Here is a 57,671-nt window from a genome sequence, read left to right as displayed (position 1 = left end):
AAGTAAGATCCACAACTCAGTGCCGTCCAGTGGGTGTTGGGATGGGTCAATGCTTAGCCATTTGCCCTTTATCCCTAGCTCAGGTTATGGTTGGCTCCCGCTGGGTTGCCTCTGTGTCTACCGCCCTCCAATCAGGTCAGCAGCATGAGTCCCTGGGATTCCTTAGATTCGTGGTCAAACTACTCCAGTCGACCTCCCGCTACTCTGGAGGATCTGCTCTATCAGCACTGGCAGTACTGGCGTAAGCAGGAGGCTCCCGAGGTTCTCATTGAGCGGTTTCGCCGTCTGTTTTTAGATGTGGCCAACTACCCCGATAGCTCGGTGGCCAGCGCTCTGCTCAGCCTTTCGGAACAGGACACCGCCGATCGCGAGTTCAAGTATGTGCTCAACCGCTGCTGCTACACCCTGATCAACCTCTGGTACACGCAGCCCCGCGACCACTGGGCGATTCCAGAGCTGGTGCGGCTGTTTGAGGACCTGCCCCCGCTCAGCAACGCCAACCCCAGGGTGCAAAAGGTTTATAGCCTGGTAAAGGAATTTGCCCACACCGAGCAGTACGCCTCGCTGGTGCGGCTACAGCAGATCATGTCTCCCGTGCGGGAAGTCGACCTACCCGTGGCGGCGGTGGTGGACGAGCAGCCTCTGGCCCACCGCATCCGCCACTATCCCTTTCTGTACGACAACAGCCTGCTCACCAAGGACAGCGGCCAGGAGCAAAAGCAAAATATCAACGACCTGCGCCGCCGGGCCGAGACCGATCTGGGCATCCGTCTGGCTCGCTACCACGCTCAGCAGCAGATTCCGGGCCGGGCGGGGGCGGCGGTCAATCCCACCCTGCTCGATGCTACCGGGCTAGACCAGGCGCTCCAGTTCTACACCGGCAAGCTGGACGGGCGCACCCACCGCGACCAGGCCCGCTGGTTTGCCACCTACAGTAAGACCGTGCGATCGTTCCACGACTTCAAAGACGAGTTTGTGGACTACCTGATCGGCCCGATCGCCGCCGCGGAGCCAAAATACAGCGGCAATCACTTCACTCGCAACCTGCGCCAGTACCTGCGGGAAACCCTGGCGGAGTTCGACAACCAGCCCCTGAACAGCTTCATTTTGGTGGAAACCTGCCGCCGGCTGCTCAATTTCTTGGTGGTCGACAGCCCCCATCGCCCTGTATTTCGCAACTTTCGCCACCTGGTCAACGATGTGGGCCACACCCTGACCATGGGGCTGCTGCTGCGGCTGGTGCTGTTTTGCTCGGCGGCCAAGCCCTGGCTGGAGCGCTGCTTTTCGGTGTTGTTCAACCTCCACGAGCGCCGCACCTGCAAGGAGGTGCCCTGGCTGGTGACCAGCCTGGAGCACGCCAATGTGGCTCTGATTACCAACTTTGGCGATGTGGGCTACCAGTTCTAGGTCGAAATCCGCTAGGGGCCAGTCTGGATTGGCACAGGGCTGGATTTGGGTATGGGTGAGGCGGGTGGCGATCGCTGCGATCGCCCTCGGTCTGGTGCTGCGCTTTGCCCACCTGGACCGCAAGGTCTACTGGCACGACGAGGCCTACACCAGCCTGCGGGTGGCGGGCTACCAGGGAACGGAGGTTTTGGAGGCGGTTTTGGATCGCCCCTCCCTGACAGCGGCGGACCTGCAGCGCTACCTGCAAATGCCCCCGGAACCTTCCCTGGGCCGCACCTGGATGGCGCTGGCCCACAACCCTGAGCACCCGCCGCTGTACTACCTGCTGGCCCACGGCTGGGGGCGACTGTGGGGCGCTTCGGTGTGGGGATACCGGGCGATCGCGGCAATCTTTGGGGCGATCGCCCTGCCGCTGGTGTTCTGGCTGACGCGGCAACTGTTTCCCGCTCAGCCCGGCACCGCCTGGGTGGCGGCAGCGCTGGCGGCCCTGGCTCCGGTGCAGATTATCTACAGCCAGGAGGCGCGGGAGTACGGCCTCTGGATGGTCGGCCTGCTGCTGGCCCACGGCACCCTGGTGCGGGCGCTGCGATCGGGAACCTGGTCGGCCTGGGGGCTCTACGGCCTGGCGGTGGGGCTGGCCTGGCATGGGTCGCTGCTGACGGGGCTGCTGTGTCTGAGCCACGGGGCGGTGCTGCTCGGCCAGCGCCAGCGACAAGCCTGGATCGGCTTTGGGCTGGCCCAGGGGCTGGGGCTGGCGCTGTTTACTCCCTGGATGTGGACGATTGTTCACTTCTGGCATCGGCTCCGGGCCGTCACCGCCTGGACGAATGAACCTAAACCCCTGGAGGTGTTGGCCCAGCTCTGGGGGCTGCACTACAGCGCCACGGTGGTCGACTTTAACCCACCGCTCTACCGCTGGTATACGGGGCTGGGGCCACTGCTGGTGCTGGCGCTGCTGGCGGTGGCCCTGGGCTACCTGTGGCGACGGCAGCCCCGAGCCGTCGCCCTGTTTTTGACCTGTGGCCTGCTGGTGCCGCCGCTGGTGCTGATCGGCAGCGACCTGCTCAGAAACGGGCAGATCTCCACCAACAGCCGCTATTTTTTGCCGTCGCTGCTGCTGGTACCCGTGGCGATCGCGCCCCTGATCACCGCCGGATTGAGCGCTCCGGGTCGCCGTCGCCCGGCCCTGGCGGGGGCCCTGCTGGCCCTGCTGCTGACCCTGGGGCTGGCCTCGGCGGCGGTCAACACCCGCGCCGTCACCTGGTGGAATAAATCCCTGAGCTACCCCAATATTTACCTGGCCACCTACCTCAACCAGCTGCCCGACCCGGTGCTAATCTTCAACCGCAACGGCATTGCCCTAGGGGAAGCGCTCTCCCTCAGCCACTACCTGCGGCCCGACACCCGAATGTGGCTGTTGCCCGCCGAAACTTTGCCCGCTGACGATCTAAAGACCCTGGGGGAGACCCACCCCGGGGCGACGCTGATTCTGTTTGAGCCCAGCCCGGTGCTGCTGGAGACGGTGCCGCCGGGCTGGCAAACGGCCCTGGCCACCGATACCGACCGCTTTGCCCCCACCGATCTGGTGCGGCTGCTACCGCCGCCGTAGGAGGGGGGAAACGGCATAGGGTATCTGGTAAACGGTTTGCCGTAGGCCGGGCACCGTTAGAGGACGGCGGGCGATCGCATTTCTATGGTTCCGGCACTGGCATCGATCCGGACCGGGAGGCCGATGGGCAGCGTCCACAGCGGTTCCACATGGCCGATCCAGGCCCCCGCGTAGGCAGGAATGCCCAGGGGCTGGATATGGTCGCGCAGAATGTCGGCCAGGGTGAGCGATCCGTAGCCCGCCCCCGGGCCGCAGGCGGTGCACTGACCAAACACGAACCCGGCCAGCCCGTCGAGCACCCCCGCCAGCTTTAGCTGGGTGAGCATGCGATCGACCCGGTAGGGCGGTTCGCCCACGTCTTCTAAAAACAAAATCGCGCCGGTGGTGTCGGGCAGGTAGGGCGACCCGACAATGCCTGAGATCACCGAGAGGTTGCCGCCGATTAGCGACCCGGTGGCCTGGCCTGCGGTCAGGGTAAGAATCCGCCCCTGGTCGCGCATCAGCCGATCCTGGTCGGCTCCCAGCAGTGGGTTACGGTAGGTCAGCGCTTCCCCCGCCATCAACACTCGCCGCAGCAGTTCCACCTGGTCGCCGCGCCAGGGCGTAATGCCGTGGGGGCCGTGGAAGGTGACCAGCCCGGTCTGGGCGTGGATGCCCAGCAGCAGGGCCGAGATATCGCTAAAGCCAATCAGCACCTTGGGGTTGGCGCGAATGGTGGCATAGTCCAGGTAGGGCAAAATGCGGGCGCTGCCCCAGTCGCCGCGCACGGGCAGCAGCGCCCGGATCGCCGGGTTGGCAAACATGGCGTTGAGGTCGGCGGCGCGTTCGGCGTCGGTGCCGGCCAGGTAGCCGTAGCGGGCCAGGGCGTGGGGGGCCACCCTGGGTACAAAGCCCAGGGCACTGACGGCGTCGACCACCAGATCGAGGCGATCGGGCTCGAAGGTGGCCCCCGCCGGACTGACAATCCCCACCTCGTCCCCCGCTTTCAGGCGCGGCGGCAAGCGGGGGGGCTGAACCTGCGCCCCCAGGCCAGGCCGGTGCAGGCTCACCCCCGCCGAGGCCATGGCCAGCCCACCCATTAGCTGTCGTCGCCGCATACGCGCTACCCTTAAGAGTCTGTTATTCCACTGCCGAGCATACACCGGAGCCTCCGTGACCGCACCCACCCCGTCGCCGCTGCCCTCCCCCCTGAGTGCCCCCGCCTGGGAGCAGCGCTACCAGCAGGGCACCCCCCGCTGGGATTTGGGCCAGCCCGCCCCCGCCTTCCAGACCCTGCTGACCGCCACTGACCCCCCCCCGCCTGGCCCGGCCATTGTGCTGGGGGCGGGGCGCGGCCACGACGCCCTCTGGTTTGCCCGCCATGGCTTTGCGGTTACCGCCGTGGACTTTGCCCCCTCGGCGATTGAGGCGCTGAAGGAGCAGGCCCAGGGACAAAACCTGCCCCTGCGATCGCTGCAGCGGGATATGTTTGACCTGCTGCCCGAGTACGCCGGGCAGTTTGCCTACGCCATCGAGCACACCTGCTTCTGCGCCATCGACCCCGATCTGCGGCCTGCCTACGTGGATCTGGTGGCCGATCTGCTGCGGCCCGACGGTGAGCTGCTGGCCGTGTTCTTCACCCATAAGCGCTCTGGCGGGCCGCCCTTTGGGACTACCGCCGCCGAAGTCCGTCAGCGGTTTAAGCTTCGTTTTGACATCCTGACCCTGGAGCCCGTGGCCAACTCGGTAGCCGCGCGCCAGGGGGAGGAGCACTGGGGACGGCTGCGGCGACGCTAGGCGGGGAATGAGGGGCCACGATGACCATTGACTACGACGCGGTAATTTTGGGCGGCACGGTGCAGGGGCGTGAGGCAGCGGCTCTGGCGGTGCGGGAGGGGGCGCGGGTAGCCCTGGTAGAACCGCCGGGCACCGTGGATTTGGGCCTGCGCCGCCAGATCCTCCTCGCCGCCCTGGCCGGGGCGGCAGACTCCACCCCCTGGGCTGACCTGAAGCGCCAGGTCAGCGCCCTGGAGGCCGTGGCCTACCCGCAGCTCAGTCTCGATCGCCTGGCCACCAGCGGGGTGGATGTGGTGCTGGAGCCGGGGCAGTTTAGCCCCCGACCACAGCTGGCGGTAACCACCGCAACGCGGCGAATCCGGGGGCGGGGCTACCTGCTGGCCCCCGGCACCGATGTCACCGTCCCCGACATTCCCGGCCTGGCCGAGACTCCGTTTCTGACGGTGGACAAGCTGCTGACGCTAGACGCCCTGCCGGAGAGCGCCATTGTGCTGGGCCGTAGCGGGACAGCGATCGCCCTGGCCCAGGCGTTGGCCCGGCTCGGTACCCGCACCACCCTGGTCAGTCGGGGCCACACCCTGCTGCCTACCGAAGACCCGGACCTGGCGGCCTTTGTCGCCGCCCTGCTGGAGGCGGCGGGGGTCAGCCTGCGGCTGGCGGCTCCGATCGACGGGGTGCGCCAACCGGATAACAGCGTTGAACTGCGGCTGGGCCAGGGGGCGATCGCGGCTCAGACGCTGATCCTGGCCACCGCCCCCCACCCCACCCTGGCCCACCTCAATCTAGAGAGCATTGGCATTCGGCCCCGGCGAGTCTACGGCACGGCGGTGGCTCTGCCCGTGGACGATCGCCTGGTCACCGCCCACCGCCGCGTGTTTGCCTGCGGCCCTGGCCTGGGCGGCTACTGGGCCGAAACCACCGACCACCAGGATGTGGCGATCGCCCTGCGCAACCTGCTCTATCTGCCCTGGCGGCAGCTATCGGTGCTCAACCGTCCGGCCCTGCTGCCCACCCGGCCCGAGTACGCCCGGGTGGGTCTCGCCGCCACCCAGGCCCAGCGCTGGTACGGGGGCGACGCCACGGTGCTCCAGGTACCCCTGGGGCAGGTGCTCAAAGCCCATTGTGGGCCAGATATTCTGGGCTTTTGCCGCTGCACTGTGCGGGCCGACGGGCATATCCTGGGGGCTCAGATCTGCGGGGCCGGAGCCAGCGACCTGATCCACGCGCTGACCCAGGCCCAGCACCAGGGCATTCCCCTCCACCGCCTGGAGCGCCTGCCCACCCTACCCCACAGCCTGAGCGCTATCTTGCCCCTACTGGGAGCCGCCTGGCAGCAGCAGCGCTGGCGGCCCGGCACCTGGCAGCGCGACTGGGCCGAGAACTGGTTTAACTGGCGGCGATCGCGGCCCCGGCGGTGAAGCCGGGAAGGCGACACCAGGGGAAGCCCCCTAACCGTCTCTGGCTTGCTAAACTGGTCTAAATAAAGTACAAGTGTACTTGTCAGGAGTCGCCCATGGTCGCCTTGATCTGGTCTACGAATTCCTGATGGTCGATCACCGGCTTCGAGATATAGCCATCCGCACCGCTCTGGCTCAGGAACGACTCGCGATCGCCCTCCATGGCGTGGGCGGTCACCAAAATCACCGGCAGGCTTGCCGTGGCGGGGTCGGCCTTCAGCAGCTGGGTAATCTTGATGCCGTCCATGGGCTTGCCCTGGTACATGCTGTGGGCCAGCGACACATCCATCAAAACCACGTCAACTTCGCCGCTGCGGGCAATGCTCATGACCTCTTCTACATCTTCAGTGTGCTTCACGGCCAGGCCACCGCGCTTGGTCAAAATTTTAGAAAACACCCGCGCGTTTACCAGATCGTCTTCCACCAGTAAGACGGTTTTCATCGCCTGTCTCCGTACCTGTCCTTGAAAAGTATGGTAGTAAAACGTAAAAAGGGGTTGATGCCGTGGGGGTCGCACCCAGGGCTAAATCAACGCTAAATCAGCAGCTGAACCAACGGGCTAAATCAACCCGGAGCAATCGGGGCATCGCTGGGGCAGGGTATCTCGGGCCGGCCCCTCAACCAGTCAACCCGTTCGGCTAGGGGCTTGCCAGGTCCATGGGCTTGCCTATACGTTACAGCATTGTTACGGCTAATCTATCGGGGTCGATCAAATTTGACCTGTCATTTAAGCCATAATTTGCTACTCAAAATGTTGTTTTAAGCCGTCGCTATGGCTAAACTCAACTACCGCCTGGTCTAAACCGCCGAACTTCGTCTCTTTCAGGAACCCCGCCCATGGCCGACCAACTCGACATCCTTGCCTCCGGGCAGATTGTGCCCACCTCGCTCCACACCGAGGTGCAGCGGTCGTACCTGGAATACGCTATGAGCGTGATCGTGGGCCGGGCCCTGCCCGATGTGCGCGACGGGCTGAAACCCGTGCACCGCCGCATTCTCTACGCCATGCACGAGCTGGGGCTAACCCCCGATCGCCCCTACCGTAAGTGTGCCCGTGTGGTGGGCGACGTGCTGGGCAAGTACCACCCCCACGGCGACCAGGCGGTGTACGACGCCCTGGTGCGGATGGTGCAGACCTTCTCCAGCCGCTACCCGCTGCTGGACGGCCACGGCAACTTTGGTTCGGTGGACAACGACCCCCCGGCGGCCATGCGCTACACCGAAACCCGCCTGTCGCCAGTCAGCAACGAGGCCCTGCTGGGCGATATCAGCGAAGCTCTGGTCGATTTCATCGACAACTTCGACAGCTCCCAGCAGGAGCCGGTGGTGCTGCCTACCCAGCTGCCCAACCTGTTGCTAAACGGGTCTTCGGGCATTGCCGTGGGCATGGCCACCAACATTCCGCCCCACAACCTGGGCGAGGTGATCGACGGGCTGGTGGCAATGATCGATCGCCCAGCCATTACCGACGACGAGCTGTTTCGCCTGATCCCCGGCCCCGACTTTCCCACCGGCGGCGAGATCATCGGCACCGAGGGTATTTTGGAGGCCTACCGCACCGGGCGGGGCAGCATTCCGGTACGCGGGGTCTGCCAGTTTGAGGAGGTGCACCCCGGCAAGGGGCGGCAGCGACGCAATGCGATCGTGGTCACGGAACTGCCCTACCAGGTGAACAAGGCGGGCTGGATTGAGAAAATTGCTCAGCTGGTGAATGCCGGGCGGCTGGAGGGCATCGCCGATATTCGCGACGAGAGCGATCGCGACGGCATGCGAGTGGTGATCGAGCTCAAGCGCGACACCCCGGCCCAGCGGGTGCTCCAGGACCTCTACCGCACCACTCCGCTGCAGAGCAACTTCGGCGTGATCATGCTGGCCCTCGACAACGGCCAGCCCCGCCAGCTGCCCCTGCGGGACGTGATGCAGGCGTTTCTGGACTTTCGCGAAACCACCCTCACCCGCCACTACCAGCACCAGCTGGAAAAAACCGAGGCCAAGCTGCACATCACCGAGGGCCTGCTGACGGCGCTCAACAACCTCGACGCGATCATCGACATTCTCCGCAACGCCCCCGACGGCACCACCGCCAAGCAGACCTTCCAGCAGCGCTTTGACCTCAGCGAACGCCAGTCGGACGCGATTCTGGCTATGCCCCTGCGCAAGCTCACCGGCATGGAGCGCCAGGGCCTGGCCACCGAGGCCGAGGAACTGACCCAGCGGCGGGATGAACTGAACCGGCTGCTGAACGATCGCCATGAACTGCTCAAGGCGATGAAAAAAGAGCTTAGATCCCTGAAGAGAAAGTTCAATGACCCCCGCCGCACCCGCATCCAAACCGAGGCCGAGCGGGCCGAAGAAACCCAGCAGATCGAAGAGATTATCGCTGAGGTGGCCGAAGAGGAAACTGTGGTGGAGTTTACCCAGAAGGGCTACGTGCGCCGCTACTCGCAAAAGTCCTACCAGCGGCGGCAGGCCCGCCTGGAGGTGGACACCAACCCCAAACTCCACGAGGTAGAGGAAGACCCTGTAGTGCAGACTGAGGCCGCCCTCACCACCCAGGAGGTGCTCACCCTGACCCGCGATGGCCGCGCCTTTACCGTGGCGGTGGAGGCCATTCCCAACAACCCGCGCCAGGGCAAGGGATCGCCCCTGGTGAACCTGCTGCCGGGGTCTGTGCCCCCCGACGCCGAAGCGATCGTGGCTCAGTTCATCATCCGGGACGATTTGCTGGAGCAAGACCTGATTTTGGTCACCCGCAAGGGCAAAATCAAGCGCGCCCCGCTGCAGGAGTTTACCAACCTTACCGGCCGCGGCCTGACGGCGATGAAGGTCAAAGACGGCGACGAGCTGGCCTACGTCACCCTGGCCGAGCTAGGGGATGACCTGGTGCTGGGCACCACGGGCGGGCGGCTGCTGCGCTTCCCCATCGACGACGATAACCTGCCTATCATGGGCCGCGCCGCCCAGGGCCCCCAGGGCATTCGGATGGGCAAAACCGAAACCCTGGCGGGCTGTGTGCGGGTGCAGTCGAGCAAAGACTGCCTGCTGCTGGTGACGGCGGCGGGCTACGCCAAGCGCCTGCCCATCGAGGGTATGCGGGTGGCCAAGCGCGGTGACATTGGCACCCAGTCGTTCCAGTTCAGCCTCAAGAGCGACAAACTGGTGGCGCTGCTGCCCGCAGTGCCTCGCAGCAGCATCACGGTATTCACCAATGGAGACCGAACGGCGGTGATTCCCACTGAGTCGGTGCCGCGCCAGGGCAGGACCGGGGAGAGCGATCGCCTCATCAAGCCCAACAAAGGCGAAACCATCACCCAGGTTATTCGAGCCAGTTGGCTAGAGAACGGCGACTCAAGTAAGGCCGGTTCAGAAGAAGAATAGAATGGGTTGGAGCAGAAGGTTTGAGCTGCGGATAAATGTTACCTGGCACCTAAGCCTGAGTCAAGAAGTAGGACACGAGGCCAAGCTATGGAAGCTGTTGAGTTCGAAGCCAATATCAAAAATGGCAGCATAGAAATTCCAGCTGCCTACAGAGCTGACTTGGTAGAAGGCGATAAAGTTAAGGTCATTGTGCTCACGCCACGTCAGGCCGAGCACGTTCAAGCGATCAAAGCTTTGTTCAAAAAGACTCAGTCGTTACCGCAAGCTCAACGGATTAGCGAAGCTGAAATTGCAGCTTATCGAGCTGGACAGTGAAGGTTATTATTGACACCAGCGTTTTAATTTCGGCTGTTTTACGCGACCGCAACCCCGAATTCGTGATCCTATTTGTGCTTGAGCAAACCGATTTTACCTGGATTATTTCGGATGAAATTTTGGCCGAATATCAAAGTGTTCTTGCTCGACCGCGGCTAGAGATTCCCACCTCCATTCAGCAGCGCTGGCTCCGGCTGATCAACTCCCTTGCATACATGGTTGAAGTTGATCGGACATTCAGTTTTCCAAGAGATCAAAAAGATGCCAAGTTTTTAGCCTGTGCGTTGTCTACTGACGTTGATTTTTTGATTACTGGCGATCGCGATTTCTCGGAAGCTCGGCGCTTAGTTTCAACCACAATCCTTTCCGCATCCCAATCCAAGCGTATTGTCTGTGACCGTTACGCCTAAATGCAGTATTTATAGTCTCTAGCTTGCTACTTTGAGGGCCTACAAGTACATTTTTGCAAACATACAGCCCACCCTGCCGATCTTTAATGAACTACTGACTTGCTCGATCTATGATGCTTCAAGAGAATCTTTGATCTAGCACAGCTCACTCAATACCCTACTACCTTCTACCTTTCTCGTGGCCCACGTCGCAATTGAAAACGTCTACAAAACCTTTCCCAAGTCGCGTCAGTCCGACGACGAAGCAGCGCTGACCACCAACGGCGATCCCGGTGCGGTGCTCAAGCGCATCAACCTCACCGTGGAAGACGGCGAGTTTATGGTGCTGGTTGGCCCCTCGGGCTGCGGCAAGAGCACCCTGCTGCGCCTGATTTCTGGCCTGGAGGAGATTACCGGCGGCAGCATCTGGGTGGGCGATCGCAAAGTCAACGACCTGCCCCCCAAGCAGCGGGACACCGCCATGGTGTTTCAGAGCTACGCCCTGTACCCCCACCTGACGGTGTACGACAATCTGGCCTTCGGCCTGCGCCGCATGGGGGCCGACCTGAGCCAATCCCTGCCAGCCCTGGGGGAAAAGCCTACTCCCCTGAGCGACTCCCCCGCCAACCAGGAGCTGGAGCGCCTGCTGAGCCAGAGCCGCTGGTGGGAAAAGCCCCTGGTTTCTGTCACCCGCCGCCTGCCCCCCAGCCTGCGCTACATCTCCGAGGCCGAGCGGCTGATCGACGAGCGGGTGCGGGCGGTGGCCAAAATGCTGCAAATCGATGGGTTGCTGGGTCGCTACCCGCGCCAGCTCTCCGGCGGGCAGAAGCAGCGGGTGGCCCTGGGCCGGGCCATGGCCCGCAATCCCCAGGTGTTCTTGATGGATGAACCGCTCTCCAACCTGGATGCCAAACTGCGGCTGGAAACCCGCGCCCAGATTGTCAATTTGCAGCGGCAGCTGGGCATTACCACCATCTACGTCACCCACGACCAGGTGGAGGCGATGACCATGGGCCACCGGATCGCGGTGATGCACCAGGGCCAGATTCAGCAGGTGGCCACGCCCCTGGAGCTGTACAACCGCCCGGCCAATCGGTTTGTGGCGGGCTTCATCGGTTCGCCCTCGATGAACGTGTTTCCGGTGCAGGTGCAGGCGCCGTTTTTGCTGGTGCATCCGGAGTTTCGCCTGTCGCTGCCAAGCGATTGGGACGACCGGCTGCTGCCCTACGACGGCCGTGAGGCGCTGCTGGGGGTGCGCCCCGAGCACCTGAGCCTGGCCCTGCCCGCCCCCAAAAACATTCGCGGCCAGATCACCCACCTGGAGGCCCTGGGCAGCGAAACCTACCTGACGGTGCAGAGTGAGGCGCTGACGCTGGTAGCCAAGGTGGCCCCCGACGAGGTGGCGCGGATTGGCGACGAGGTGTGGCTCGCGATCGCCCCTGAAAAAGCCCACCTGTTTGACCCGGCCAGCGAGCGATCGCTGTGGAGCAGCTGATCCGCTGCCGCTTAGATCTGCAGGCGAACCTGCTCAAAGGTCTGGCAGGTAATCGTTTGCCCATCCACTGCCGCCGTCTGACCATCCACCCAGGCCTGCCCTAGCGCTGGCCCGTGCAGGTGCAGGGTGACCTGCCCGTAGGGAAAGGCGTAGTCGCCCTGGGATTGCCAGGTGAGGGTCAGGGTCTGCCCCTGCTGGTTCAGGTGCCAGTGATCGATGCGCCAGTCGCCGTAGCCCTCGCCGGCATCGCTGTAGAGCCGCTGACCGGCTGCCGACCTCTGGGAGTCGGGGGACGGGGGGTAGAGGTGTAGGGTGAGGGTGTCCCCCTCGGCCAGGGGCAAAATGCTGCCGCCCCTGACCAGTAGCGGTATCTGCTCCAGCGGGGCGGCTAGCTCGACGGTCTGCCCACCGCTGGAGCGGGTGTCGTCCCAAAAGTTGTACCAGTCACCAGGGGGTAGGTCGCAGGGCCGCGATCGCAGCCCCTGGCCCAGCACCGGGCACACCAGCAGCGCATCCCCCAGGCAAAAAGCATCCTCCCGGTTCCACAGGGTTGCATCGCTGGGGTTGAGCCAGAACAAGGGGCGCACCGGGGGATAGCCGCGATCGCTGGCCTCCCAGGCCAGGGTGTAGAGGTAGGGCATCAGCTGTTCACGCAGGCGCAGAATGCGGCGCAGAATGCCCAGGTAGGGCTCTCCGTAGGTCCAGGGGGCGCGGTGCCCCACGCTGATGGCGCTGTGGGTGCGGTAAAACACGGTAAAGGTCGCCATCTGAAACCAGCGCAGGTATAGCTCTCCCCCTGGGTTGCCCAAAAACCCGCCGATGTCTGAACCGCAAAAGGCAACGCCCGAGAGCCCCAGACCCAGGAGGGTGGCCACGGTCTGGCGCAGCGCCTCCCAGGTGGAGACAATGTCGCCGGTCCAGGTCCAGGCATAGCGCTGCATCCCGGCCCAGCCCGATCGCGTCACCACAAAGGGGCGCATCTGAGGCCGATGGCGCCGCAGGCTCTCGAAGGCGGATCGGGTTTCCAGCAGGCCGTAGACGTTGTGGGCTTCGCGGTGGTCGCCGCCGCGGCCCTCCAGGCAGTGCTGGGTGGCCAGGGGCAGCGTGGGGTCGCCCCAGGCCACAAAGGCGGCGGGCTCGTTCATGTCGTTCCAGAACCCGGCTACCCCGGCCTGCAGCAGGTAGGCGAACTGACGGCTCCACCAGTCGCGCACCACTGGATTGGTAAAGTCAGGAAACACCGATCGCCCCGGCCATACGGGGGCCACCACCAGATCCCCATCGGCGTAGGTGCAGAAGGCGTCGAGAATTTGCCCCTCCAGAAACAGGTTGCTGTGGCGGTTGTGCTGAATGCCGGGGTTATTGATGGCAACTACCCGCACCCCGGCGGCGGCCAGCTCGGCGGTGAACTGTGGAAAAGCGGGAAACCGCTGGGGGTCGAGGGTAAAAGCACGGTGGTTGACCTGGCAGTCGATGTCGAGGTGAACGGCGGCCAGGGGCAGGTCGTGGGCCTGAAAGGTCTGCACCTCCTGGCGAAGGTTAGCTTCGGTGCGGTAGCCCCAGTGGGACTGCTGATAGCCCAGCGTCCAGCGCGGGGGTAGGGGGGGCCGCCCGGTCAGCTGGGTGTAGCGCTCCAGCAGCAGGGGCGGTGCCCCCACGGCCAGGTAGTAACGCAGGGCTCCGGCCTCGAAGGTGGCGGTAGCGCTGGGCTCGGGACTGTGATCAGCACCACCATGGGCCAGGGTCAGCTCGCCGCGAAAGGTATTTTCGTAGAACACCAGGTAGCTGCCCGCCCGGTGCAGGCCCAGGTACACCGGAATGCTGATGTACATGGGGTCGGTGCCCGGCTGGTAGATATTGCCCGGGTCGTAGTTCCAGAACCCGTAGGTCTTGGGCTGACCTGGGGCCACCGGGGCGCGCAGGTTGAAGGCGGCGGCCCGTTCCCCCAGGCCGTACAGGCATTCCTCATCCCGCAGGCGGGCGCTGTGCTGCCAGCCTTCCCCCCGGCGCTGGGGGGGCCGTTCCTGGCGAATGAGCTGGCCGCTGCGGTCGGCGATCGCAATGCCACCGTCCCACCCCACATTAATGGTTAGGTCCGGGCTGGAAATCCGCCAGCCCTTGGCCCGCTCCTCCAGCTCAGTGGCGACGGCTGGCCAATCGCGATCAGCCAGGGCGTAGGGCAGCGGCAGGCGTCCCGGTTGCCAGGTGACCCGAACAAAGTCTGGTGTCAGAAACACCAGCTCCAGGCTGGCCTGCTCGAAGTCAATCTGAACGCCGCGATCGCTGTGGCTGGCCCCCAACCCTTTGCCAACCGGGGTAGGGGCGATCGCTGTGGCAGACCGATAGGGGCGATCGCGCTGGTCGCGCCGCCAGGAGTACCAGAGGGCGTAGGGAGAGTAGCGCAAAAACCATAGGGCCTGCAGGATAAATTTCAGCCCCAGCCACAGTGGTTTCAGACCAGCCATTTGTCCTCGCCCCCAGCGCTCTTCCCGTCAGCCTAAGGGGTGAGGCGGCTGGTGGCGTCTGCTCGTGGCACGAGTCATCTGTCTACCCACCGGAGGAGTTGCCCTCAGCATGACTCAACCTGTCAACCCCGCTCCGATCTGCCCCTGGCTAGATGGGGAAACAGCCCCCCTGGGGTTTAATGGGGCGGAGCCTGGCCCTTTCTGAGATCCTCCGTGCCGCTTTCTCCCTACCTGGCCCTCAACAGACATCTGGCGGTTCGGGGCAAGAAGCCCCTCTACGTGACCGGCATGGACTCTGCCACCCAGGGGCTCCAGGCGGCGGCCAACTACCTCACGGGCGAAGATGTACCGGCCGGGGGGCCGGTGCCCCAGCTAGCCGTTGCCCTGGCCAACCTGGTCGGCAGCCTGCCCAATCGGCTCAACGATGCCGTGATCACCGGGCTGGGCTGGTTCGATGCCTCCACCCCAGGGGCGCTAGAGCGCGTGCGGGCCGAAACCATGGCCCAGTGGGCGGTAAACCAGTACCCCCAGCGCCAATATCCAGCCGTGATGATTGGCTCTTCCAACGGGGCCGCCTCCCACCTGTGCGCGGCCCTGGGCATTCCCTGGCTGCCCCAGACTCTGCTGGTCTGTACCCGCCACTCGGGCGACAAGGACGATCCCAAGCAGGCCCTGACCTGGGCCCAAGACCGGGTGCAGCGGCTGCTGGCGGCCAACCCCGACCTGGCCGCCTACCAGATGCACGACCCCAACCAGGACCGTTTGAAAGTGGGGCAGGTGGCCTATTTTCGGCTCAAGCGCCGGCGGTTGGGGGCTACCTATCGGCAGTTTCTCCAGCAAAACCTGATGCCGGGGGGTACCCTGCTGCTGCTGGAATGCAACTACAGCTGGCCAGCGACTCAGGTCAGCGATCGCCATTTTTTCCAGGTCGGTGGCAAGGGCGGCATCGATCGCCGAGAATATGTCGAGGGCAGCCCCCGGGTGGCCGACTTTCTCAGGCGGCAGGGGTCAGCGCATCGCCACTGGCACAGCCCCCCCGCCAACGGCAACTGGCCCGAGGCCGAGTGGGGCTTCGAGCCCGCCCTGCGCGACGATGTGCTGGCCTTTGCCCAGGCGCATGGCCTGCGGGTGCAGCGGATTGTATTTGACGACCCGCAGGCCCTCAGCCCCCTGGTGGCGGACCTCCACCGCTGGTGGTACGACCAGCTGGGTGTACCCAGCGATCGCCTGCTGGCCGAGTCCTTTGTCTACCTGCACCCCTGGCTGTGCATGCGCCTGGGCCTGGTGCCCTACTGGACGGTGTTCAACGACCAAACCTCCCTCGACCTGCTGCGGCGCGATCTCAACGCCACCCGCCCCTACAACGACATCTTTCTCACCCTGTTTGCCAACGGGCTCAACTCCCTGGGCATTGCTTCCCTTGAGCAGTGGCGCACCGAGATTCTGTCTCAGGCCCGGCGGCAGGGGCAGTTCCTCGGGGTAAACGAGCGCCGCTTTCCCCGCGACAACGCCTCACTCATTCAGCACTACCTCGACCTGAAGCGGCTACCGGGGCAGTTTCCCATCCCTGAGCCGCTCACCCTGGCCCAGCTGGAACAGTTTTTGGCCCAGGCGGGCGATCGCTACGCCGTGGAGTGGCTGCGCTAGCGGGCTACACCGGGTGAAAGAAAAACGACGCCCCTAGAATCGCAAAGGTAGACAGCAGCAGCACCCCCTCTAGCCAGTTCGATCGCCCGTCCAGGCTGATCAGGTTGGCAAACAGCACCGCAATCACCACCGCAATCACCTCAAACAGGCCAAAGTTGAGGTCCATGGGCTGGCCAATTAAGTAGCCCACAATCACCAAAATTGGGGCCACCAGCAGTGCCACCAGCAGGCTCGACCCCATCGAAATCGACACGGCCAGATCCATGTTGTCCTTCATCGCCACCCGCACGGCGGTGACGTACTCCGCCGCGCCCCCCACCAGCGGCAGCAAAATCACGCCGGTAAACAGGGCGGTAAAGCCCAGGCTGTTGGCCGCTTCCTCCACCGCACCGACAAAAATTTCCGACTCGATCGCCACCCCCACCGTGGCGGCCAGCAGCACCCCCACCCAGAGCCACACGTTGGGCTTTTCGTGCTCGCCGTGGCTGTCGTCCTCCAGGTCCGTGACCCCCACATCGTAGAGGTAGCTGTGGGTTTTGAGAGAAAACAGCAGGGTGAGGCCGTAGACCAAAATCATCACCGCCGCCACCGTGAGCGACAGGCGCTCAATGGTTTGGGGTTCGACAATGTTGGAGGTGTTGATAACCATGGCGGGCAGCACAATGGCCACCACCGCCAGGCTCATGGTCGAGCCGTTGATGCGGGCCACGGTTTGGTTGAACCCCTGCTCTTTATAGCGCAGCCCCCCGGCCAACATGGATAGCCCCATCACCAGCAGCAGGTTGGCCAAAATCGACCCGGTAATGCTGGCCTTAACAATGTCGATCAGCCCCGCCTTCAGGGCCACCAGGGCAATGATCAGCTCCGTGGCGTTGCCAAACACCGCATTGATCAGGCCGCCGATGGTGGGGCCCGTGACCACCGCCAGTTCCTCCGTCGCGGTGCTCAGCCAGATCGCCAGGGGCACGATCGCCACCGCCGACAGACCAAAGACAGCCAGAGCACCCCACTCCAGCCGTTCCGCCAAAACCGAAATGGGGATGAAGATCAGCAGCCCCAGGGAAACAATATTTTTCGTGGACATAAAGGACCAGCCAAAGGGACAGGTGGGCAATGGAGAAGCGATATTACCCCCGGGCAGCTCGGAACGTGCTGCTGCGGTGTAACCCTCTTTATTTCAGACTATTCTCTGCTGACTTAGCATTCTACGCAATCCTTGGCAAAACCTGGCTACCCGGCCCCATCGCCGGGCCATAATTCGGGGATTATCGGCAAAATTGACCCAGTTTTTGCGTTTAAGGGCACCGCAGCCGCTACAATGGCCAACTGCAGCAAATGTGTTCTTGAACACATTTTTATGGTGTGCTGAACCACACTTGCTGAGTTATACCCTTAAATCAAAATGGAGATAACGACGATGAAATCGATGCTGAAAACCTCTGCGGTTGCCCTGGTGCTAGCCGGTTTTGCCCTGGTGGGCTGCAATGCCCCGACCGACTCCACCGTCAGCGATGATGCCGCTGCCACTGACGAAATGGCCGCTGATGCGGGGACGGACGAGACCCTAGTGGACGAGACCGTGGTGTTTGAGTGCCCCGGCGGCGAAACCATTACCGCCCAGTTTGTCGGCACCGAGGAAGCGGTCGTCACCCTGCCCGACCAGGAACCCGTTACCCTGCCCGCCACCGAAGCGGCCTCCGGTGCCCGCTACAGCGACGGCACCACCACCCTGTGGAACAAGGGTGACGATGTGCTGGTGGAAGTGGACGACACCGTAGTGCTGGCGGACTGCACAGCCCAGAACTAGGTAGCTAATTGATGACACGCCCTAGGCCAGCAGCTGCATCATTTGTTCCTGGCTGAGCACATTGCCCACCACCCGCCGCACCGGCCCTGGTGACACCTGAAGCAGGGTCGGGGTGGCGGAAATGTGGGCGGCCTCTGCCTCGTCGGGGTGAGTCGTAACGTCGATGACCTGGAGCGTATAGGCACTGGGCAGCGTAGTCTCTAGGGCCTGGTGCAGCAGCCGCAGCATTTTCTCGGTGGCAGCGGTGTCCATGCCGTTGACAAACAGCTTGAAGCGGTGGGGCTGGGGCTTGAGCGGCGGCGGATTGTTTGCATCCATCGCCCCTGTCGGCCCTGCCGGGTCTACCATCGCGATCGCCTGATCCACCCGCACGATCAGATCGTGGCATTCCCACAGCTGCGGAAAAGCAGATCGGTAGGATTCGATCAGCGCCACGGAGCATTCCTCGGCGCTGCCGTAGTTGGGCTGCCACTCCAGGTGACCCAGGCCAAAGAGGGCATTGAGCAGCGCCTGAAACCGCAGGGCGCGGGGGTAGGCCTCCGCCACAGTAACCAGGGTTTGGTCGGCCGGGTTGACCCAGCGATCGACGGTGGCGGTAAAGCAGGGCAGCAAAAAGTAGGGCGGCTCGGCCAGCCCCAGGTGGGTTTGCAGCGCGGCGCACAGGTCCAGGTGCCAGTGGGCCCGCTTGTGCTCGTCTATGCAGTAGACACAGTCGCCCCCAGGGGTAAACAGGGCAATGCCCTTAAAGCTGGGGGCAACTGGGTCAGCCATAGCGGAGCCTAGACGCGCCCCCGCAGCATCTGAGCCATTTCGTTTTGCTTGGGCGACATCTCCAGCGCCGTCTCTTCGGTGATGCGGCCCGACTCGTAGAGGGCGTAGAGCGACTGGTTCATGGTGCACATGCCGTCGAAGGTACACTTGGGAATCAGCGCTTCGACTTCGTCGAGTTGGCCCCGCAGAATGTAGTCTTTGATGGCGTCGGTGTTGATCAAGATGTCGTGGAAGGCGGCCCGCTTGCCGTCGGTGGTGCGACAGAGCCCCTGGGCAATCACCGCTACCAGGGATTCGGCCAGGGCCACCCGCACCGGGGCCTGCTGCTCGGGTTCGTAGAGGTTGAGGATCCGCTCTACGGTTTTAACGGCGCTGTTGGTGTGCAGGGTGCCCATCACCAGGTGACCGGTCTGAGCGGCTTTCAGGGCGGTGTTGACGGTTTCCTTGTCCCGCATTTCGCCGACCAGAATGATGTCCGGGTCTTCCCGCAGGGAGGCCTTCAGGGCGTTGTCAAACTTCTGGGTGTGCAGGCCCACTTCCCGCTGCTTGATCAGCGATCGCTTGCTCTGGTGCACAAATTCCACCGGGTCTTCGATGGTGATGATGTTTTTGGGCATCTCGGTGTTGACGTAGTCAATCATCGCCGCCATGGTGGTGGACTTACCGGAACCGGTTGGGCCGGTGACCAGAATCAGACCCTTGTGGTAGTGGCACACGTCGCGGAAAATCGGCGAGAAGCCCAGCTGGTCGAGGGTGAGAATTTTGACCGGAATCAGACGCAGCACCATGGCGGGGCCGCGCAGGGAGTCGAAGATGTTGATCCGGATCCGGGTGAAGTCGTACTGGGCAGCGCCGTCGAAGTCGAGGGTCTGGCGGTACTCCTGAATTTCGTCGGGCCGCAGGATTTCCTCCAGCCAGCTGAAGAAGGTGGCCTCGTCGGTGACAGGGTACTCGGTGGGGGAAATGTCGCCGCGATCGCGGAAGCGAGGAATTTCCCCCACCCCCAGGTGAATATCAGAAAATCCTTTATCAAAGGCCTCACGCACAATCTTTTCGAGGGTGAGCCCGGTGCTGACCTTGGCGGTTTCGGTGGCCTTGGGCATGGGGGGCGGTGAGGCGGGACGGTGGCGGGCCTGCCCTGGAGCCGCGGCCGCCTGGGGCGGAGCGGCCGGAGCTGGAGGAGCCGCTGGAGCTGCGGGAGCGGTCCCGGGGGGCCTGGTGGCTGGAGCCGCAGTCGGAGCCTGACCAGCCGCGGCCTGGGCAGCGGCCTGGCCGGCCGCCCGCGCGGCCGCCTGAGCCCTTGCCTGAGCTGTAGCCTGAGCCTGGGCCGCCGTCTGGGGAGGTCGGGGCGGTGGCGGGGGAGCGGGCTGGGCCGCAGAGGCGTTGGGTAACTCAGCCATGAAAGGATTCTCCATAATGGATTCAACAGCGACAGGTACAACAATCGGGTAAGGACAGCGTGGCTACCCGTGGAATACAGTCAGGTTGCCCACATTACGTACAGAAGTTAGCCGGGATGGGGTTCGGGTGTACCCTAACAGCCCAGAGACCGCAAACCCGTCCGCCTGCGTATAGCCGTGGTCTTGGTGGCCCAGGTTATCACCCCTGAGTATACGTCATGTCACCGATTCGCTGATCTAGCTCATCAGGGTGCGCCCCAGCAGGTGCCCGTGGCTGAAAACCGATCGCATCAGTCCCAGCCGCACCGGGTTGGAGGCGCGGCCAAACAGCCCAACCATGGCCTGCACCACCTCAGGCAGGGTCAGATTGTCGGCCAAAAAGCCGGCCCAGTCATCGGTGGGCAGGTTAAAGAAGGCGGTAAAGAACTGATGCAGCTGCGGCGCATCAAAGGCCATCAGGTTTTCGAGGCCAAAGAGATAGAGGTAGTGCTTGCGGACGCGGTCGGCGGGCCAAAGGGCACCCCAGGCCTGACTGGCGGCCTGGGCGGGGGTGGTTTGGGCTGAGCTGAGGGCGGCGGCGATTACCGCCGCAAGCCCCGGTCCCCGCCGCAGCAGCGCCCCCACCATATAGCCCGACGCCGGGTGCACCATACTGGCCGCCCCGCCGAAGCCCACCACCCGCTGGGTGAAATCGGGCAGCGGCTGATTCATGGGAAACAGGCAGTGCTCCACATGGTGAATATCTTTGACCTCAATACCCCGATGGCGCAGGCGCTGGTACAGTCGCTGCTCTAGGGTCTCCATCGGCATCGCCGGGTGGTGGGCCAGGGAAGTCTCCTCCACAAAGTACATTCCATCCCCCAGGTCCATGGCGTAGAGAAAGGTGGGGGGCTGTTGGCGATCGCTGGGGGTCAGGTAATCGTCGCGAAAGTCCATAAACACCATCTGCTGCGGGTCGGTGGGCGGCTTGGAGAATCGACCCACAACCCCGTAGGCCGCCTGGAAGGAGATGGCTGAAGCCGCCGGACGCTGCACCAGGGCGGCCTGGTGTCCGGTGGCGTCGACCACCAGCCGCGCCGTCAGGATCTCCCCAGCCTCGGTGGTGACCCGGGTATGGTCGGCCAGGTGCTCCACCCGGCAGGCCCTGCCCTGATGCCAGGTGACCTGGTGCTGCTCGGCCAGCTCCAGCCAGTGGGTTTGCAGCCGATTGTTGTGCAGCAGACCGTACTCGCGATGCAGGGGCAGCCTGCCGCTGTTGACATGGACCACACAGTCCTTCCAGCGATGCTCCAAAAACGGCACCAGCCCCAGATCTTCCAGTTCGTCCACCCAAATGCCGTAGGTGTTGGGCCAGGGCTGCGCCGGATCACCCAGGGTCAACCCCTGCACCGCCAGCCCCGCCTCCGCCAGGGCTGCCACCAGCGATAGCCCCGCTGGCCCCGCGCCAATGACCAACACATCCTGCATGAATTGCCTGCCACCTCAAATGTTGTTGTGAATCCCTATCTTACAAAGATTGTGTCTCCTGTAGGTGAGGAGGTGAGGGGTAAAGGGGTAAAGGGGTGAAGGGTGAAGGTGAGTTCAAAATTTTGAATTCCCAATTTTGAATTAATTTATCTATCGGCCTCCCACCCACCCACTCACCTCCTCACCTACCCACCCACTCACCCACCCACCCACAGAGTCAGCCAATGTATGATTCAGAGGCGGTTTATCCTGGTGGATTGGCTGATGGCAAATCTGGCGAGCGATCCGAATCTGCTGGCGACGGCGGTGGGAATTATGGCGCTGGCACTGGCCCCACTGGCGTTTGTGCTGTGGTTTTTCTACACCCGCGACAAGCTCAATCCGGAGCCGCGGGGGCTGGTGCTGAGGATCTTTCTGCTGGGGGTGCTGGCCTACGTGCCGGTCTTTTTGGTGCGGCAAGTAATCCCTGCACCGGGTTGGCTGATGGCGATCGCGATCGTCCCTGTGCTGGCCGAGCTGGCCAAGTTTGGGGTCGTCCGGTGGGGCATCTACGACCACCCCGAGTTTGACGAACCTGTCGATGGAATTATCTTTGCGGCCGCCGCTGGCCTGGGCTTTGCCACCCTGGAGGTGATTGGCTCGATGCTCTACGCCTACTTTGCCGTGGCCCGGCTGGGGGTGCCGGGGGTCGCTGTCAACGCCTCCGCCTGGGCGGCAGTGCTGAACATGTTTGCCCTCAAGGGGCTGCTGACCGGACCGGGTCACGCGCTGTGGTCCTCCCTCTGGGGCTACGGCCTGGGGCTGGCCAAGTTTTCTGCACCGGGCCAGAACCGGGGGCTGGTGCGCAACGGTCTGCTGGCGGCGATTCTGGCCCACGCCGCCTTCAACGCCCTGGCGCTAGAGGCGAGTTGGTGGCTCAACCGGGTGGGCCTGGTGCTGGTGGTGGGGCTGCTGTGGGTGGTGGTGATGCGCTGTTTGCGCTACAGCCTGGCGCTCACGCCCCAGGACTGAGCCGTCCTCAGTACTGCAACAGCACGGTGACGGGCACCTCGGGCAATTTGGCCCGCCCCTCCAGCCCCACCAGCTCGATCACAAAACCAAATCCGGCTACGGTGCAGCCCGTTTTTTCCACCAGTTCGGCGGTGGCGGCGGCGGTGCCCCCGGTGGCGATCAGGTCATCGACAATCAGCACCCGGCTGCCCGTTGGAAAGGCGTCCTGGTGCAGCTCCAGGGTGTCGTTGCCGTACTCCAGGGCGTAGCTGGCGCGGTGAACAGCGGCGGGCAGTTTGCCGGGTTTGCGCACCGGGGCAAACCCCACCCCCAGCTTGTAGGCCAGGGGCACCCCAAACATAAAGCCCCGCGACTCAATGCCGACGATGTAGTCGGGCCGGTGCTCGGCCACCTGCTCGGCAAACACGTCAATGCTGTACTGCATAGCGGCGGGATTGCCCAGCAGGGGCGTTATGTCGCGGAACAGGATACCGGGTTTGGGAAAGTCAGGAATATCGCGGACGTGGGCTTTGAGATCCATCGGGGTGCAGGGGTTGTGGGCGTTGCTATGGTATCAACGTTTGGTGGTGGAAAAGTTGTCAAACCAGCCGCGCTTCCAGAAAAAGTAGATCTGCAAAGCCGCGATCGCCGCCATCATCCCCAGGCAGAGCACGTAACCCCAGTACCACTCCAGCTCCGGCATATTGAAGGGGGAATCCTCGGTGTCAAAGTTCATGCCGTAGATCCCGGCAATAAAGGTGAGGGGAATGAAAATGGAGGAGATCACCGTCAGCAGCTTCATCACCTCGTTCATGCGGTTGTTGATGGAGGACAGGTACACATCCATCAGGCTGGAGGCAATTTCTCGGTAGCTTTCAATGATATCCACCACCTGCACAATGTGGTCGTACACGTCCTGCAGGTAGACCCGCACCTCCTGACTGATCAGCTCATCGCTGTCGCGAATCAGGCTGTTGATCACGCTGCGCTGGGGCCAGATGTAGCGGCGCAGCTTCATCAGCCCCCGGCGCATGCGGTGGATTTTTTCGATGGTGTGGCTGGTGGGATTGGCCACCACTTCCTCCTCCAGGTCTTCGAGGGTTTCGCCAATCACCTCCAGCACCGGGAAAAAGCTGTCCACAATGGTGTCGAGCAGGGCGTAGGTGAGGTAGGCAGCATTTTGGCGGCGAATGGTGCCGGTCCCGCGACGGATGCGATCGCGCACCGGACCAAAGGAGTCCCACTCCGGCTCTTCCTGAAAAGTGACCAGAAACCCCTTGCCCAGCACAAAGCTGACCTGCTCGCTGCCCACCCCACTGCCCGTCGGCTTGGGCCGTACCATCTGCATGATGATCAAAATCTTGTCGTCGTAGAAGTCAATTTTGGGCCGGTGGGGTACGTTGACGATGTCTTCGAGCATCAGCGGATGCAGCCCAAAGGTCTGACTCATCTGAATCAGCTTGTCCTCGCTGCCCAACCCACGGGCATCGAGCCAGGTGACGCTATTGCTTGCCCCCAGGGCATAGCACTCCTCGGGGTGGTCGATAGCAGTGGTGCGCAGAGTCTCGGGGCCATAGTCAATCAGATGCAGCTCCGTGGGGAGGGCATCGGCGGGAATGCGCAGGGTGCCGGGCAGCGCCCCTGGGGGCGAATAGGTAAAGTCAAAGAGATTGTCCTCCGCCCAATCGCCTTCCCCTTTGGCAGCCGAGTCGATGTCGCAGTGGGGGCCAGCCGAGTCAGGCTGGCTGGCGGACCTGGAACGCCGGGAGGGGGCAGACGGAGAAGCCGCCTGTTTTGAAAGGTGTCTTCGTCGCGACATCGCCTGGCTGCCTCAATTTTTGCCGATTAGACCTGTGCCACATTCAGCATAGGGTCACAGCCGCCGGTTTGGTTTCAAAGCTGAAGCATTTTTTTGCCGGGAGGATTGACAGCCCCTCGGCCTGGCCAAAACAACGCCCTAGCGCCAAGATTAAAAGGTCCGTCGACCATCCATGGTCAGTCCCCCCAACCCCTCCCTATGACCTCTCCCTCCAGCATGCTTGTGATTGGCAGCGGCATTGGTGGCCTGTGCTGCGGAGCGCTACTGGCCCGATATGGCTACCGCGTTACCGTCTGCGAAAGCCACACCATTCCCGGCGGGGCCGCCCACGGCTTTGAGCGCCAGGGCTACACCTTTGACTCTGGACCCTCCCTCTATTCGGGCATGTCCTACCGGGGCTCCACCAACCCCCTGCACCACGTGCTCGATGCCATTGGCGAAGGCGACAGCATCACCTGGGCCAACTACGACACCTGGGGTGTGCGCATTCCCGAAGGCGACTTTGACACCACCATCGGCAACGACCAGTTTGCCGAGGTGCTGCAAACCCTGCGCGGCGATGCTGCCGTGCAGGACTGGCGACGACTGCAAACCGTGATGGAACCCCTGGGCAAAGCCGCCACCGCTCTGCCCCCGGCGGTTCTGCGGCTGGATCTTGGTGCCCTGCAAACCGTCGCCCCCTACGGCTGGGATTTGCTACGCAACGCTCCCGCCCTGACCCAGTCGAGCAAACCCTTCAGCACCGTGCTCGATCGCACCACCCAAGACCCCTTCATTCGCCACTGGATGAACATGCTGTGCTTTTTGCTCTCAGGGCTGCCCGCCGAGGGCACCAGCACCGCCGAAATGGCCTTCATGTTTGCCGAGTGGTACCGCCCCGGCGTCACCCTTGACTACCCCATCGGCGGCAGTGCGGCCCTGGTCGAAGCCCTGGTGCGCGGCCTGGAGAAGTTTGGCGGTACCCTGCGGCTGGGGGCGCACGTGGAGCAGGTTTTGGTAGAGGGGGGGCGGGCCAGCGGGGTAAGGCTGCGATCGGGGGAAACCCTCAGCGCTGACACAGTCATCTCCAACGCCTCAATTTGGGACACGCTCAAGCTGGTACCCGAGGTTGCACTGCCCAAAGCATTCGTAGAAGAACGCCAGGCGACTCCCGAGTGCCCCAGCTTTTTGCACCTGCACCTGGGCATCGATGGCGCGGGTTTGCCAGACAATCTGGCCTGCCACTACATCACGGTGGAAGACTGGGAACGGGGGATCGACGCGCCCCAGAACCTGATTGTAATGTCGATTCCCACGGTGCTGGACCCGTCTTTGGCCCCACCGGGCAAGCACACCATCCATGTCTATACCCCCGCCACCGAACCCTACGCCCTGTGGCAGGGGTTGGATCGCCGCAGCCCAGAGTATGCAGCACTGAAGAAAGAACGGGCCGAACCCCTCTGGCGCGCTTTGGAACGGGTCATTCCCGATGTGCGGCAGCGGGTTGAAGTAGAGCTGGTGGGCACACCGCTGACCCACGAGCGGTTTCTGCGCTGCCACCGGGGCAGTTACGGCCCGGCCATTTCAGCCCAGGACGGCCTGTTCCCTGGGCCAAAAACGCCCCTGGAGGGGCTGCTCTGCGTGGGCAGTTCGACGTTCCCCGGCATTGGTTTACCCGCCGTAGCCGCCTGCGGGCTGATCGCCGCCAACACCCTGGCCTCGGTGAGCCAGCAGCGGGCGATGCTGCGAGACGCGCTGGGGTAAGGAGACGGTAGCTGAGCAGAGCAGAGCAGAGCTTTGTGCAGCGATGATTTTGCCTGGCGTCAGAAGTATCCCCGGCGGGTGGTGAGCATCTTGTAGCCGAAGCTCATCGCCATCAGCGAAATGACAAACTGCCACAGGCTGGTGGGGTTGAGGATGGCGCGGCTGCTGACGAAAACGCAGAGGATGCCAAAGGCGATCGCCACCCAGCCCAGCACCTTTACCCCCGACGGCATAAACACCAGCATAAACACCCCTGCCGTCAGCGAGAGCACTGACAGGTTTGCCGCCACCCCCCGCCACCAGGGGGACGCGTAGGTGGTAAAGAAGATGTTATTGCCCAAGAAATACAGGCCCAACAGCATGAGGGCGAGACCAATTAGAGGAGTTAGCAGTCGCATCGTCAATTTTCACAGGTAAGGTCAATGTCAAACGAGATTGGGGCCTGGCGCTAGTCATCCGGGGCCATTCCAGGGTGGCCCATGCCCCAAGCAATCAGTAGCGGTATCCCCAGGCCCAGGCCCAGATTTAGCAGCAGCCAGCTGTAGGAGGCTGCACCGCTGAACCCGTGGATGTAGAAGCCCCGGCGGGTGGAAGACAGCAGGGCATCCCAGATCAGGTGGGCGCTGACGCCGACTGAAAGCCCCATGGCTCCGTCGCGCAGCCAGCCGGTGGCCGTCTTTTGCCATGCGGTCAGGGTCGGGATTTGCGCCAGCCACAGCCACCCGCCCAGCATCGCCAGGGGAATCAGTACCGAGTGAAACAGCCAGCTGCGGTGGATCAGCAGCCGCAGACCGGTGGCGTTGTAGAGGGGAATATCCCAGTCGGGAAAGGCCATGTAGAACAGGGTGCCGCTGAGCACCGGCACCCCCAGCTTGCGGAAAAAGAACAGCCCGCTAGCCCCCCAGATCAGCATCAGCAAAAACCAGAGCGGGTTGATGGCCGAGGCAGCCCTCCGCGCCCAGTGCTCCAGCACCCACCAGAACACCATGCCGGTGGCCATGCCCACGGCGAAATGCAGCAGCTTGTCCCCCAGAGCAGACATTGGCACAGAACCAGGAACCCTTCTAGACAGACCTACAAGGCCACAGTCAGGATTCCCGAAAGATGGAGATTTGCTTGCAGAAGACCTTACCAATCTGCACCGGGATATTGCTCAGGAGCCTCGCCGTGGGACTCGATGATGTTGCCGGCGGCTTTGGTGGATTTACCTTTGGTCTGCCTGGTCTTTTTCACCTTTGCGTTCTGAAAACCCTTAGGAGGCTCAGGCTCAGGCTCTACGGCCTCTAATACCACCGAAAACTGCCAATTATCGCCAAAGTCGTAGAGGTATTCCATGGTGCCGCCGACGGACAGCGGCAGGTCGCCAATTTTGACCTCGGTGGTGTAAAGGTCGCCGCTGGAGAAGGGGTGAAATGCCTTAACGCTCAGGCCCGTAGGGGTTTTGTAGGTAAACATATCCAGGTGGTCGTCGTCGAAATCGACCGACGCGCGAATCAGGTCGCTGAGGTCGGCCAGGGTGGCGTCTGCGGCGATCGCGATCCGCCGCCAAATTTTGCCCAGGCTCACCTTAAACACATGCCGCCCGGGGCGAAACTCAACCGTGGGCAACGCCAAACACCGATGCCACTCAGGGAAGTAGGGCCTCAGCAGGGGCTGCAGGTCACCCAGGGGCAGGGCGGGGTCGAGTATGCCGGGCCAGTTCGACGCCACCACCTCCGTTGCAGCATCAAAGGTCGCCATCACCGCCTTGCCCCAGGGCTGAACAACGATTTTCTTGAACCGCCAGCCTTTCTTGGGGTCGGGCTGGCCGGGGGTAATGGTGATGAAGCCAAACATTTCCATCAGGGCCAGGTTGTAGAAACTGGGGTAGTAGGCCAACCGATCCTGGGCGGCGTAGTTGGCGAAGGTGGCGTTGGCTTTTTTGGTCAGGAAGGGCCAGGCTTGCAGGCAGCGATCGCCCATCATCATGCGTCCAGAGCGTTCTTCGCCCAGCATTTCAGGGTGGCTGCGCAAAAACCAGACCTCCAGCAGCGACAGGTACTGCTCGGTGGGGTTGAGCTGCTGCCAGGATTGGTGAATCTCAGGATTTACCACCAGCTTGGCCTTGCTGCCCTCGGTGACGACCTGGGCCAGCCCGGTAGCCCGCAGCAGCAGGTACAGCCCGTGCACATTGGGATAGGACTTTTGCACCGGGCGCTGCATGGCGATCGCGATCGGCTGGCTCAGCCGCTGATTGATGTCTGCCGCTACCTTAGCGGGCATGTGCTGAAGCTTGCCGCTGAGGGGGACTCCCCTGGCGATCGCCGCCAGGGCAATCTCCAGGTCTCTCAAAATGGTGCCGGGAGCGGTTGCGGTAATGGTTTGGCTTTGGAGGGTGGCCTGGTGGTCGGGGGAAAGGGCGATCGCCTCGTTCCAGTCCAGCCGTTGCAGCTCCTCCCGCAGTTCCGCCGCATTCGCTACTCCTTCTTCTTCTTCGTCCAGGCTGGCCATCAGTTCTTCAGCGGCATCGGGGTCCATCTGCAGCAGCCCCCCAAAAAACTGAGACACCAGCTGCATGGGGTTTACCCTCTCTCCCGGCTTGGGTAGCTCAAGGCCCAACTGCTCAAAGGCCCGCTGCATGTCCGGAGGCGCGGTGGTCATTTCAAAGGATTCTGTCAGCAATTCTGCCGGGAGCATTGGCACTGTAGGCGGCATCGGCGGACGAGCTGGTAAATTGCGGTTGTATTCTTCTTGAAACGCCGTTACCCCCTCCTGGGTGGTCATATCAAACCCGGCGGCCATGCCCTGGGTTACAAAAGACTTGGCGATGCCGCCCCGCTGGGGGTCAAACATCCACTGGGGAAACTTAGTTTCGATCGATTGCAGGTATTTGGCGATCGCCTTGGCGCTCCGCAGTCGGTACTTGTCGTGCAAAAACGTCCAAAAGGCCACCAGTTCGTCGATCGCCCCGTCGGTATCGCTGGGGTCGAGCAGGGTCAGCTTGCGGGGCAGGGTGTACTCCATCACCTCCTGCACGTTGCCCTTGGTCATCTTGGGCAGGGTGTAGCCGCCGTAGAGGTAGGCAAACTCAATGAAGGTGCCAATCCAGCTGCCGCCCTCGGGGTTGCGCTCAATGCAGGCCTGACCGATGGGGGAATTGGCAAAGTCGGCGATCGCAACGAGGATGTAGTCCTCCAGCAGCGGTTCGGCTTCGTCGTAGTCCAGGTTGTCGAGCTGGTGAATTAGAAACGCCATCGCCGCCAGTCCCCAGAGATTGATCTTGGCTACAGGCTACCGCGAGGCTCCAAATTGGTTAAGGGGCCAGTTGCAAATTGTGACTACAGAGATTGACTACAGGGATTGACTGCATAGGGCAAAAAACGCCCGCAGCAGCCCCAGCAGAACTGGCATGTCGCCGATGCCGTGCAGCAGCGATTCTGACACCTCGCCCGCGATCGCCAGCCGATAAAACTTCCACCCCTCGCCATTGGTGACCATGCCGTAGGTATCCAGCGATCGCCCCATTTGCTGGTTAACCCACTGGCAGGCCTGCATCTCCACCAGGCACCCTCAACTCGGCTCTCGCCAAAAGGTCAGATTCTCGCTGATCGGCTGCAAGGTGGTGCCGGGGTAATAGAACTGCAAAATGCGCTGGTAGCTCCAGCCCAGGTTGCCCAGACGGTAGGAGCCCGCCTGGCTTAGACCCACAGCGTGGCCCCAGCCGCCGCCCACAAAGCGATAGCCGGTGAGTTGACCCGGTGCCCCGTTGGCTCCAGCGCTGTGTATCGGCTCCAGGTAGAACAGCAGGCTGCGGGGGGGACGCAAGACCCGCACAATTTCGTCTTTTCTCAGCTGCACCACGCCCAGGTCGGTCTCGACGTCGACGATCTGTACCCGGCCTGAGTTGGCCCGCTCGGTAACCCGCAGCGACTTCACCCGGTTAAACCCCGCCAGGGGATGCTGCCGCCGACCCAGATAGCCCTTGAGGTCCGTTTCAATTTCGCTGAGGCTGCCTTCGTTGCGCCAGCGAAACAGCTGCCAGGTGTCTTCGTTAAAGCCTTTGTCGATCGCGATGAACCGCCGGAAACTCTCCTCGGAATTGAGCGGGTACTGGCTGAGATTCCACAGGCCGTAGACCGAATCGACCACCGGGCGCAGGTAGGGGCGATCGGGGCCATCCCACACGTCGCTAAAGGCGGCGGTGACCCCGCCTGTGGTGGACGAATAGAGGGCATCGATCAGCTCGTTTTCGTAGGTGAGCACCTGGCCCTGGGTGGCGATGATGGCCTGGTCGGTCACGGTTGCCGTGCCGGTCAGGCCCCGGTACACCTGGCACTGGGTGTCGGCGCAGAGTTCGTAGTTGTCGATCGCAAACCGACGTAAATTCCTCAGGGCGTAGGTGCGGGCCAGCACCGCCTGGGCCTGGATAGCGGGCACGGGAGCCCCAGCCCCGATCTCGTGGGGCACGACCCCGCGCAGGTAGGTCTCGATGGGCACGCTGTTGACCAGGGTGTAGGTGCCGTAGGTGTTGGGCTGTACCCGCAGGGTGCCGCCGTAGACGCGGGTGATGGGAGTCTCGCCGGGGTGGGTCACGCGCACCCGGCCGCTGGTGGCGCGAATATCGAGAGTATCGCGGTTGTAGCGGTAGCCGTTGGCCTCGAAGTAGGTTCTGGGAATCTGGCTCAGCACCCGACTGTCGAGGAAGACCTCGCCAAAACCCTGGGCCTGGAGGTTTTGCACCAGCAGCCGCCGCACCAGGGGGGTGCTGTAGGTCTCGCGGTTGGCCCACACTTCCCAGCTGCCGGGCTGGGCAATTTCGGGCTCGATGCCTCGCTGTCGCCACTGCTGGGCGCTGTACTCGGCGGTTTCAAAGCTGCGATGGTTGCCGAGCACCACGCGCTCGCCCAGGGTGGCCTCGGCCAGGGGTTGGGGGGTGAGGCCCAGCACCACGCGGGTGGTGGTGACGGTCTGGGGCTGGCCGTTGGTCTCAAAGCTGAGGGTGAGCTGTTCGCCGGGCAGGGCCTCGAGGGTGATGCGGTCCTGCAGGTCTTCGCCGAAGCGCTGCACGATACCGACTTGAATCACCGGGTTCTGGACGGCGGGGGCGGGGGCGGCGATCGCGGTGGTAAGGGCGATCGCCATGCCGCCTACGGCCCCGAGTAAGCGCTGCGATCGCCGGTTGACCAGGGGGCGAAGCTGAAGTCGGAGCAGGGAGAGCGTAGCCATAGGGCGCTAACGAAGTAGGGGGCTGCCCGCTAGTGGTGCAGTCGGGCCAAAGAAATTCTAGCGACTTCAGACGATTAGGGTATGAATCTTTCCTAGGCTTATTCTTGATGAGCAATTCCTATGCAATACCTCTGGGCTAAAGCCGCTGGTGCTACTTGTTTTTTCGCTACCTTTACGTTCATCGCCAGTACCTATCCAAAAGCGGTGGGTGCCATGCCGTGCATTCAATGCCGTGAGGAATTAGGACTAAACGTACTAAAAAGCAGCAAAACTTAACTCTTAAACGCCGACTGCGCGATGGGTTGGCTATACGGCCTCAAAGAAAAATTTTGTAATTGAAAGTTCCACTCATTGCTTATACCTTAAAAGAAGAGTAGAATTTGCTTAAAGTCTGTAATGATTTCTCTGTTTAATATAAGCAGCTAACGAAAATAGGAATTCCAAATATGTCTTTAGATCAACTCGAAGCGTTTTTAAAGAAAATGCAGTCTGAACCTGCACTTAAAAGCGAGGTGGTCAACGCAACAACTGCAGATGATGTTGCGCGAATAGCACTAAAACTTGGTTTTGAATTTTCAGGTGATGAATTACTGAGAATGTCGGGAAGAAAATTTGGCGGAGTTACTGTTAGAAAGACCGACCTACCTGGAGAGTATAATTAGCTTCTTCCTGGGATTGTTGGGTTGTGTGCATCCCACTTGTGTAAATTTGTCATTTTGACAGCTAGCTGGTTTGTAATTCCCGTGTAGACGGAAATCCACGGCGGACGACTTACTCCCGAATAGATTCCCACTTACATAGGATTGACGTAGACACTTGCAAAAGTGGGATGCACCCGTTGGGTTTCCTGCGTCAAACCAACCTACAGGAGATCTGCGATTGCACTTAGTTTGGAGTAAATTGCACAGAGATCGTTGGTTTCCTTCGTCAGCCTAACCTACAGGAGATCTGCGATCGCACTGGAGCGACCCCATCCCCGTGCCGCCCACCAGCGACATCCCCAGCGCAACCTCATCGGTAGACACTATCTGGATAGCGATCGCCACCAAAACCGTGCTGATTGAGTAACGCCCCCGCCCCCGATGGCCTACCCATTGCCGTTGGGGGCGGCGATTTGCACTTTGCACTCCGTGCAGCGGCACTAGCCATCTCGCCGTTTGTGCAGTCGGGTCAGGGCGATCCTGGCGGCTTCAGACACCTGGAAGTGGGAGTCTTTTTCCAGAAATCGCAGGGCCGGTTCGGTTTTGGGGGTGGGCAGGTTGCCCAGGGCTTCGGCCAGCCGCTGGCGCACCAGCCAGTCCTCCGACTGAGCAAACTTGAGAATTTCGTCCACCGCTTCCAGATCGCCAATTTCGCCGACGGCGGCGATCGCCGCCTGCTGCATCACCGTTTCCTCGCTTTGCAGGGCCTGCATCAGCACATCGTGGGCGCGGGGGTCTTTGAGGTTGCCCAGCGACACGGCCGCGCTGAAGCGCACCAGCCAGTCGGTGTCTTCGTAGAAGGCGCGCACCAGACTCTCAAAGGCGCGGGGATCTTCGAGATAGCCCAGGGCTCCGGCCGCATCGGCGCGAATGCCGTAGTCGGGGTCAGAGGTGAGCAGGTTGATTAAAATGTCAAAGGACTCTTCGTCGGGTTTGATCCCCAGGGCAAACACGGCCATTGAGCGAATTTGGAGATTTTTGTCGTCTAGGGCCTGGCGAATTAGCGGTGCCGCCTGGGCCGCGGGCACATCTCGCAGGGAGGCCAAAGCCAGCATGCGGTCTTTGGAGTCTTCGCTTTTGAGCTGGGCGGCGATCTGCTCTAGGTTCATGGGGCGGGATGCTGTGAGGGGTCTTTTTCAGTATAAAGAGGTGGTGCGGGCGAGGGTATCGGGCTAACTATTGAGCCTGAGTAAAGTTTTTCCATCAGTTTGATGGGTGACGACCGGACAGGTAAGATCTGAAGCAAAGCAGCAAGTCGGAAGCAACGCAGCAAGGGCGCACTATGACAGGGACTACCTCGATTCGCGAGTCGAGCACCGTGGCAACCGACTTTGTCAGCTTTGCTCCCACAGAAATTACCGGCGATCGCGTGCTGGCGGCGATCGATGTGGGGACCAACTCCATCCATATGGTGGTGGTCAAAATTCAGCCCGACCTGCCCGCCTTCACCATTGTCGATCGCGAAAAAGAAACCGTCCGCCTGGGCGACTTCAACGAGGAGACTGGTGGCCTGTCCGAGGCGGCGATGGAGCGGGCGATCGCGGCGTTGAAACGGTGCTGCGCGATCGCCAGCAGCCTCAAGGCCGAAGACATTGTAGCCGTGGCCACCAGCGCCGTGCGGGAGGCCAGCAACGGCAGTGCCTTTGTCGAACGGGTCTACGATGAAACTGGCCTCGCCATCAACCTGATCTCGGGCACAGAAGAGGCCCGCCGCATTTACCTGGGCGTGCTCTCGGGGGTGGAGTTCAACGGCGAACCCCACGCCATCATCGACATTGGCGGCGGCTCCACCGAGCTAATTTTGGGCACTGGCGAACCCCATCGTTTCCTCAGCAGTACCAAGGTGGGCGCGGTGCGTCTGACCGCCCAATTTGTCTCCACCGACCCGATCTCAGAGCCAGAATTCAGCACCCTGCGGGCCTACGTGCGGGGCATGGTCGAGCCCAATACCACCGGGCTCAAATCTCACCTCCAGCCCGACGAACCGGTCCAGCTGATGGGAACGTCGGGCACGATCGAGTGTCTGGCGGCCATCGTGGCCAGCGATCGCCTGGGGCTGGTGCCCGACCCCCTCAACGGCTTTCAGATCACCTACGAGGAGGTCTCCCGTCTGGTCGAAACCCTGCGCCGCTCTACCTACGCCGAGCGGCTGGAGATGCCGGAAATGTCGCCGCGGCGGGCCGAGATCATCGTAGCGGGGGCAGTAATTTTGCACGAAACCATGGGGCTGCTGAACGCCGACAGCATCACCATCTGCGAGCGCGCCCTGCGGGAGGGGGTGGTGGTCGACTGGATGCTCACCCACGGTCTGATCGAAGACCGGATGCAGTTTCAGAAGTCGGTACGCCAGCGCAACATTCTCAAAACCGCCAAGAAATACAAGGTCCACCTCGATCGCTCGGGACGGGTGGCCCAGTTTGCCATGGACCTGTTTGAGCAAACCCGGGGCAGTCTGCACAGCTGGGGCACCTTAGAAAAAGAGCTGCTCTGGGCCGCCGCTATTCTGCACAACTGCGGCCACTTTGTCAGCCATTCGGCCCACCACAAGCACTCCTACTACCTGATTCGCCACGGCGAGCTGCTGGGCTACACCGAGACCGAACTGGAGGCAATCGCCAACATTGCCCGCTATCACCGCAAGAGCGCCCCCAAGAAAAAGCACGATAACTACCGCAACCTGCCCACCCGCTACCACCGCCAGATGGTCACCCACCTGAGCGCGCTGCTGCGGCTGGCGGTAGCCCTCGATCGCCGGGGGATTGGCGCGGTCGAGAGCATTCAGTGCAGCTTTGATGCCGATGCCCACGAGTTGACTATGGCGGTGAGGGCCGCCCACCCGGGCGATGACTGTGCCTCGGAACTGTGGAATTTGAACTACAAGAAGGAGTATTTCGAGCAGGTGTTTGAGGTGAAGCTGCTGGCTCGACTGGTGGATTGAGTCCGGTACTGAAATGCGACTCTGAGAGTTATGTCAGCTCCCGTAGGCTGAGTGGAGCGGAGCTTAACCTAGACTGATGGGAGCAAGAGCATCGGTACAGTATTGTGTTGCAGCGAGGTCGGGGCATGCGAGCCACAACTGCGGCGGTAAGCCCAAGGTGCTACTGGGGCCATGTCGCTGGCCCCAGACCCCCGTCGACCAGGGGCGTTCCGCCGCCCTGGACCCGACGGAAAGGAGGGATTGATCATCGGTTTAAACCTTTGTGCTGCCAAAGAATCGGTAGGACTCTTTAAACCCTGTGGTGGCAGATTCGAGTCGCAGCCATGCTGAACCGGTACTCTATCGCGCCACCCAACCTACCAACTTCATTTTGACTGGGGCATTTTGAATTCCGCCTAGCGGCCCTAGTCTCGATTGGTTGGACGGCTAAAATCCTGGGGCGATCGCCGGGGGGCGGCTTCGGCCCTGGGCAGGGAGTCCGGGGCGGCTTCTGGGCGGGTTTCGGGGGCGGGGCGCAGGGAGGTTTCTTCTAACCGGGGAACGGCGTGGGCATCCGGGAGGGCGTAGTCGTCGGGGGAGGGCTCCCCATTGAGGTGGGTCAGCGGCGGCGCTTCGCTCTCGGGGCGATCGGGGGGGCGATTGGGGGAGGCGATCGCAGGTCTGGGAGCGGGCTCGCGGCGGCGGGGCGGCGGCGGTTCGGGGGTTTCGCCCGCCCAGGCGCGCCAGGCGGCTCTGGCTCCGGCCAGCACACTGCGGGTGCCGGTGTTCAGGCGCTGGGCTCCGGTCTTGGCGGTGACAAGGCTCTGGTTCACCTGCTGCACTACCTGCCCGGCGCTCTGCACCCCTTCGGTGACATCGTCGGTGAGTTCGGTGATCTCCAGGCCGGTGAGGCGAATGGCCTCCAGGGTGGGGGGCAGCTCCCGGCTGAGGGTGTCAAACATTTTTTCGGCGCTGCGAGCGGCCCGCCCCAGCTCTCGCATGGCGGGAATGGCTACCATCAGCACCGCCGTCAGGCTAACGACGACCAGCAAAAACGATAGGGCTAGCCAAAACAGCGGGTCGGCCAAAACAACTACTCCTACTCCTGCCCAGAGCCATTGGTGGCCACGGGGGCCGCCTGACTCAGCTGCTCATACTCCTGCCGGCTGGCCTCCTGCCCGGCGGCGATCGCCTCGCGCAGCCGACTCAGGGTCTGCTCCCAGTTGACCAGGGCCGTCTCCGACAGGCGATCGGCCTGGAGATGCACCGAGGTCGAGAGGTCTTCCACCAGCTCAGGCAGGGCATCGGCCGATTTTCTCAGAATGCGACGGGTTTCGCGCCCGGTGCGGGGGGCCATCAGCAAACCCGCCACCGCCCCCATGGCGGCGCCCAGCATCAGTCCGCCAACGAACCCTCCAGATTGCTTGTCGCTCATGGTTTTGTATCCTGTGGGTAGCCAAACCGTCGCCCTGCCCAGGCCCGAGTCGTCAACGGCTTCAACCATTGTACTGGTGGGGGCTGGGACATTCCTATCGTCTTCTAGACAGAGTCATTGTATTCATCTTTGGCCCAGGGCGGCGTCCCCGCGCCCGCAGCCAGCGGTTCGCCATGGGAAAAAGCCCCACAATGCCCATTACTTGCTCCAATCGCTGGATCTGAAACTGGAGCAGGCTGTAGTTTTGCCGCAAATAGGCCGTACCCGACTGACCGCGCAAAATGGCGGGGGGAATAACCACCGGGTCGAGCACATTGTGGGTATTGCGCTCCCAGTTGACCAGGGCATCGGCCACGGCTCCCAGGGTTTTGCTCAGCCGCCACAGTCGCCAGGCCACGTAAAAGCAAAACAGCGCAATCACTACATTCAGGCTAACGGCAACCGCAATCACAACTTTCGCCCTATTCTTTTAACTTGGCTAAATCATAACGATATTCTGGCATAACGATATTCTGCCATAGCGGTATTTTGCCATAGCGGTATTTTCCCCCCTGTCCGTGCTGTCGTTAGGACCTGCTCCGTTGGACCCCATCGCTAAGACCCTCGATGTCGATCCCATCCGGGGGGTAGACGAACCTTCGGGCCGCCCCCACCTGCCCCACAAAACCCTGACGGCGGCCCTGGGCTCGGCCCTGGACAATACGTTGGTCAAGCTGGCCCCCGGCACCTACAGCGTCGCCACCGGGGAACGGTTCCCCATCACGGTGCCTGACGGGGTGATGATTGCCGGGCAGGAGGCCACCCAGGGGCAGGGAATTGTGATCGTCGGGGGCGGTGCCGGGCCGGGGGGGCTGTCGGTGGGGGTGGTGATGCAGGGCCAGAGCCAGCTGCGCGGAGTGACGGTGCAAAACCCCCAGGGCATCGGTATTTTAATGTCCTCGGGGGCACCCCTGGTGCGGGCCTGCCGCCTGGGTCAGTGTAGGGTGGGGCTACAGGTGGCCGGTGCCGCCCGCCCGCTGGTGATGCACACCCGCCTGGAGGACTGTGGCGATCGCGGCCTGAGCTTTGCCGACCAGGCCCGGGGCGAAGCCCAGGACTGCACCGTGGAGCGCTGCGGTACCGCCGTCTACGTCGCTCAGAATGCCGCTCCGCTGCTGCACCGCTGCCAGTGCTTCAACAACCAGATCGGCGCACACATTTTGGGGGCGGCCAGCCCGGTGCTGCGGCAGAATCGCCTGGGGCAAAACCAGACGGGCCTGGTGGTGCAGGATACGGCCCGCCCCGACCTGGGCCAGCCCGACGACCCGGCTGGCAACAGCCTGCGCTACAACCGCCAGGCCGACCTGCGCAACGACAGCCGCCAGCCGCTGCTGCTGGTGGGCAACGATGTGGTGCCCCAGGGGCTGGTGGGGGCCGTCACCCTGGGGGCCAGCCAGCAGCCCGACCCCGCGGCGGTGCCGCCCACCCTGCTCGATCGCCCGGCCTCGGCCATTCCCCCCGCGGCTCCCGAGGTGCCCAGCCCGGCGGCACCGGGCCCTCCCGCTCCGGCCCCCGCCAGCCGATTTGCAGATCTGGGCAACCACTGGGCCACTCCCTACATTGAGGCCCTGGCCGATCGCGACCTGGTCAAGGGCTACCCTGACAACACCTACCGCCCCGACACCCCGATCAACCGGGCCCAGTTTGCCGCCCTGGTGGCCGCCAGCTACAGCTACCTGGCCCCGGTGAGGGCTTCGCTCACGTTTGTGGATGTGCCCCCCAGCCACTGGGCCAACCGCGCCATTGACCAGGCCCAGCGCCAGGGCTTTTTGGGCGGCTACCCCGACCAGACCTTTCGCCCGGAGCAGGGCATGGCGCGGGTGCAGGCCATGGTGGCGATGGCCACGGGGCTCCAGCTGCCGCCCGCCCCGGCCAGCGGGCTGGGGGTCTACCGCGATCGCGCCCAATTTCCCAGCTATGCTATTGATGCTCTGGCCAGCGCCACCCAGGCTGGGGTGATCATCAACCACCCCGACCCGACCCTGCTGCGTCCCCAGGAAACGATCAGCCGCGCCGAGGTGGCGGTGCTGATCTACCAGGGGCTGGTGGCCCAGGGCCGAGCTCCCCGTCTGGATACCGTTGCTACCCCACCCCCCGCCATGACCCGAGGCTCGTTTCCCGATATTCAGGCCCACTGGGCGCTCGACTTTATTCAGGGACTCCTGAACCTGGGCCTGGTACAGGGGGATGAGACGGGGCGATTCAACCCGGCCCAGCCCATGAGTCGGGCCCAGTTTGCCGCCCTGGTCAGCCGCGCCTTTGCCCCCGCCCCCCGCCGCCCGGCCCAGGCCTTTCGCGATGTGCCCTCGGGCTACTGGGGGGCCAGCGCCATCCAGACCGCCTACCGGGGCGGCTTCCTCTCGGGGTTTCCTGACCAGACCTTTGGGCCAGAAACGCCCCTGGTACGGGCCCAGGTGTGGGTGGCGCTGGTGTCAGGCCTGGCCCTGCTGCCCAACCAGCCCGGCAACCTGAGGCTGCTGGAGCGCTACCGCGATCGCGACCAAATTCCTGACTACGCGGTGAATGCGATCGCCAAGGCCACCCAGCTGGCGCTGGTGGTCAATGTGCCCGACCTGGCCCAGCTTCACCCCAACCGGGTGGCCAGCCGCGCCGATGTGTGCGCGGCGGTATACCAGGCGCTGGTGCTGCAGCTGCGGGCGGCGAGGATTGATAATCCGTTTATTGTGAGGGCGTAGGGGGGGTAGGTGAGTGGGAGGGTGGATGGGTGGATGGGTGGGTGGGGCAGGCTTAGTACTGGCTAGCAGAAAGAGAGCAACCTTTGCTGGGGGTGTTAGGGGTCAGGTGTCAGGAACGATTGGCTGACTTCGGCGGCAGAGTAACCAGGTGTCTGCCCTTCTAGGCAGGCTTTTCCAAGACCACCAGCAGGCGGGTGGCGAAGAGTTGGGGTAGGTGGTCGCAGAGGCGATCGATCGCGGTCATAAGCGGCAACCAGGCGGTGGGGTAGAGCTGGGGTTTGGAGTAGCCGCCGGAGGCGACGTAGGCGATGGCGGCGTAGCGCTGGGTAGCGACGACTCGAAAACCGGCCAAGTTGGGGGCGCGGTTGGCGTTGAGAAACAGGCGGCTGGCGTTGCCCTGGGCGGCGTAGTAGTCGATTTGGGCGGGGTTCCAGGTGGGGGGGGCGTGCCACTGAATCGGCTGGTGCAGGGCCAGGGGTTCGGGGTGGAGTACCCCGTAGACCAGCCGGCCCAGCAGGCTGACGCAGGGCTCAAACAAAATCACCCGGCCCCCAGGGGCCAGCGCGCGATCGAACTCCTGGAGGGCGGTGCCGGGGTAACGCAGGTGGTGAAACACGTCAAACAGCACCAGGTTGGCCAGGCTGCCGGAGTCAAAGGAGAGGGCGTAGGCGTTCTCGACCTGGTCAATCCAGGGGTTAGGGAAAATATCGGTGCGAATGCAGCCGGGGATCACCTGCTGAATGTCGGCTACCCCAGAGCCCAGCTCGACGGTGGGCAAGGGCAGCGGGGCCAGGTGGCGGGCAATCGCCTGGTGGAAGGTTTTGTAGATGGCGCGCAGGGCTGGCTTCCGACGCCAGGCGTCGCCATTGTTGAGCATTTCCTGATGGTGTCGATCGATGCTTTCCAGCGTCATCTGTGCTTCTGCCTCTCCCCGGGCCAAATCTGGGCACCATCATAGGCTCTCATTTCGCTGGGGCAAAGGGGATGGCCCAGGGCGGCGGTGCTGCAATGCTCCCAACGGCTCCGTCTATAGTAGGGTGGACACGGCCCCCCAGTGACCTCTGGCCCGCCAATCCCCAGCCTTTTTCCCTTAGTCAGACCTCAGATCTTCCATGCCTCTGTCCTTCAGCGCCTCCCCCCAGCGACTCAGCTCTGGCAAATCGTCCCTCGCGCCCTACCTTGGGCTGAGCCTGTGGGTGGGAATACTGCTGCTGTTGCGCAGCCCGGTGCAGAGCCTGATGCCCCACGACGAGGGCTGGTACGCCCAGCAGGCCCGCTGGATTGTGGAAACCGGCGACTGGGTGACCCAGCAGTGGTGGGGGGCTCCGGTGCACGATCGCATGATGGGCATTCAGTGGCTGATTGCCGCCTCCTACAAGCTGTTTGGGGTCAGTGAGTGGGCGGCGCGGCTGCCGGGGGCGATCGCATGCTGGGGGGCGGTGATGCTCACCTACACCATCGGTCTGCACTGCCTGACGCCGTCCATTGCCCTGTGGGGAGCGGCCATTCTGGCGGCCACCCCGATCTGGATGCAGGCCGCGCAGCTGGCGATTCAGGATGTGCCCCTGACGGCGCTGGAGCTGCTGGGCATCTGGGCCCTGCTACAGGCCGAAACCCGGCCCCAGCGGCGGGGCTGGGGCTTTTTGGCGGGCTGCACGGTGGGGCTGGGCTTTATGCTCAAGAGCATTATGGTGATTCCGGTGGTGATGGCCCTGGGGCCGTACCTGGTGCTGGAGCACCGCCGCCACCGCCACCTGCTGAACCCCGGGATCTATCTGGGTTTGATACTGGGGATGGTACCGGCGATCGCCTGGCTGGCCCTCAGCGTGCAGCGCTTCGGCATGCTGCCCATCGAGCGCACCTTTGGCCTGCTGCTCAACCTGGCCCAGGAAGACTTTCACAACGCCGGTCCCCTCTACTATTTCTGGAATATTCCGCTCAACGCTTTCCCCTGGCCGCTGCTGGCGGTGCCAGGGCTGTGGCTGGGGTGGCAGTCGCCCTACCGGCGCAAGGCGCTATGGCTGGGCTATCCGCTGGTGCTGTTTACGCTGCTGACGCTGTTCCGCACCCGCACCTGGTACTACCCCCTGCAGCTGTTGCCCTTCTTGGCGCTGCTGGCGGCCCTCACCCTGACCACCCTGGCGTCGTTTTACCGCCGGGGCCAGCGGCGGCGGCTGGTGGCGGGGCTGAGCGTTACCCTGGCGGGCCTGGGGGTGGTGATGGTGGTGGCGGGGGTGGTGGCGCTGCTGGGACCGCAGTGGATTGCGGTGGAGGGGCTGTGGCGCTACGCCCTGGTGGCGATCGCGGCGGGGTTGGGCTGGCTGGTGCCGCTGGGGGTTTACTGGCGCTATCGCTCCTGGTTGCAGCGGACGGAGACGGCCCCCCTCTGGCAGGGGGGCTGGCTGCTGGGGCCCTGGGCGGCGATCGCGCTGCTCTACGTTACGGGCCTGTGGGGCAACTACAACCCCGATGTCAAGCTGGCCCTGAGTACACCCCCGCTCCAGGCGGTGGTGGCCGATAACCCGGTTCACATTCTGGACCGCAGCGTTAGCCTCGGCATTGAAGATACGGTGTTGATCACCTTCTATACCCCCCAGACTGGCCGCGCTACCGGCGATTGGCAAACTCTGCCGCCGGGCAGCTACGTCTGGATCGCTGTCCCCGACCTGGAGGTGTTACCGGTGGAGGCGATCTCCCTGGGCCGGGTGCGCGACTGGGAACTCGTGCAGCTTCCTTAATCATTTGGTAAAGCCTCCGTAGCGGTGGCCAGAACTGGTGTTGTATTGACTACGGCCAGGGGCAGTCTAGGGCGGAGGCTCGCCGGTCCCCAAACAAGGGCTGGGCTGGTTCTGGGCTAATGTTTACCAATTTTGGAGCACGAGTATGGCTAAGTTTGGAGTAACGATGACGGCGACGGTGACGCTGGGCGCGATCGCGATCGCCACCACGGCCACAGTGGCCCAGGCGCAGTCCCGCGCAGACTGGCTGAACCAGGGGGAAACCGTAACCTACGACGGCTACCTGCTGGCGGATGAAGCGGTGTTTGCCAGCTGCGACAGCGACTGCGACGATCTCGATATCTTTCTCTACGACGCGGCCTCGGGGGCGCTGGTGGCCTCAGATACACTGCTGGATGCTGTACCCAGGGTGGTGGCTCCCTACAGTGGGAATTTTTTGATCGAGGTGGTGATGGCCAGCTGTAGCGTCAGCCCCTGCGCCACCTGGACTGACTCCGATGCCGGGTTTTAGCTAGAAGGAGCTGCCCGCAACTGCCCAGGGGAATCATTGGCCCAGGTGATGCGCGAAACCACCCACCAGCGGCCGTCTTCCCCGCAATTTGGGAATCCACCTGAAACTGCTCAGGGTGGATTCCCGCTGACTGGAAAGATTTGTTTAATCTGGCGTTGCTGGATTAAAGCATAAATTTGGGTAGGGGCAAACGGCCGTTTGCCCCTACGAGAGTCGCTAAATTTTTGATTCATACCTTTATTCAGCAACGCCTTTCAAGCCTTGCTACGCCCGTCCCAACATTACACCCTGTAGAGATCGGTGGAGTAGAAGTCTAGGAAATGGCTGCCGCCGCCCCGGCGCTGCTCGGGGAACTCGTCGCGGGGATTTTTTACCAGCTGCTGGGGGAACTGGTCTCCGCGCTGGTGCTCAAGGTTTAGACCTCGCTGCTGGAGAGGCTGGGGAAACATTAGCAGCGACAGGCCAAGGCCGGAGAGGGTCAGCATTCCCCCTGGCAACACAAAGACTGAGATGAGGAGTGGTTTCATCGGTGACAACTGACGACATTCGGAACTCAGGATTTTCAGAACTCGGCGGGCGCTTTAGCGCCTCATCCTCAACGCTTCCTGGCGCAAGGCCTGGATTAGCAGCCTCAATCCCAATGTCGTTCACCTCAGCGGCGACCACCAAGGCATCCAGGGTCTGTTTACATAAGCTTTATGACTAAATGAAACTTTTTTAGCGGCTATGCGTCAGGCTGCTGATTGAATTTGGGTTGAGGTCGCCACTATGTCTATGGCCACTGAGGAGAATGGGTGGGTCAATACCGCCGATGGCCAGAATCCGGCGCTGCTGGCCAGGGCACGGCAGATTTTGGCCAGCACGCTCTACGCCACTTTGGCGACCAGTTCCCCGGCGGGGTTGCCCTGGGCCGCTCCCCTCTTCTTTGTCTACGATGCCGACTGGAACCTGTACTGGTCGTCGGCGATCGCCGCTCGGCATTCCCAGGATCTCGCTGCCAGTGGGGGGCGGGCCGCGATCGCGGTCTACAGCACCGATCGCGCGGTGGGCAAGGGGCAGGGGCTGTATCTGGTGGGCCGGGCGGCAGCGGTGGAGCCCGAGGCGGTGGCGCAGATTGTGCCGCTGTTCGATCGGCGATCGCCCCTGGAGCAGCATCGATCGCCCGCCGACTACCTGGGCCCCTCCCCCCGGCGGATCTATCGGTTTCAGCCCGAGGCGGTGTGGATGACGGGCGATCGGCTGCCGGTAAGTGAGACAGTGCTGGTAGATACCCGAGTACAGCTCGATTTGGCCAGCCTGGTGGGGTAGCGGTCTCGGCTGTCCACCTAGCTCGGATCGGCGGCGTCACCGGCGGCCAGCTGGGCGATCGCGCGCACCACCCGCTCAGGCTCGATGGGCTTGGGAATGTGGTGCTGAAAGCCGTGGTCCAGGGCGCGCTGGCGGTCTTCCTGGCGGGCAAAGGCGGTAACGGCGATCGCCGGGACGTTTCTACCCTGCTCATCGGGCAGCGACCGAACGCGCTGGATCAGCTCGTAGCCGTTCATGGTGGGCATGCCGATGTCGCAGATCAGCACGTCGGGCTGAAAGGTTGGCAGACTGTCCAGGGCCTCGGAGCCAGAGGCCGCAACGGCGACCTCTGCGCCGTACTGACCCAGAACGATCGCCAGCAATTCGAGGGCATCGCGGCTGTCGTCCACGGCCAGCACTTTAACACCCGTTACATCCAGCGGATCTGAAGCCGCGGGAGCGATTGCTGACCGGGGGGACTGATCGAGCCCTAGGGGAATCTGGACGGTAAAGGTGGCCCCCAGCCCATCGCCTGGGCTATCGGCCACAATGGTGCCACCGTGGGCATCCACCAGATACTTCACGATGGAGAGGCCCAGCCCCAGGCCGCCGTACTGGCGGGTGATGGAGATATCTTCCTGGCGAAAGGCTTGAAACAAGTGCGGTATAAAGTCGCGCCGAATGCCTTTGCCGGTGTCGGTGACGGTGATCTGGGCCTGGTTGTCCAGGGTGGCCAGCCGCACGCAGACCTGTCCGCCGGCGGGCGTGAACTTAATTGCGTTTGACAACAGGTTCCACACCACCTGCTGCAGTCGCCCCTCATCGCCTCTGACCTCACAGCTTTGAACCCGGTCGAACTGAAGCGAGATTTGCTTGGCTTCGGCACTGTAGCGGACGACTTCTAGGGCCGCCTCAATCATGGTCGCCAGATTGACGGTGGTGGCTTCGATGGTGAGTTTGCCCCGCAGGATGCGGGCCACATCTAGCAGGTCGTCGATTAGCTGAGTCTGGAGCCTGGCGTTGCGCTCAATGGTTGACAGGCCCTGCTGGGTTTTAGCCGCATCCAGCGTTTTGCCCTGGAGCAGTTTTGACCAACCCAGAATGGGGTTGAGGGGAGACCTCAACTCGTGGGAGAGGATGGCCAGGAACTCGTCTTTGACGCGGTTGGCCCCCTCGGCCTCGGCTCGGGCGGCCTGTTCGCGTTCAAGCAGCTGATTGCGTTCAATTGCGGCCTGCCGCTGTTCGATTAGATCGGCGACCTGGCGGGCGAGCAAATCGAGAAGCCGCAGTTCGCGATCTCTGGGGCAATGGTGGTCACGCCAGTGGGTGGAGACGATACCGATCGCTCGACCCCAACGAGAAATGAGGGGGGTTGATTGTCCGCATAGAAATCCTGCTTCGACGAGCCTTTGCAGCGATCCATCGGGGTCTTCATGGATGGGTACATCGTAGTCAATGATGGCCCGTTCTCCAGTGGCTAGCGCAATGCCACAGGCCGTGTGGGAAGTGGCGTCGAGACGATAGAAATAGTCGACTGTCTCCTGAGCTAAGCCCTGGCTGGCCAGCAAGACTACGGCTTGAGTGTCTTGCTCCAAAATTTGAATGGTCCCAGCATCAGCCTGCATGAGGGCAACCGCCGCCGCGACAGTTTCGTCGTAGAGCACCTGGACATTCTCTTCTGAGGTGAGGCGGAGGCTCAGGTCTTGTAGCAGTTGGGTATCGCGCAGGTCGGCAGCGATAATGGCTTCGGCCCGTTTTTGGGCTGTGATATCCAAAACGGTGCCGATGAAACGGAAGGGCGTACCTGATGGATCAAAGTAAACCTGTCCCTTGGCTTTGAGCCAGCGCTCCACCTGGTCTTGGATGCCAATGGTGCGAAATTCGGTGTCGTAATTGCCACCGTTGACCGGATCTAGCGAGGCGGTGACGAGCTGCTGGAGGCGATCGCGATCGTCGGGATGCAGGCCCGCAAAAAACACGTCAATGCTGGTTTCGGCGTCGGGGGGGAGGCCAAACGTGGCCTTGCAGCCCGCATCCCAGGTGAGGCGGTTGGTGGTCAGATCCCAGTCCCAGGTGCCGAGGTGGGCCGCCGCGATCGCCAACCGCAGCCGATCTTCACTTTCCTGGAGGGCGGCTGCGGCGATCTGACGTTCGCGTTGCGCGGCTTGTCGTTCGCGGCGTTCCTGGGCTTCCCGCAGCGCCCGCTCCAGGCAGGGCATCAGCCGCTCCAGCCGCTGCTTGAGCACATAGTCGGTGGCACCCCTTTTGAGCGACTCGATCGCCAGCTCTTCGCCCAGGCTGCCCGAGACAAGAATGAAGGGCACATCCGGCCACTTTTGCTGGGCGATGGTGAGCGCCGTCAGACCGTCAAATCCGGCCAGGGCGAAATCGGCCAAAATCAGGTCAAAGGGGTCTGCGGCCAGGGCGGCCTCAAACTGAGGTTGAGTGTCTACGACGGTGACATCACAGTCGATGCCGCCCTCCAGCAGCGTAATTTTTACCACTTCCGCATCGAGGGGATTGTCTTCTAGCAGGAGAAAGCGAAGCGGGTTCATGGGGATGCCTCCGGCCGGGGTAGAGAGAAGTAAAACCTGGCCCCCTGGTCCACTTCACCTTCGGCCCAAACGCGCCCGCCGTGGCGATGGATGATGCGCCGCACATTGGCCAGTCCAACCCCGGTACCCGCAAACTGCTCCTGGGGATGCAGACGTTGAAACAGATTAAACAGTCGATCCTGGTATTTCCTGTCGAACCCGGCTCCGTTGTCCTGCACGCAGAACACCGTTTCGTGGTCGTTTGCTGTGCTGCTGAGGGCAATGCGGGCCGGGGTGCAGGTCTGGGTATATTTCACCGCATTGGACAACAGATTTTGCAGCACCAGACGCAGCATCTGGGGATCGCCCTGAACCCTGGGTAGGGGGTCGATGTGCCACTGAATATCGCGATCGCCGATGTCGGAGGCGAGCTGCGATCGCACCTCCTGCACCAGGTGATCCATCGACATCTGGGTCAGGCGCAGGGGCGTTTTACCCATGCGCGAAAACTCCAGCAGGTCGTCGATCATCGCCTGAGCCTGCGCCGCCGCCTGTTCAATAATGCTGAGATACTGCTGGCTACTGGCGTCAAGCTGATCTGTATTTAACCGGGTGTTCAGCCGCTCTACAAAGCTGCTGATATAGCGCAGCGGCATTTGCAAATCGTGGGACACCATGGACGAAAACGCCTCCAGCTCTTGATTGGTGGCCTCTAGCTGGGCGGTGCGCTGCTGCACGCGCTGCTCCAGGCTTTCGTTTAGCGCCTGCACTTCCTGCATGACCTGCTCTCGATACACCGCTTCCCGCCGCATGCGAGCCAGTTTCAAATTTGCCTCGACTCGCGCCCGCAGCTGTCGCGCTGAGAACGGTTTGACCAGGTAGTCGTCGGCCCCGGCGGCCAACCCCTCAATCTGCGATTCTTCTCCGGCTCGGGCTGAGAGCAAGATAATCGGGATTTCTCGGGTGGCGGGGTGGTCTCGCAGCGATCGCAACAGCTCAAACCCATTAAACCCCGGCATCATGATGTCGGTCAGTACGAGATCGTACACAGGGCCGCCATTGCCGTTGTGGTCTAAGGCCGCCTGGATGGTGGCCAACGCCGCCGAGCCATCGTTGGCGGTGTCAACCTCGTAGTCGGGGCCGAGCAGGCGCTGGAGGTAGCCCCGCATGTCGGCATTGTCTTCGACCAGCAGAATTTTAGATTGGCGATTTTGGGGCTGTGGTTCTGATTCAGATACTGCTTGAGTCGATGCAGGATTTGGCAATCCAAAATCCTGCTGCCAGCTCTGGGCCTCTTGCACAAAGGTGTTGGCGGATGCTGCCACGGTGGGAGCAGCGGTCTCGTCGGACGGGTGGGTTTGCCCATGGCTCGGCAAGTGCTCGGTGCCCATCGGCAACAGCACTGCAAACCTGGTGCCCTGCCCTGGGTCGCTGGCCACCTCAACCGTGCCACCGTGCAGTTTCACTAGCTCCTGCACCAGCGCCAGGCCAATACCCGAGCCTTCGTAGCTGCGGCCCTGGTTGCCCTTACTCTGGTAAAACCGCTCAAAGATATGGGGCAGTTCGTCGGGGGGAATGCCGATGCCGGTGTCTTGGACTTGGAGAACAACATGAGGTGGAGAGGGTGGGGAGGATAGGGAGGGTAGGGAAGGTGGGGAGGATAGGGAGGGTGCTTCCCCATCTCCCCCAACTTCCCCATCTCCCCCAACCCTCCACCGCAAACTCACCCGAATCTCGCCCTCAAAGGTGAACTTAAAGGCGTTTGAGAGCAGGTTCAGGACGATTTTCTCCCACATGTCCCGGTCGATGGAGACGGGTTGCGGCAGGGGCGGACAGTCAACGGTGAACTGTAATCCGGCGCTTTCGACGGTGGAGCGGAACAGGCTGGCGAGGTCGGCGGTGTAGGCGGCCAGATCTGTGGGTTCATAGTGGGCTTGAATGCGCCCGGCTTCTACACGGGAGAAGTCGAGCAGGGTGTTGACGAGTTTGAGCAGGCGCAGGGCGTTGCGGTGGGCGAGTTGTAGATTGGGTATGAGGGTAGATGGGTAGATGGGTGGATGGGTGGATGGGTTTTCATCCACACTCCCACTCATCCACTCATCCACGCTCTTCAGGGCATCTTCCAACGGCCCCAGCAACAGTGTTAGCGGAGTACGGAATTCGTGGCTGACGTTGCCAAAGAACTGGGTTTTGGCGCGATCGAGTTCTGCCAGTGCCTCGGCTCGTTGGTGTTCTTGTTCACGGGCAGATTGTTCTCGCACTCGCTGAAGCTCAGCTTCGCGCAAAGCTGTTTCGGCTTTTGCTCTTTCTACAGCAGCCCACATGCGTTCCGCCACGGTTTCAATCAGCTCTAATTCGGCTTTTGTCCAAGTTCGGGGAACGGTGGTTGATGCGGCCAGCGACCAGATGACGTTTCGTTCGCCTTTGCGAACACTGGCGCAAACGAAAGCCTGCAAGTTCACTGCGTCAAGCGATGTTCGATTTAAATCCGAAAGCCTCGGGTCGCTATCGATGTCATTGATGACAAGCGTTTGGTTTTCGATCTGCCGGACTGTTTCCGGAAAATCAGACATCCGAACTTCGCCCAGAAGAGACGCGAGATTCTCTTTTCGTTGCTCCGCTCGCACCACGGCACGATCTTCGGACGGATACAACACGAAAATGTAAGCCCGATCCAGCCGCAAAAACTCGGCGAGCATCCGCACGCCGGTTTCTTCAATTGCCTTCTCGTCAGCCAACGTCCGTAAAGTATCGGAGAACGTTAATAGAAACGCTTGCTGCTGCTCACGGCGCTTGCGATCGCTAATGTCGGAGAAGACGATCGCAACGAAGCGCCCGTTATCGTCAACGCGCGAGAAGTAGACATCGAACCAGCGGTCAACGTCCTGTTGATAGTTTTCCTCCCGCACGGACTCGCCAGTCCTCGCAACCCGCTTGTACAGGTTAAGCCAGTAATCCTCGACGCCGGGGATAACGTCGAAGATCGAACGCCCGACGACATTGTAAACGTGACCATGACGTTCATAGGCGCGATTCACCTGGCGGAAGATGATATCGACGATCTCGCCCTGGTCGTCGTAGATCATCTCGGTAATGGCTAACCCCTCATCGATCGAGTCGAACAAAGTGCGATATTTGGCTTCCGACTCCCGCAACGCTGCTTCGGCTCGGGCGCGTTCGACCGCCGCCCAAGTGCGCTCGGCGACGTCCTCGACAAGAGTGATTTCGAGCGGCGTCCAGTCGCGCGGCGAAACCAAGTGCACGCCGAGAATTGCGACCAGGCGCCCGTCCTTCACCAAAGGAATGCCCATCCAGGCGCGAACTTCGATCGCGCGTATCGCCTCAACGTTGCTCTCCGCCAGAGCTTCCCGGTTTATGTCGCGAACGACCATCGAGCGCCCGGCGCGATACTCGTCGCGGATCCCTTCTCCGAAATCGGTGATGAGCATGCGCTCCGGCAGCGGGGGCATGCCATTTTCCCACCCGGCGCCGAGCGTAAACGCGTTCTCGTCAGCGCCGACCTCGTAATAGGCGACGCGGTTTAGCGATAGGTGTTGTCCCAATAACCGGACGGCGACCTTCAAGATTCGTCCCGGATCATTCAAAGGGCGCAGCGCGTCGGTAAACTTGAGGAGAAATTTTTGCTGCCGCTCGCGCTCTTTGCGCTCGGTGATATCCCCGAAGACCCCGAACACACGGTTGTCGTCTTCGCCGCCCAAGCGGGTGATGTAGTTGTCGAACCAGCGACCCAGCTCCGCCAACTCGGTTTCGAAACGCTGCGGCTCGCCGGTGCGATATGCCAGGTCCATCCGCCTGAACCACTCTCCCTCCAGGTTTGGAAAAACCTCGCTCGCGAGGCGCCCGGTGATGTCGGGGATGCCGGTGACCCGACTGAAGTTGCCGTTCAGGGCTAGATGAAGCCAATCGACGACATGACCTTCCTCGTCGAGGATGACCTGCATCTCGGAGAAGCCCTCGTCGATGGATTCGAACAGGGCGCGCAGCCGCTCCTCGCTTTCCCGCAGGGCCGCTCCGGCACGGGCGCGTTCCACGGCGGCCCAGGTGCGATCGGCGGTTTCGATCGCCAGTTCGACTTCCAACTCAGTCCAGTCGCGGGGGGTGCTTTGCACCAGACACAGCACGCCAACTGCCTCGCCGTCTTTAATCACAGGCACGTCAATATAGGAAATCACCTGGAGCTGGAGGCAAATTTGCCGCAGGTCGTCGTCCACGGTGTCGGTCGTCTGCACATCGCAAACCACAAACGGCTGGCCTGCCTCGATCACCGCCTGCAGGATGGCAAAGCTGCTAAGGGGATACACCCCCGCCACCGAGGGCAATCCGTCACGGGCGGCATCCCGCCGAATGATGGCTTCGCCGTTCTCGATTTCGCAGTAGTAGCAACGGTCTGCCCCAAAGTGCTCCATCGCCGTTTGGGTGACGGTTTCCTCAATGTCAACCGGGTCGGCCAGGGAGCGCAGCGCGTCCGACAGCTTGAGCCGAAAGGCATCCCGCTCAGCGACTCGGCGCAACTGTTCTTCTGCCTGTTTGCGATCGGTGATATCCGTAAACAGGACCGCTACGCGGCGGCTACCCTCTCCCCCCATCCGAGAAACATACAGGTCAAACACGCGGCCCAGGGTCGCTTCGCCTTCTTCAAATCGGATCGGTTCACCCGTTTCGGCGACCTGCCCATAAACCTGTGCCCAGTTCGGGTTGGGGGTGCCCAGCAATTCTGTGGCTCTGCGCCCGACTGGGTATTCTATGCCCGTTTGCGCCACAAACACCGGATTGACTTCCAAAAACAGAAAGTCGCTCCACTCGCCGTTGTCGTCGGTTAGGACTTCGACCACCGCATAGGCCTCATCCATCGACATAATCAGGGAGCGGTACTTGTCTTCTGATTCCCGCAGGGCATCTTCGGCCTGTTTGCGTTCGGTAATGTCGTAGGAGACCGCCAGCGCGGCATAACTGTCTCCCTCGGTCGTCCGCAGGGGCGTTCCTCGGGAGATGTACCAGCGGTCATGGGACTGATGCTCATGCTCAAACGCTTCTCCCGCCAAAGCCCTGCGGTACATCGGCTCATAGCTGGCCGCAATTTCGGGCGGCAGCACCTCAAAAATCGTGCGCCCCACCAACTGTTCAGGCTCAAACCCAGCAATGGCCAGGGCTTCCCCTGCCGCCAACTGGTAGCGCAGGTCACGATCCACAATAAACGCGGCCCCACCCGGCAAGTTCTCCGCCATAGCCAGCAACCGCCTTTCGGATTCCCGGAGCCGTTGCAGGGCCACCCGCTGTTCGTGGATGTCGGTCGCGGCACCGTACATGCAAACGGTGCGCCCTTGCCCATCGCGCAGGGGTTCCGCCCGGATCAGGAACCAGCGGTATTCACCATCGTGGCGACGAATGCGGTGCTCCTGTTGCAGTGGGCGGTTCTCAGCGACGGCTTCGCGATAGTGCCGGGCCGAGGCCTCCCGGTCATCGGGATGAATTGCCTCTGTCCAGCCCCAGTCGATCGCCTGATCAAAGGTCTGGCCGGTATATTCCAGCCAGCGATCGCTATACCAGTTGGTCGAGCCATCGGGGTTGCTGTGCCAGAGCAGGTCGGGGACGATGTTGGCGATCGCCCGAAAGTTGCGCTCACTCTCCACTAAAGCCTGCTGAGCTTGCTGCTGGTTTCGCAGCAGCGCCGCAGCGGTGAAATCTGCCAGCCCCGTCATCAGCCGCACATCTTCGCCATCAAACCGTCGCTGTTCGTCGTGGGCAATAATCCAGAGGGTGCCGAGGGCCTGTCCTTCAGCCATCAGCGGCAGCACTAACCCTTCTACAAAGGGAGTATCAGCCTCCTGAAAATAGGTGAAATATCGTTCGGGATGGGAAAACAGTACCGGAGTCCCCCGTTCCAGACAGACGCCACAGGGGCTGAAGTGGCGCGGGGTGCAGCCGCCAATGTAGTGGGCCAGCGTACCGGATAGCGCTGCCCAGCGAAACACATCCTCCCCATCAGGATTTGTCTCCACCAGGCTGACCCCGGCAGTGGCAGGGCCGCCATCGCACAGCTTTACCGCGAAGTCCACCAGGCTTTGCAGCATCACAGCAGGATCATGAACCAGTAGGCGGGCGAGCGATCGCAGCGCCTGATTTTCGGCCAGCAGGTCGGGCTGGCGGGGCGAACGGCGGGCCAGCTCCTCAGTGATTAAGATCTCGTCTAGCTGGGCAGAGGGGAACCGATTTGACATGGGAGCACCATTGCTCCGTAGGGGGTCGAACGGAAAGTAGGGTGATTTTCAGGATACTTGCCTTCACTCTGTAGCCTATGGGGTTGCCACAGCCTCTGAACCTATCTGAAGGTTGAGGTCCCTGTAAACATCCAAAGTACTTTTCTATGGTCAAACAAAGCGTTGTCTGTCCAAGCCGCGGGAGAGCTAACGGTCGCATTTTAGGTCATCGTCCCGACGCTGGAGCGTCGAGACGTATCCCCAGACGCTCCAGCGTCATGATTACCCAGGTGCAGGAGTGCCCTGAAAGCGTTCCCACGCGGAGCGTAGGGACAATGGAGCCACATCATAGCCCTTGAACGCTGATGAACTATTCACCCAGCAGATACAGTCTGGCCCGTGGACGGGTGCTGCTCTAGCACCTTGGCCAGGTACTTGCCGGTGTAGGAGCCGGGCACCTGGGCCACCGCCTCGGGGGTGCCCACCGCAATCAGCTCGCCGCCGCGATCGCCCCCCTCCGGCCCCAGATCCACAATCCAATCCAGGTGTAGGATGGGTAAGCCAGGACTAGAAATGCGTATATGCCCACCGTTTTATACTTGCGAGGTTGGCGACTTCATTTTTACTCGAACGAAGGAAATGAACCTATCCACATTCATGCTCAAAAGGGTGACCGAGACTGTAAGTACTGGCTAGATGTAGATGCTTACGAGATTCACGAAGCTTATACGTACAATCTGTCGGCACGCGATACTAGAGAAGTCCGTAAAATTATCTTGCAGCATTTTGATGACATCGTAGAGGCCTGGAACTCTGCTTTTGGAGGGTGATCATGACTAAGCAGCATGAGGTTGAGAGCCTGGCGTTTGAGGGTGACTGGATGACCCTGGGTGTAGATCAGCAAGTCTACCGTTTGCCATTGGCCCAGGTCTCAGAACGGCTACTAAAGGCATCCGCAGCGGATCGAAAGATCTACCGCATTGCAGCATCCGGTTATGGCATCCACTGGCCTACCTTAGATGAGGACTTGTCGATTGACGGGTTACTCAAGCTGGCTAGGGCTCAATCACAGGCTGTAGAAACTCATTGACCAGCCGTGGTGAATCAGCCAACCGATGCCGTACTGCCAGCGGGGTGCTGCTCTAGCACCTTGGCCAGGTACTTGCCGGTGTAGGAGCCGGGCACCTGGGCCACCGCCTCGGGGGTGCCCACCGCAATCAGCTCGCCGCCGCGATCGCCCCCCTCCGGCCCCAGATCCACAATCCAGTCAGCGCAGCGAATCACATCCAGGTTGTGCTCGATCATCAGCACCGAGTTGCCCTTGTCCACCAGGCGCTGCACCACATCCAGCAGCTTGTGCACGTCGTAGAACGACAGGCCGGTGGTGGGTTCGTCAATTAAGTAAAGGGTCTTGCCGGTGGAGCGGCGGGCCAGCTCCGAGGCCAGCTTCATCCGCTGGGCCTCGCCGCCGGAGAGGGTGGGGGCCGTCTGCCCCAGGCGAATGTAGCCCAGCCCCACGTCCACCATGGTTTGCAGCCGGGCCTGGGCCTGGGGAATGTTCTCGAAAAAGGCCAGGGCCTCTTCGGCGGTCATATTCAGCACGTCGGAGATGTTTTTGCCTTTGTAGGTGACCTGCAGGGTGTCACGGTTGTAGCGCGCCCCCTTGCACACCTCGCACTGCACGTACACATCGGGCAAAAAGTTCATCTCGATTACGTTGACGCCCTGGCCGCCGCAGGCCTCGCAGCGCCCGCCCTTGACGTTAAAGGAGAACTGGCCCGCCTTGTAGCCCCGCGCCTTGGCCTCGATGGTTTCGGTGAACAGGTTGCGGATCACGTCGAATACACCGGTATAGGTGGCGGGGTTGGAGCGGGGGGTGCGGCCAATCGGCGACTGGTCGATCACGATCACCTTGTCCAGGGCCTTCAGCCCCTCCAGCTTGTCGAGGTGCTTGGGGAAGGGCACTTTGCTGCCAAAGTGGTGCTGCAGGGCGGGGTAGAGCAGCTCGTTGACCAGGGTCGATTTACCCGAGCCGGAGACGCCGGTAATGCAGACCAGCTCGCCCAGGGGAATCTCGACATCGAGGTGCTTGAGGTTGTTGCGGTGGGCGTTTTTGAGGGTCAGCGATCGCCCGTTGCCCGGTCGCCGCTGGGCCGGGGTGGGAATCACCTGCCGCCCGGACAGGTAGGCCCCGGTGAGGGAGTCCTTGGCCGTCATCAGGGCCTTGAGGTCGCCCTCGGCCACAATGGAGCCGCCGTGGATGCCCGCCCCTGGGCCGATGTCCACCAAGTAATCGGCGGCGCGGATCGTGTCTTCGTCGTGCTCCACCACGATCAGGGTGTTGCCCAGGTCGCGCAGGCGGTGCAGAGTGTTGAGCAGTCGATCGTTGTCGCGCTGGTGCAGGCCAATGCTGGGCTCATCCAGCACGTAGAGCACGCCCGTGAGGCCGGAGCCAATCTGGGTGGCCAGGCGAATGCGCTGGGCCTCGCCGCCCGAAAGCGTCATGGCGGTGCGGTGCAGGGTGAGGTAGTCCAGCCCCACATCCATCATGAACTGGAGCCGAGCGCGAATCTCGCGCAGCACCAGGGCACCGATCTGAAGCTGCCGGGCCGAGAGTTTGGGGGCGGTGCTGGCTTCGCCCGATTCCTCTTCGCCCACCAGGTTACGAATGCGCTTCAGGCACTCGCGAATGGAGACGTTGGTGAGGTCGCTGATCGAGTGGGGGCCGATGCGCACGGCATTGGACTCGGGCTTGAGTCGGGTACCGTGGCAAACTTCGCAGGTCTGGTCGATCAGGTACTTTTCCAGCTTTTGCTTGTGCAGCTCGGAGCTGCTGTCTTTGTACTGGCGATCGAGAATGGGCAGCACCCCCTCGTACTGGCGGTGGTAGCCCTTGCGATCGCGATAGCGCGAGTCCGACTCGATATAGATCTTCTCCTCGCTGCCGTGGAGAATGATGTGCTGCTGCTCGGCGGTGAGCTGATCCCAGCGGCTCTGAATCTCAAAGCCAAAAGCCTGGCCGACGCTGTAGAGCAGGGAGAAGTAGTAGGTGTTGTCTTTTTCTGACCAGGGGGCGATCGCGGCGTACACCGGCAGGGTCGGGTCGGGCACCACCAGATCGGCGGAAAACGTCCGCAGGCTGCCCAGGCCGTGGCAGTGGGGGCAGGCCCCGTAGGGCGAGTTGAAGGAGAACAGCCGGGGCGACAGCTCCTCCATCACCGCGCCGTGCTCGGGGCAGGCGAAGTTTTCGGAGAACACCAGCTCTTTGGGCAGGCCGTAGCTGCCTTCTTCCTCAGCGGCCTGGGGCAGGCGGTCTGAGATTGACACCACGTTGCTGCCAGGAGCCGGGGCTTCGGCGGTCTGGGGCCGATCGGCCAAAATCTCGATCACCGCGATCCCTTCGGAGCGCTTCAGACAGGTGCGCAGGGAATCCGCCAGGCGATCCTCCAGCCCCTCTTTTTTGACCAAGCGATCGACCACCACTTCGACATTGTGGCTGTAGTTCTTATCCAGCTCAATGTTGTCGGTCAGCTCCCGAATTTCGCCGTTGACCCGCACCCGCACAAAGCCCTCGGCGGCCAAGCTGGAGAGCAGCTTTTTGTGGGTGCCCTTCTTGCCCCGCACCACCGGGGCGAGAATCTGGAAGCGGGTGCGATCGGGCAGTTCCATAATCCGATCGATCATCTGGTCGATGGATTGGGGGGAAATGCTGCGATCGCAGATCGGACAGTGGGGATCGCCCGCCCGGCCGTAGAGCAGGCGCAGGTAGTCGTAAATCTCCGTCACCGTGCCCACGGTGGAGCGGGGGTTGTGGGAGGTGGATTTTTGGTCAATGGAGATGGCCGGGCTCAGCCCCTCGATCGCATCCACATCGGGCTTATCGACCTGACCCAGAAACTGGCGGGCGTAGGCGCTGAGCGACTCGACGTAGCGGCGTTGGCCCTCGGCAAAAATGGTGTCAAAGGCCAGCGACGACTTGCCCGACCCCGACACTCCGGTAAATACAATCAGCTGGTTGCGGGGAATCTCCAGGTCCAGGTTTTTCAGGTTGTGCTGGCGGGCCCCCCGAATGCGGATGACGTTGTCGTCGATGGCGGCGTGGTGGTGGGCCAGCCCGGTGTGCTGGTTGCCGTTGGTGGACGCTCGACCCTGGCGAGAGGCAGCGGTTTTCTTAGCGGAAGCGTCCGACTTGGGCATACGTGGGGGCTTAATGAAAACGCTTTATCAATTTAACGTTATTCTGTCGGATCTATCTAGCCAGATGGGTACAAACGCACCCCTCTTTATAGAAGCGCGATCGCCCGCTGCGCTCGCCGGGGGTTTGCTTCCACATACCCCACCAAAACCTTTAAATCCTGATGCCCTGTGATCGACTGCAAGGTCTTCAGGTCGACCCCCTTTTCAGAGAGCCGTGTGATCAGTGTTCGCCTGAAGCTATGGGTGCTGTAGCCCTTGTGATCCAACCCGGCTCGCTCCAACGCTCGCCGCAAAAAGTTGTCGCAGGCCTGGAACGACATTGGCCCCAGCTCACCTGGGAACAGTGGCCCATCAATAGGCGGCTCGTAGGCCGTCAGGAGCTCTCCCAGGGTTGGGTGTGTAGGGCACTCCCGAGTTCTGCGCACACCTCCCGGCGTAGCCTTTCGAGTTCTGGCCCTGAAGGTGATAAACGCCCTGGGCCTGCCATGCAGATCGTAAACGTCGGAAACCTGGAGCTGTCGAACGGCTCCCATGCGCTCCCCAGTCCATCGGGCAATGTCGAACATTAGCCGGTGCTTTGGATTCTCTATTTGTTTACGCAGCTTAACTAAATCGGCGTCAGTGAAGATCGAAGCTTTGCCGTGGCGATTGTTTTTTGCCAATTTTTAGATTCTGTCTTTTTGATAGTTAACCCTGCTAACAGGAAAAGCATCAAAGAACAGCCTCATAAACTACCTGCAATTATGCCCACAATCCTTGAAGGGTGGCTATTACAGGAGTTTCAATAATTAATTTCTTTTACCCAAAAGCTCATCTTGCCGCCCTAGGCGCGATCGGCCTAGAACTGGTCTAGTTTCTCCTAGCAAAAATCATGGTCGATTTCAACCGAGCTACCGACATGCCCGCCGCGATCAACACATTAGAGCGCTACGTTGCCCATGGCGTCCTCACCCTAAACAACCTGTTCAGTGCCTTGACCTATCAGGAGCTGCCGGGCGCGTTGCTGGAGCGGGTCTGTGATGTGAACATTGTCACCGCTGCCGACGGCACTACCCGGCTGATCGCCCGCATAAGCCTACCCCTCGACCCCGCTTATATCACCTCAACAACTCAAAAGCTCTGGACGTTTGCCCAGGAGTTCAAAGAGGCCACTATCCCCGCCGCTTATAAGGTGGATTAGTGAGCGTCTCAAGCATGTATACCTGGCTTGAGACAACCACAGGAATGAGGTTGCCGACAGCCCAAACCCACACCCCTG

Annotated in this window: 46 protein-coding genes; 21 read left to right on the top strand and 25 right to left on the bottom strand. The window is 62.1% G+C overall.

The features are described 5' to 3' along the window. Positions 1-144: 144 nt before the first annotated feature. Positions 145-1,407: a hypothetical protein gene (locus NF78_RS00295; RefSeq protein ID WP_225885182.1), complete on the top strand. Its 1,263-nt coding sequence runs from the start codon at positions 145-147 to the stop codon at positions 1,405-1,407. Between the two features lie 28 nt (positions 1,408-1,435). Continuing rightward, a complete protein-coding gene (locus tag NF78_RS00290; RefSeq protein WP_156119574.1) occupies positions 1,436-3,016 on the top strand; it encodes a glycosyltransferase family 39 protein in 1,581 nt (526 codons plus the stop codon). A gap of 56 nt (positions 3,017-3,072) precedes the next feature. Here the strand turns inward: NF78_RS00290 and NF78_RS00285 are convergent, their stop codons facing one another. Beyond that, complete coding sequence (locus tag NF78_RS00285) at positions 3,073-4,113, bottom strand: S66 peptidase family protein (RefSeq protein WP_035984257.1); 1,041 nt, start codon at positions 4,111-4,113, stop codon at positions 3,073-3,075. Positions 4,114-4,168: 55 nt separating this feature from the next. Here NF78_RS00285 and NF78_RS00280 point away from each other — a divergent pair, with 55 nt between their 5' ends. After that, a complete protein-coding gene (locus tag NF78_RS00280) occupies positions 4,169-4,792 on the top strand; it encodes a methyltransferase domain-containing protein (RefSeq protein WP_225885181.1) in 624 nt (207 codons plus the stop codon). A gap of 20 nt (positions 4,793-4,812) precedes the next feature. Beyond that, positions 4,813-6,210, top strand: coding sequence for an FAD-dependent oxidoreductase (locus tag NF78_RS00275; protein WP_035984256.1), 1,398 nt, complete (start codon positions 4,813-4,815; stop codon positions 6,208-6,210). An 82-nt stretch (positions 6,211-6,292) separates the two neighbouring features. Here NF78_RS00275 and NF78_RS00270 read toward each other — a convergent pair whose 3' ends face one another. Then, positions 6,293-6,691 carry a response regulator gene (locus NF78_RS00270; protein ID WP_035984255.1) on the bottom strand — a complete coding sequence of 133 codons (399 nt, stop codon included), beginning with the start codon at positions 6,689-6,691 and terminating at the stop codon, positions 6,293-6,295. A gap of 395 nt (positions 6,692-7,086) precedes the next feature. Here NF78_RS00270 and gyrA point away from each other — a divergent pair, with 395 nt between their 5' ends. From gyrA to NF78_RS00250, 4 genes are all read left to right on the top strand, one after another. Next, positions 7,087-9,627, top strand: a complete 2,541-nt coding sequence (gene gyrA, locus NF78_RS00265; RefSeq protein ID WP_035984254.1) for a DNA gyrase subunit A — start codon at positions 7,087-7,089, stop codon at positions 9,625-9,627. An 87-nt stretch (positions 9,628-9,714) separates the two neighbouring features. Next, positions 9,715-9,942: a hypothetical protein gene (locus NF78_RS00260; RefSeq protein ID WP_035984253.1), complete on the top strand. Its 228-nt coding sequence runs from the start codon at positions 9,715-9,717 to the stop codon at positions 9,940-9,942. After that, on the top strand, positions 9,939-10,352 hold the full coding sequence (locus NF78_RS00255; RefSeq protein WP_035984251.1) for a putative toxin-antitoxin system toxin component, PIN family: 414 nt from the start codon (positions 9,939-9,941) through the stop codon (positions 10,350-10,352). Before NF78_RS00260 ends, NF78_RS00255 begins: the two co-directional genes overlap by 4 nt. A 250-nt stretch (positions 10,353-10,602) precedes the next feature. Further along, positions 10,603-11,826 (top strand): ABC transporter ATP-binding protein, encoded by a 1,224-nt coding sequence (locus NF78_RS00250; RefSeq protein ID WP_225885328.1) that lies wholly within the window; start codon positions 10,603-10,605, stop codon positions 11,824-11,826. Positions 11,827-11,837: 11 nt separating this feature from the next. Here NF78_RS00250 and NF78_RS00245 read toward each other — a convergent pair whose 3' ends face one another. After that, the gene (locus NF78_RS00245) at positions 11,838-14,291 is read right to left on the bottom strand and encodes a glycoside hydrolase family 31 protein (RefSeq protein ID WP_035984248.1); all 2,454 of its coding nucleotides are present in this window, start codon (positions 14,289-14,291) and stop codon (positions 11,838-11,840) included. A gap of 213 nt (positions 14,292-14,504) precedes the next feature. On the opposite strand from NF78_RS00245, the gene NF78_RS00240 reads away from it, so the two are divergent. After that, the gene (locus tag NF78_RS00240) at positions 14,505-15,938 is read left to right on the top strand and encodes a hypothetical protein (protein ID WP_156119573.1); all 1,434 of its coding nucleotides are present in this window, start codon (positions 14,505-14,507) and stop codon (positions 15,936-15,938) included. A 4-nt stretch (positions 15,939-15,942) separates the two neighbouring features. Here NF78_RS00240 and cax read toward each other — a convergent pair whose 3' ends face one another. Continuing rightward, the gene (gene cax, locus NF78_RS00235) at positions 15,943-17,022 is read right to left on the bottom strand and encodes a calcium/proton exchanger (protein ID WP_035988194.1); all 1,080 of its coding nucleotides are present in this window, start codon (positions 17,020-17,022) and stop codon (positions 15,943-15,945) included. A 333-nt stretch (positions 17,023-17,355) separates the two neighbouring features. Between cax and NF78_RS27845 the strand changes: the two genes are divergently transcribed. After that, complete coding sequence (locus NF78_RS27845) at positions 17,356-17,745, top strand: MliC family protein (RefSeq protein ID WP_052049468.1); 390 nt, start codon at positions 17,356-17,358, stop codon at positions 17,743-17,745. A gap of 21 nt (positions 17,746-17,766) precedes the next feature. Here NF78_RS27845 and NF78_RS00225 read toward each other — a convergent pair whose 3' ends face one another. The 3 genes from NF78_RS00225 to crtL all read right to left on the bottom strand — a co-directional run bounded on the left by NF78_RS00225 (position 17,767) and on the right by crtL (position 21,383). Further along, positions 17,767-18,516 carry a circadian clock KaiB family protein gene (locus NF78_RS00225; RefSeq protein ID WP_035984246.1) on the bottom strand — a complete coding sequence of 250 codons (750 nt, stop codon included), beginning with the start codon at positions 18,514-18,516 and terminating at the stop codon, positions 17,767-17,769. 8 nt (positions 18,517-18,524) lie between these two features. Continuing rightward, positions 18,525-19,916, bottom strand: coding sequence for a type IV pilus twitching motility protein PilT (locus NF78_RS00220; protein WP_072016107.1), 1,392 nt, complete (start codon positions 19,914-19,916; stop codon positions 18,525-18,527). A 237-nt stretch (positions 19,917-20,153) separates the two neighbouring features. Continuing rightward, positions 20,154-21,383: a lycopene beta cyclase gene (gene crtL, locus NF78_RS00215; protein WP_035984244.1), complete on the bottom strand. Its 1,230-nt coding sequence runs from the start codon at positions 21,381-21,383 to the stop codon at positions 20,154-20,156. Between the two features lie 264 nt (positions 21,384-21,647). Between crtL and NF78_RS00210 the strand changes: the two genes are divergently transcribed. After that, on the top strand, positions 21,648-22,394 hold the full coding sequence (locus NF78_RS00210; RefSeq protein ID WP_197064722.1) for a PrsW family glutamic-type intramembrane protease: 747 nt from the start codon (positions 21,648-21,650) through the stop codon (positions 22,392-22,394). Positions 22,395-22,401: 7 nt separating this feature from the next. Here the strand turns inward: NF78_RS00210 and NF78_RS00205 are convergent, their stop codons facing one another. After that, positions 22,402-22,914 (bottom strand): adenine phosphoribosyltransferase, encoded by a 513-nt coding sequence (locus tag NF78_RS00205; RefSeq protein ID WP_035984243.1) that lies wholly within the window; start codon positions 22,912-22,914, stop codon positions 22,402-22,404. Positions 22,915-22,947: 33 nt separating this feature from the next. Further along, positions 22,948-24,192, bottom strand: a complete 1,245-nt coding sequence (gene corA, locus NF78_RS00200; protein WP_035984242.1) for a magnesium/cobalt transporter CorA — start codon at positions 24,190-24,192, stop codon at positions 22,948-22,950. A 198-nt stretch (positions 24,193-24,390) separates the two neighbouring features. Here corA and NF78_RS00195 point away from each other — a divergent pair, with 198 nt between their 5' ends. Next, positions 24,391-25,935 (top strand): phytoene desaturase family protein, encoded by a 1,545-nt coding sequence (locus NF78_RS00195; protein ID WP_035984241.1) that lies wholly within the window; start codon positions 24,391-24,393, stop codon positions 25,933-25,935. A gap of 59 nt (positions 25,936-25,994) precedes the next feature. On the opposite strand, the gene NF78_RS00190 is transcribed toward NF78_RS00195, so the two are convergent. From NF78_RS00190 to NF78_RS00170, 5 genes are all read right to left on the bottom strand, one after another. Then, complete coding sequence (locus NF78_RS00190) at positions 25,995-26,333, bottom strand: hypothetical protein (protein ID WP_035984239.1); 339 nt, start codon at positions 26,331-26,333, stop codon at positions 25,995-25,997. Positions 26,334-26,383: 50 nt separating this feature from the next. Beyond that, on the bottom strand, positions 26,384-26,977 hold the full coding sequence (locus tag NF78_RS00185; RefSeq protein WP_035984238.1) for a hypothetical protein: 594 nt from the start codon (positions 26,975-26,977) through the stop codon (positions 26,384-26,386). Positions 26,978-27,063: 86 nt separating this feature from the next. Then, the gene (locus NF78_RS00180) at positions 27,064-29,169 is read right to left on the bottom strand and encodes an IS1096 element passenger TnpR family protein (protein WP_035984237.1); all 2,106 of its coding nucleotides are present in this window, start codon (positions 29,167-29,169) and stop codon (positions 27,064-27,066) included. Between the two features lie 96 nt (positions 29,170-29,265). Further along, complete coding sequence (locus tag NF78_RS00175; RefSeq protein WP_197064721.1) at positions 29,266-29,475, bottom strand: hypothetical protein; 210 nt, start codon at positions 29,473-29,475, stop codon at positions 29,266-29,268. Between the two features lie 9 nt (positions 29,476-29,484). Then, positions 29,485-31,140: a SpoIID/LytB domain-containing protein gene (locus tag NF78_RS00170; protein ID WP_035984234.1), complete on the bottom strand. Its 1,656-nt coding sequence runs from the start codon at positions 31,138-31,140 to the stop codon at positions 29,485-29,487. Positions 31,141-31,586: 446 nt separating this feature from the next. On the opposite strand from NF78_RS00170, the gene NF78_RS28730 reads away from it, so the two are divergent. Then, positions 31,587-31,802, top strand: coding sequence for a Nif11-like leader peptide family natural product precursor (locus NF78_RS28730; RefSeq protein ID WP_072015927.1), 216 nt, complete (start codon positions 31,587-31,589; stop codon positions 31,800-31,802). Positions 31,803-32,281: 479 nt separating this feature from the next. Here NF78_RS28730 and NF78_RS00165 read toward each other — a convergent pair whose 3' ends face one another. Then, on the bottom strand, positions 32,282-32,950 hold the full coding sequence (locus NF78_RS00165) for a HEAT repeat domain-containing protein (protein WP_035984233.1): 669 nt from the start codon (positions 32,948-32,950) through the stop codon (positions 32,282-32,284). Positions 32,951-33,123: 173 nt separating this feature from the next. Here NF78_RS00165 and NF78_RS00160 point away from each other — a divergent pair, with 173 nt between their 5' ends. Beyond that, on the top strand, positions 33,124-34,779 hold the full coding sequence (locus NF78_RS00160) for a Ppx/GppA phosphatase family protein (protein ID WP_035984231.1): 1,656 nt from the start codon (positions 33,124-33,126) through the stop codon (positions 34,777-34,779). 404 nt (positions 34,780-35,183) lie between these two features. Here NF78_RS00160 and NF78_RS32060 read toward each other — a convergent pair whose 3' ends face one another. The 3 genes from NF78_RS32060 to NF78_RS00145 all read right to left on the bottom strand — a co-directional run bounded on the left by NF78_RS32060 (position 35,184) and on the right by NF78_RS00145 (position 36,644). After that, entirely contained in the window at positions 35,184-35,846 is a 663-nt protein-coding gene (locus tag NF78_RS32060) for a DUF948 domain-containing protein (protein WP_072015926.1), read from the bottom strand. Positions 35,847-35,857: 11 nt separating this feature from the next. Continuing rightward, positions 35,858-36,193, bottom strand: coding sequence for a YtxH domain-containing protein (locus NF78_RS00150; RefSeq protein WP_035988184.1), 336 nt, complete (start codon positions 36,191-36,193; stop codon positions 35,858-35,860). 94 nt (positions 36,194-36,287) lie between these two features. Further along, positions 36,288-36,644, bottom strand: coding sequence for a hypothetical protein (locus NF78_RS00145; RefSeq protein ID WP_052049463.1), 357 nt, complete (start codon positions 36,642-36,644; stop codon positions 36,288-36,290). 130 nt (positions 36,645-36,774) lie between these two features. Here NF78_RS00145 and NF78_RS00140 point away from each other — a divergent pair, with 130 nt between their 5' ends. After that, a complete protein-coding gene (locus tag NF78_RS00140) occupies positions 36,775-38,928 on the top strand; it encodes an S-layer homology domain-containing protein (RefSeq protein ID WP_035984229.1) in 2,154 nt (717 codons plus the stop codon). 160 nt (positions 38,929-39,088) lie between these two features. Here NF78_RS00140 and NF78_RS00135 read toward each other — a convergent pair whose 3' ends face one another. Then, positions 39,089-39,841 (bottom strand): class I SAM-dependent methyltransferase, encoded by a 753-nt coding sequence (locus NF78_RS00135; RefSeq protein ID WP_035984228.1) that lies wholly within the window; start codon positions 39,839-39,841, stop codon positions 39,089-39,091. Between the two features lie 199 nt (positions 39,842-40,040). Between NF78_RS00135 and NF78_RS00130 the strand changes: the two genes are divergently transcribed. Then, complete coding sequence (locus NF78_RS00130; protein ID WP_052049462.1) at positions 40,041-41,666, top strand: ArnT family glycosyltransferase; 1,626 nt, start codon at positions 40,041-40,043, stop codon at positions 41,664-41,666. 145 nt (positions 41,667-41,811) lie between these two features. After that, positions 41,812-42,177: a hypothetical protein gene (locus tag NF78_RS00125; protein ID WP_035984227.1), complete on the top strand. Its 366-nt coding sequence runs from the start codon at positions 41,812-41,814 to the stop codon at positions 42,175-42,177. Positions 42,178-42,458: 281 nt separating this feature from the next. Here NF78_RS00125 and NF78_RS00120 read toward each other — a convergent pair whose 3' ends face one another. Further along, complete coding sequence (locus NF78_RS00120) at positions 42,459-42,704, bottom strand: hypothetical protein (protein WP_156119572.1); 246 nt, start codon at positions 42,702-42,704, stop codon at positions 42,459-42,461. A gap of 241 nt (positions 42,705-42,945) precedes the next feature. Here NF78_RS00120 and NF78_RS00115 point away from each other — a divergent pair, with 241 nt between their 5' ends. Beyond that, the gene (locus NF78_RS00115; RefSeq protein ID WP_035984224.1) at positions 42,946-43,485 is read left to right on the top strand and encodes a pyridoxamine 5'-phosphate oxidase family protein; all 540 of its coding nucleotides are present in this window, start codon (positions 42,946-42,948) and stop codon (positions 43,483-43,485) included. A 17-nt stretch (positions 43,486-43,502) separates the two neighbouring features. Here the strand turns inward: NF78_RS00115 and NF78_RS00110 are convergent, their stop codons facing one another. The 3 genes from NF78_RS00110 to NF78_RS30600 form a co-directional block, all read right to left on the bottom strand. After that, positions 43,503-46,019 (bottom strand): hybrid sensor histidine kinase/response regulator, encoded by a 2,517-nt coding sequence (locus NF78_RS00110; RefSeq protein WP_035984223.1) that lies wholly within the window; start codon positions 46,017-46,019, stop codon positions 43,503-43,505. Next, on the bottom strand, positions 46,016-52,237 hold the full coding sequence (locus NF78_RS30605) for an ATP-binding protein (protein WP_052049460.1): 6,222 nt from the start codon (positions 52,235-52,237) through the stop codon (positions 46,016-46,018). The genes NF78_RS00110 and NF78_RS30605 overlap by 4 nt, the downstream gene beginning before the upstream one ends. Positions 52,238-52,590: 353 nt before the next feature. After that, entirely contained in the window at positions 52,591-52,749 is a 159-nt protein-coding gene (locus NF78_RS30600) for a hypothetical protein (RefSeq protein ID WP_156119571.1), read from the bottom strand. A gap of 48 nt (positions 52,750-52,797) precedes the next feature. On the opposite strand from NF78_RS30600, the gene NF78_RS33300 reads away from it, so the two are divergent. Next, positions 52,798-53,046, top strand: coding sequence for a DUF4160 domain-containing protein (locus tag NF78_RS33300; RefSeq protein WP_072015925.1), 249 nt, complete (start codon positions 52,798-52,800; stop codon positions 53,044-53,046). 2 nt (positions 53,047-53,048) lie between these two features. Continuing rightward, positions 53,049-53,306, top strand: a complete 258-nt coding sequence (locus tag NF78_RS00095) for a DUF2442 domain-containing protein (protein ID WP_035984222.1) — start codon at positions 53,049-53,051, stop codon at positions 53,304-53,306. Between the two features lie 14 nt (positions 53,307-53,320). Here the strand turns inward: NF78_RS00095 and uvrA are convergent, their stop codons facing one another. Then, entirely contained in the window at positions 53,321-56,413 is a 3,093-nt protein-coding gene (uvrA, locus tag NF78_RS00090; protein WP_035984221.1) for an excinuclease ABC subunit UvrA, read from the bottom strand. 86 nt (positions 56,414-56,499) lie between these two features. Continuing rightward, on the bottom strand, positions 56,500-57,075 hold the full coding sequence (locus tag NF78_RS33295; RefSeq protein WP_035984218.1) for a tyrosine-type recombinase/integrase: 576 nt from the start codon (positions 57,073-57,075) through the stop codon (positions 56,500-56,502). 209 nt (positions 57,076-57,284) lie between these two features. Here NF78_RS33295 and NF78_RS00080 point away from each other — a divergent pair, with 209 nt between their 5' ends. Then, positions 57,285-57,593 (top strand): hypothetical protein, encoded by a 309-nt coding sequence (locus tag NF78_RS00080; protein ID WP_052049458.1) that lies wholly within the window; start codon positions 57,285-57,287, stop codon positions 57,591-57,593. Positions 57,594-57,671: the final 78 nt, after the last annotated feature.

The sequence above is a fragment of the Leptolyngbya sp. KIOST-1 genome (assembly GCF_000763385.1).
Lineage (GTDB): Bacteria > Cyanobacteriota > Cyanobacteriia > Phormidesmidales > Phormidesmidaceae > Nodosilinea.
Note: the sequence above shows the minus strand (reverse complement) of the source record. Positions and strands in the feature narration are given on the sequence as shown.

Bases quoted from the DNA above. Each gene is read 5' to 3' on its own strand.
- NF78_RS00080 (WP_052049458.1), top strand. From the start codon at position 57,285: ATGGTCGATTTCAACCGAGCTACCGACATGCCCGCCGCGATCAACACA.
- NF78_RS00210 (WP_197064722.1), top strand. From the start codon at position 21,648: ATGGCAAATCTGGCGAGCGATCCGAATCTGCTGGCGACGGCGGTGGGA.
- NF78_RS00125 (WP_035984227.1), top strand. From the start codon at position 41,812: ATGGCTAAGTTTGGAGTAACGATGACGGCGACGGTGACGCTGGGCGCG.
- NF78_RS33300 (WP_072015925.1), top strand. From the start codon at position 52,798: ATGCCCACCGTTTTATACTTGCGAGGTTGGCGACTTCATTTTTACTCG.
- NF78_RS00170 (WP_035984234.1), bottom strand. From the start codon at position 31,140: ATGGCTACGCTCTCCCTGCTCCGACTTCAGCTTCGCCCCCTGGTCAAC.
- NF78_RS00205 (WP_035984243.1), bottom strand. From the start codon at position 22,914: ATGGATCTCAAAGCCCACGTCCGCGATATTCCTGACTTTCCCAAACCC.
- NF78_RS00270 (WP_035984255.1), bottom strand. From the start codon at position 6,691: ATGAAAACCGTCTTACTGGTGGAAGACGATCTGGTAAACGCGCGGGTG.
- NF78_RS00110 (WP_035984223.1), bottom strand. From the start codon at position 46,019: ATGAACCCGCTTCGCTTTCTCCTGCTAGAAGACAATCCCCTCGATGCG.
- crtL (WP_035984244.1), bottom strand. From the start codon at position 21,383: ATGCAGGATGTGTTGGTCATTGGCGCGGGGCCAGCGGGGCTATCGCTG.
- NF78_RS00130 (WP_052049462.1), top strand. From the start codon at position 40,041: ATGCCTCTGTCCTTCAGCGCCTCCCCCCAGCGACTCAGCTCTGGCAAA.
- gyrA (WP_035984254.1), top strand. From the start codon at position 7,087: ATGGCCGACCAACTCGACATCCTTGCCTCCGGGCAGATTGTGCCCACC.
- NF78_RS28730 (WP_072015927.1), top strand. From the start codon at position 31,587: ATGTCTTTAGATCAACTCGAAGCGTTTTTAAAGAAAATGCAGTCTGAA.
- NF78_RS00185 (WP_035984238.1), bottom strand. From the start codon at position 26,977: ATGTCTGCTCTGGGGGACAAGCTGCTGCATTTCGCCGTGGGCATGGCC.
- NF78_RS00245 (WP_035984248.1), bottom strand. From the start codon at position 14,291: ATGGCTGGTCTGAAACCACTGTGGCTGGGGCTGAAATTTATCCTGCAG.
- NF78_RS00095 (WP_035984222.1), top strand. From the start codon at position 53,049: ATGACTAAGCAGCATGAGGTTGAGAGCCTGGCGTTTGAGGGTGACTGG.
- NF78_RS27845 (WP_052049468.1), top strand. From the start codon at position 17,356: ATGAAATCGATGCTGAAAACCTCTGCGGTTGCCCTGGTGCTAGCCGGT.
- corA (WP_035984242.1), bottom strand. From the start codon at position 24,192: ATGTCGCGACGAAGACACCTTTCAAAACAGGCGGCTTCTCCGTCTGCC.
- NF78_RS30605 (WP_052049460.1), bottom strand. From the start codon at position 52,237: ATGTCAAATCGGTTCCCCTCTGCCCAGCTAGACGAGATCTTAATCACT.
- NF78_RS00160 (WP_035984231.1), top strand. From the start codon at position 33,124: ATGACAGGGACTACCTCGATTCGCGAGTCGAGCACCGTGGCAACCGAC.
- NF78_RS00180 (WP_035984237.1), bottom strand. From the start codon at position 29,169: ATGGCGTTTCTAATTCACCAGCTCGACAACCTGGACTACGACGAAGCC.
- NF78_RS00150 (WP_035988184.1), bottom strand. From the start codon at position 36,193: ATGAGCGACAAGCAATCTGGAGGGTTCGTTGGCGGACTGATGCTGGGC.
- NF78_RS00220 (WP_072016107.1), bottom strand. From the start codon at position 19,916: ATGGCTGAGTTACCCAACGCCTCTGCGGCCCAGCCCGCTCCCCCGCCA.
- NF78_RS00195 (WP_035984241.1), top strand. From the start codon at position 24,391: ATGACCTCTCCCTCCAGCATGCTTGTGATTGGCAGCGGCATTGGTGGC.
- NF78_RS00275 (WP_035984256.1), top strand. From the start codon at position 4,813: ATGACCATTGACTACGACGCGGTAATTTTGGGCGGCACGGTGCAGGGG.
- NF78_RS00120 (WP_156119572.1), bottom strand. From the start codon at position 42,704: ATGAAACCACTCCTCATCTCAGTCTTTGTGTTGCCAGGGGGAATGCTG.
- NF78_RS00190 (WP_035984239.1), bottom strand. From the start codon at position 26,333: ATGCGACTGCTAACTCCTCTAATTGGTCTCGCCCTCATGCTGTTGGGC.
- NF78_RS00225 (WP_035984246.1), bottom strand. From the start codon at position 18,516: ATGGCTGACCCAGTTGCCCCCAGCTTTAAGGGCATTGCCCTGTTTACC.
- NF78_RS00285 (WP_035984257.1), bottom strand. From the start codon at position 4,113: ATGCGGCGACGACAGCTAATGGGTGGGCTGGCCATGGCCTCGGCGGGG.
- NF78_RS00260 (WP_035984253.1), top strand. From the start codon at position 9,715: ATGGAAGCTGTTGAGTTCGAAGCCAATATCAAAAATGGCAGCATAGAA.
- NF78_RS00135 (WP_035984228.1), bottom strand. From the start codon at position 39,841: ATGACGCTGGAAAGCATCGATCGACACCATCAGGAAATGCTCAACAAT.
- NF78_RS00115 (WP_035984224.1), top strand. From the start codon at position 42,946: ATGTCTATGGCCACTGAGGAGAATGGGTGGGTCAATACCGCCGATGGC.
- uvrA (WP_035984221.1), bottom strand. From the start codon at position 56,413: ATGCCCAAGTCGGACGCTTCCGCTAAGAAAACCGCTGCCTCTCGCCAG.
- NF78_RS00295 (WP_225885182.1), top strand. From the start codon at position 145: ATGAGTCCCTGGGATTCCTTAGATTCGTGGTCAAACTACTCCAGTCGA.
- cax (WP_035988194.1), bottom strand. From the start codon at position 17,022: ATGTCCACGAAAAATATTGTTTCCCTGGGGCTGCTGATCTTCATCCCC.
- NF78_RS00165 (WP_035984233.1), bottom strand. From the start codon at position 32,950: ATGAACCTAGAGCAGATCGCCGCCCAGCTCAAAAGCGAAGACTCCAAA.